This is a genomic window from Streptomyces sp. NPDC002886, from assembly GCF_042888445.1.
GTDB lineage: Bacteria > Actinomycetota > Actinomycetes > Streptomycetales > Streptomycetaceae > Streptomyces.
Genome location: NZ_JBIAPV010000004.1, coordinates 279932 through 337602, shown reverse-complemented (window position 1 = coordinate 337602; position 57671 = coordinate 279932). Strand labels below are relative to the sequence as shown.

At 73.8% G+C, this 57671-nt stretch carries 41 protein-coding genes and 1 pseudogene (1 of these 42 cut by a window edge); 24 read left to right on the top strand and 18 right to left on the bottom strand.

The features are described from left to right. From ACFYYB_RS19935 to ACFYYB_RS19925, 3 genes are all read left to right on the top strand, one after another. Positions 1 to 65 carry the end of a D-alanyl-D-alanine carboxypeptidase family protein gene (locus tag ACFYYB_RS19935; RefSeq protein ID WP_389436509.1) on the top strand. It extends 1045 nt beyond the left edge of the window, so the window shows 65 of its 1110 coding nt (coding positions 1046–1110); its start codon lies off the left edge, out of view; its stop codon occupies positions 63 to 65. After that, positions 31 to 435, top strand: coding sequence for an ATP-binding protein (locus tag ACFYYB_RS19930; RefSeq protein WP_389436507.1), 405 nt, complete (start codon positions 31 to 33; stop codon positions 433 to 435). The genes ACFYYB_RS19935 and ACFYYB_RS19930 overlap by 35 nt, the downstream gene beginning before the upstream one ends. 472 nt (positions 436 to 907) lie before the next feature. Further along, complete coding sequence (locus ACFYYB_RS19925; RefSeq protein ID WP_389436506.1) at positions 908 to 1396, top strand: DUF6328 family protein; 489 nt, start codon at positions 908 to 910, stop codon at positions 1394 to 1396. A gap of 22 nt (positions 1397 to 1418) precedes the next feature. On the opposite strand, the gene ACFYYB_RS19920 is transcribed toward ACFYYB_RS19925, so the two are convergent. From ACFYYB_RS19920 to ACFYYB_RS19905, 4 genes and pseudogenes are all read right to left on the bottom strand, one after another. Continuing rightward, positions 1419 to 1829: a DUF5133 domain-containing protein gene (locus ACFYYB_RS19920; protein WP_389436505.1), complete on the bottom strand. Its 411-nt coding sequence runs from the start codon at positions 1827 to 1829 to the stop codon at positions 1419 to 1421. 353 nt (positions 1830 to 2182) lie between these two features. Next, positions 2183 to 3346 carry a glutamate--cysteine ligase gene (locus ACFYYB_RS19915; protein ID WP_389436504.1) on the bottom strand — a complete coding sequence of 388 codons (1164 nt, stop codon included), beginning with the start codon at positions 3344 to 3346 and terminating at the stop codon, positions 2183 to 2185. Between the two features lie 224 nt (positions 3347 to 3570). Beyond that, positions 3571 to 4410, bottom strand: a complete 840-nt coding sequence (locus tag ACFYYB_RS19910) for a class II glutamine amidotransferase (RefSeq protein WP_389436503.1) — start codon at positions 4408 to 4410, stop codon at positions 3571 to 3573. A gap of 102 nt (positions 4411 to 4512) precedes the next feature. After that, positions 4513 to 4904, bottom strand: a pseudogene (locus ACFYYB_RS19905) (AIR synthase-related protein); the annotation flags it as partial. A 1051-nt stretch (positions 4905 to 5955) separates the two neighbouring features. On the opposite strand from ACFYYB_RS19905, the gene ACFYYB_RS19900 reads away from it, so the two are divergent. Both ACFYYB_RS19900 and ACFYYB_RS19895 read left to right on the top strand, forming a co-directional pair. Further along, positions 5956 to 8469 (top strand): SpoIIE family protein phosphatase, encoded by a 2514-nt coding sequence (locus ACFYYB_RS19900; protein ID WP_389436502.1) that lies wholly within the window; start codon positions 5956 to 5958, stop codon positions 8467 to 8469. 163 nt (positions 8470 to 8632) lie between these two features. Then, a complete protein-coding gene (locus ACFYYB_RS19895) occupies positions 8633 to 9472 on the top strand; it encodes a SigB/SigF/SigG family RNA polymerase sigma factor (protein ID WP_389437217.1) in 840 nt (279 codons plus the stop codon). A gap of 112 nt (positions 9473 to 9584) precedes the next feature. Here the strand turns inward: ACFYYB_RS19895 and ACFYYB_RS19890 are convergent, their stop codons facing one another. The 5 genes from ACFYYB_RS19890 to ACFYYB_RS19870 all read right to left on the bottom strand — a co-directional run bounded on the left by ACFYYB_RS19890 (position 9585) and on the right by ACFYYB_RS19870 (position 11411). Continuing rightward, complete coding sequence (locus ACFYYB_RS19890; protein ID WP_389436501.1) at positions 9585 to 9950, bottom strand: STAS domain-containing protein; 366 nt, start codon at positions 9948 to 9950, stop codon at positions 9585 to 9587. A gap of 284 nt (positions 9951 to 10234) precedes the next feature. After that, positions 10235 to 10414 carry a CsbD family protein gene (locus ACFYYB_RS19885; protein WP_389436500.1) on the bottom strand — a complete coding sequence of 60 codons (180 nt, stop codon included), beginning with the start codon at positions 10412 to 10414 and terminating at the stop codon, positions 10235 to 10237. A 145-nt stretch (positions 10415 to 10559) separates the two neighbouring features. Continuing rightward, positions 10560 to 10889, bottom strand: coding sequence for a DUF3040 domain-containing protein (locus ACFYYB_RS19880; RefSeq protein WP_389436499.1), 330 nt, complete (start codon positions 10887 to 10889; stop codon positions 10560 to 10562). Positions 10890 to 10933: 44 nt separating this feature from the next. Then, complete coding sequence (locus tag ACFYYB_RS19875; RefSeq protein ID WP_389436498.1) at positions 10934 to 11170, bottom strand: DUF6213 family protein; 237 nt, start codon at positions 11168 to 11170, stop codon at positions 10934 to 10936. A gap of 85 nt (positions 11171 to 11255) precedes the next feature. After that, entirely contained in the window at positions 11256 to 11411 is a 156-nt protein-coding gene (locus tag ACFYYB_RS19870; protein WP_266875260.1) for a DUF6131 family protein, read from the bottom strand. A gap of 352 nt (positions 11412 to 11763) precedes the next feature. Here ACFYYB_RS19870 and ACFYYB_RS19865 point away from each other — a divergent pair, with 352 nt between their 5' ends. After that, positions 11764 to 13107, top strand: a complete 1344-nt coding sequence (locus ACFYYB_RS19865) for an MFS transporter (protein ID WP_389436497.1) — start codon at positions 11764 to 11766, stop codon at positions 13105 to 13107. A 49-nt stretch (positions 13108 to 13156) separates the two neighbouring features. Here ACFYYB_RS19865 and ACFYYB_RS19860 read toward each other — a convergent pair whose 3' ends face one another. From ACFYYB_RS19860 to ACFYYB_RS19840, 5 genes are all read right to left on the bottom strand, one after another. Further along, positions 13157 to 13573, bottom strand: a complete 417-nt coding sequence (locus ACFYYB_RS19860) for a GNAT family N-acetyltransferase (protein ID WP_389436496.1) — start codon at positions 13571 to 13573, stop codon at positions 13157 to 13159. Then, on the bottom strand, positions 13560 to 14891 hold the full coding sequence (gene purB / locus ACFYYB_RS19855) for an adenylosuccinate lyase (RefSeq protein ID WP_389436495.1): 1332 nt from the start codon (positions 14889 to 14891) through the stop codon (positions 13560 to 13562). The genes ACFYYB_RS19860 and purB overlap by 14 nt, the downstream gene beginning before the upstream one ends. A 112-nt stretch (positions 14892 to 15003) precedes the next feature. Then, on the bottom strand, positions 15004 to 15834 hold the full coding sequence (locus tag ACFYYB_RS19850) for an HAD family hydrolase (RefSeq protein WP_389437216.1): 831 nt from the start codon (positions 15832 to 15834) through the stop codon (positions 15004 to 15006). Between the two features lie 141 nt (positions 15835 to 15975). Then, entirely contained in the window at positions 15976 to 17382 is a 1407-nt protein-coding gene (locus tag ACFYYB_RS19845) for a glycoside hydrolase family 1 protein (RefSeq protein ID WP_389436494.1), read from the bottom strand. A gap of 97 nt (positions 17383 to 17479) precedes the next feature. After that, on the bottom strand, positions 17480 to 19402 hold the full coding sequence (locus ACFYYB_RS19840) for a beta-glucoside-specific PTS transporter subunit IIABC (protein ID WP_389436493.1): 1923 nt from the start codon (positions 19400 to 19402) through the stop codon (positions 17480 to 17482). Between the two features lie 387 nt (positions 19403 to 19789). Here ACFYYB_RS19840 and surE point away from each other — a divergent pair, with 387 nt between their 5' ends. Continuing rightward, positions 19790 to 20878 (top strand): 5'/3'-nucleotidase SurE, encoded by a 1089-nt coding sequence (surE, locus tag ACFYYB_RS19835; protein ID WP_389436492.1) that lies wholly within the window; start codon positions 19790 to 19792, stop codon positions 20876 to 20878. A gap of 94 nt (positions 20879 to 20972) precedes the next feature. Further along, on the top strand, positions 20973 to 21689 hold the full coding sequence (locus ACFYYB_RS19830; protein WP_389436490.1) for a glucosamine-6-phosphate deaminase: 717 nt from the start codon (positions 20973 to 20975) through the stop codon (positions 21687 to 21689). A gap of 54 nt (positions 21690 to 21743) precedes the next feature. On the opposite strand, the gene ACFYYB_RS19825 is transcribed toward ACFYYB_RS19830, so the two are convergent. Further along, complete coding sequence (locus ACFYYB_RS19825; RefSeq protein WP_389436489.1) at positions 21744 to 23027, bottom strand: putative Ig domain-containing protein; 1284 nt, start codon at positions 23025 to 23027, stop codon at positions 21744 to 21746. 167 nt (positions 23028 to 23194) lie between these two features. Beyond that, a complete protein-coding gene (locus ACFYYB_RS19820) occupies positions 23195 to 24088 on the bottom strand; it encodes a LysR family transcriptional regulator (protein ID WP_389436488.1) in 894 nt (297 codons plus the stop codon). A 530-nt stretch (positions 24089 to 24618) separates the two neighbouring features. Between ACFYYB_RS19820 and ACFYYB_RS19815 the strand changes: the two genes are divergently transcribed. The 9 genes from ACFYYB_RS19815 (at position 24619) to ACFYYB_RS19775 (ending at position 45716) form a co-directional block, all read left to right on the top strand. Continuing rightward, a complete protein-coding gene (locus tag ACFYYB_RS19815; protein WP_389436487.1) occupies positions 24619 to 32778 on the top strand; it encodes an SDR family NAD(P)-dependent oxidoreductase in 8160 nt (2719 codons plus the stop codon). Positions 32779 to 32857: 79 nt separating this feature from the next. After that, the gene (locus ACFYYB_RS19810; RefSeq protein WP_389436486.1) at positions 32858 to 37594 is read left to right on the top strand and encodes a beta-ketoacyl synthase N-terminal-like domain-containing protein; all 4737 of its coding nucleotides are present in this window, start codon (positions 32858 to 32860) and stop codon (positions 37592 to 37594) included. Then, entirely contained in the window at positions 37584 to 37934 is a 351-nt protein-coding gene (locus ACFYYB_RS19805) for an acyl carrier protein (RefSeq protein ID WP_389436485.1), read from the top strand. The genes ACFYYB_RS19810 and ACFYYB_RS19805 overlap by 11 nt, the downstream gene beginning before the upstream one ends. Positions 37935 to 37941: 7 nt before the next feature. Next, on the top strand, positions 37942 to 38841 hold the full coding sequence (locus ACFYYB_RS19800) for an alpha/beta fold hydrolase (RefSeq protein ID WP_389436484.1): 900 nt from the start codon (positions 37942 to 37944) through the stop codon (positions 38839 to 38841). Then, complete coding sequence (locus ACFYYB_RS19795; RefSeq protein ID WP_389436483.1) at positions 38838 to 40013, top strand: glycosyltransferase; 1176 nt, start codon at positions 38838 to 38840, stop codon at positions 40011 to 40013. The genes ACFYYB_RS19800 and ACFYYB_RS19795 overlap by 4 nt, the downstream gene beginning before the upstream one ends. Continuing rightward, on the top strand, positions 40010 to 41974 hold the full coding sequence (locus ACFYYB_RS19790; protein ID WP_389436482.1) for a methyltransferase domain-containing protein: 1965 nt from the start codon (positions 40010 to 40012) through the stop codon (positions 41972 to 41974). Before ACFYYB_RS19795 ends, ACFYYB_RS19790 begins: the two co-directional genes overlap by 4 nt. After that, the gene (locus ACFYYB_RS19785; protein WP_389436481.1) at positions 41971 to 43053 is read left to right on the top strand and encodes a galactokinase; all 1083 of its coding nucleotides are present in this window, start codon (positions 41971 to 41973) and stop codon (positions 43051 to 43053) included. Before ACFYYB_RS19790 ends, ACFYYB_RS19785 begins: the two co-directional genes overlap by 4 nt. 71 nt (positions 43054 to 43124) lie before the next feature. Beyond that, positions 43125 to 44447 (top strand): alkaline phosphatase family protein, encoded by a 1323-nt coding sequence (locus ACFYYB_RS19780; RefSeq protein ID WP_389436480.1) that lies wholly within the window; start codon positions 43125 to 43127, stop codon positions 44445 to 44447. A 12-nt stretch (positions 44448 to 44459) separates the two neighbouring features. After that, a complete protein-coding gene (locus ACFYYB_RS19775; RefSeq protein WP_389436479.1) occupies positions 44460 to 45716 on the top strand; it encodes an MFS transporter in 1257 nt (418 codons plus the stop codon). 9 nt (positions 45717 to 45725) lie between these two features. On the opposite strand, the gene ACFYYB_RS19770 is transcribed toward ACFYYB_RS19775, so the two are convergent. After that, a complete protein-coding gene (locus tag ACFYYB_RS19770; RefSeq protein WP_389436478.1) occupies positions 45726 to 47021 on the bottom strand; it encodes an MFS transporter in 1296 nt (431 codons plus the stop codon). Between the two features lie 87 nt (positions 47022 to 47108). Here ACFYYB_RS19770 and ACFYYB_RS19765 point away from each other — a divergent pair, with 87 nt between their 5' ends. Then, the gene (locus ACFYYB_RS19765) at positions 47109 to 49157 is read left to right on the top strand and encodes a prolyl oligopeptidase family protein (protein WP_389436477.1); all 2049 of its coding nucleotides are present in this window, start codon (positions 47109 to 47111) and stop codon (positions 49155 to 49157) included. A gap of 321 nt (positions 49158 to 49478) precedes the next feature. Here ACFYYB_RS19765 and ACFYYB_RS19760 read toward each other — a convergent pair whose 3' ends face one another. Further along, a complete protein-coding gene (locus tag ACFYYB_RS19760; protein WP_389436476.1) occupies positions 49479 to 50174 on the bottom strand; it encodes a TetR/AcrR family transcriptional regulator in 696 nt (231 codons plus the stop codon). 138 nt (positions 50175 to 50312) lie between these two features. Here ACFYYB_RS19760 and ACFYYB_RS19755 point away from each other — a divergent pair, with 138 nt between their 5' ends. The 6 genes from ACFYYB_RS19755 (at position 50313) to ACFYYB_RS19730 (ending at position 57619) form a co-directional block, all read left to right on the top strand. Beyond that, positions 50313 to 52007, top strand: coding sequence for an amidohydrolase (locus ACFYYB_RS19755; protein WP_389436475.1), 1695 nt, complete (start codon positions 50313 to 50315; stop codon positions 52005 to 52007). A 177-nt stretch (positions 52008 to 52184) separates the two neighbouring features. After that, positions 52185 to 53900, top strand: a complete 1716-nt coding sequence (locus tag ACFYYB_RS19750; RefSeq protein ID WP_389436474.1) for an ABC transporter substrate-binding protein — start codon at positions 52185 to 52187, stop codon at positions 53898 to 53900. Continuing rightward, the gene (locus ACFYYB_RS19745; protein WP_327308665.1) at positions 53897 to 54877 is read left to right on the top strand and encodes an ABC transporter permease; all 981 of its coding nucleotides are present in this window, start codon (positions 53897 to 53899) and stop codon (positions 54875 to 54877) included. Before ACFYYB_RS19750 ends, ACFYYB_RS19745 begins: the two co-directional genes overlap by 4 nt. Continuing rightward, the gene (locus tag ACFYYB_RS19740) at positions 54874 to 55776 is read left to right on the top strand and encodes an ABC transporter permease (RefSeq protein WP_389436473.1); all 903 of its coding nucleotides are present in this window, start codon (positions 54874 to 54876) and stop codon (positions 55774 to 55776) included. The genes ACFYYB_RS19745 and ACFYYB_RS19740 overlap by 4 nt, the downstream gene beginning before the upstream one ends. After that, positions 55773 to 56759, top strand: coding sequence for an ABC transporter ATP-binding protein (locus tag ACFYYB_RS19735; RefSeq protein ID WP_389436472.1), 987 nt, complete (start codon positions 55773 to 55775; stop codon positions 56757 to 56759). The genes ACFYYB_RS19740 and ACFYYB_RS19735 overlap by 4 nt, the downstream gene beginning before the upstream one ends. After that, the gene (locus ACFYYB_RS19730) at positions 56756 to 57619 is read left to right on the top strand and encodes an ATP-binding cassette domain-containing protein (protein ID WP_389436471.1); all 864 of its coding nucleotides are present in this window, start codon (positions 56756 to 56758) and stop codon (positions 57617 to 57619) included. The genes ACFYYB_RS19735 and ACFYYB_RS19730 overlap by 4 nt, the downstream gene beginning before the upstream one ends. Positions 57620 to 57671: the final 52 nt, after the last annotated feature.

Below are 57671 nucleotides of genomic sequence, written 5' to 3'. Positions count from 1 at the left end.
GAAGCGAGACCGGAGGCCTCTGGAGCGGGGATGACTCTCCATCTGAGACACCACAGCGATCTTGACGGGGCGACCGCGGCCGCCACGGCCCGCGACCGCACCCGGCACTTCCTCGACGATGCCTCACGCGGTGGCCGCTCCGTTTCCCCCGAGGTCGTGGACACGACGTTGTTGCTCGTCAGCGAGCTCGTCACCAACGCGATCCGCCACACGGCGGACGGCTGCGCGCTGGACCTCGCACTGGAGCCCGACGAGATCGCCATCGACGTCACCGACTACAGCCAGGCGGAGCCGCTGCTGAGGCCGCCCGATCTGGAGGGCGGCGGCGGCTGGGGCTGGGCCCTGGTCCACCGGCTCGGCAGCGATGTGAGGATCCGGCACCAGCCGGGCGGCAAGACCATCCACACCGGTGTTCGGCTGCCGCCGCCGCACTGATCTTCACGGAGCCGGCCGGCGCGCGTGTGGGTACCGCCGCTCCGGGTAGGCGCCGGACGCGAGCGAGGGGCGTACGCACGTACTAACGCGGGCCGAGGGAGAGAACCGTGAAGGGGACGCATCAGGGGCAGAGGCAGACGGGCCGCTCCGAGGAGCCGGCACGGGACTGCTGGGAGGACTTCGCATCGGTGCGCGGCCAAATGGACCGGTTGTTCGGGCAGCGGCCGCGCCGCGCCCCGGCGCGGACCGGGACGACAGCTCGCTCCGGCAGGGGATCCGCACCCTCCCGGTGAGCGGCGTACGCGATGTCCCGCGCGGCAGGGGCGGGCGCCGGTCGTGAGCTGCGTGAGCCCCGGCAAGGAAGGCACCCGCGACGGCCGCCACCTCGCCACCCGGATCACCGCGGCCGGACGAGGCGGTCACCTCGCCCCGCCCGGCCGCTGTCATGTAGAGGCCTTCAGAGAGGAAACCGATGACCAACGGAACGGATCAGCAGGGACGCGACGAGTCGGCGGAGGAACGCGCCGACCGGCAGTGGCAGGAACTGGTCCAGGAGATCCGGGTCGCCCAGACGGGCGTCCAGATCCTGTTCGGGTTCCTGCTCACCGTAGCCTTCGCCCCCGTGTTCGCGGGGCTCGCGCAGACCGAGAAGACGATCTACGTGGTGACGGTGGTCCTGGGATCCTTGGCGACCGGCGCCCTGATAGGCCCCGTGGCCTTCCACCGCCTCGTCTCGGGGCGCAGGATCAAGCCCGAGGCCGTCGCGTGGGCCGCGCGCCTGACCTTCACGGGGCTGCTGCTGCTCCTGGCCACCTGCACCTCGGCCCTGCTCCTCGTCCTCAGGGTCGCCACCGACAACGCCCTCGCGACGTGGCTCGTCGGCGGGGTGTTCACCTGGTACGTGCTGTGCTGGTTCGTGCTGCCCCTGTGGGCACGCGTCCGCTACACCGCCAAGGGCTGACCCGACCTGCGGAACCGGCCGCTCAGCCCGTGGCGGCGAGCTGTTCCTCCGCCGCGGCGATGGCTTCGAGGGCGCTGGCCTTGCCCATCAGGACGCACAGGGTGTAGGCGGTGTCGTCCATGGCCCGCAGGGCGCCGGGGTCGTGGGGGGAGGCCGCGAGGCGGGCCTGGCAGCCGCGCAGCCGGGTCAGGACCTCCTCGGTCCGGGCGGGATTCGGCGCGATCCCGGCGCCGGAGGAAGCGCCCGCCGCTCCGCGGGTCCGGGCGGCTTCGACGGCGCGGCGCAGGGCGCGTTCGAGGCGGGCGGGCAGGGCGGTGCCGCACGAGGTGGCGGTCATCGCGGCCGAGAGGTCCCGGACGGCGACGTCGGCCAGGTCCGCGGCCGTCGCGAGGATGCGCAGCGCGTCGCGGGCCGAGCAGGGGGTCGTGGCCATGAGCATCCCGACGGCCCAGTTGCCCGTCGGCGCAGGCACCGGGTGCCCGGGTGTCCGGGCGGCGGGGGCCTGTTGGCTCGGTGGGGTGGTTTCGGGTGTCGGCACGGGGGTCCTCCGGTCCTGGTCGGTGGGGCGGTGCGGTGCTCCGCTTAGGGACGCTATGCCCGCCCTCTGAGCACGGGCGGCGCGGCGCGCTGGTTCAGGGCCCGAACAACCGCCATGACCCGTGCGGCCGACCGCCCCGGCCCCCGCGCCGGGCCCGGGGCGTCCGTGCGGGACCGGGTGCGCGCCCGGCGGCTTCCCGCTCCCGCGCGCCCCGATCGGCCGGGCCGGATGCCGGGGCCGGCCTGGGTCTAGGCCGCGGCCACGGTCTCGACGAGGCTGTCCACGACCCGGCTGAGCCGCCCGTGACGCCGGTGCGCGGCGCGTTGCCGGGCCGCCCCGGTGCCTTCGGTGCGGACCTCCTCCAGCAGGGCGTCGACAAGCACGGAGTCGCCCGATGCCGCCAGGCCGGGGGCGGCCCGGTCCCGCAGCCGGGCGATCAGCGTCCACGCGGGCACCGGAGCGCCGTCGACCGGGTCCAGGCCGTCGCCGTGCAGGCCGTGGACGGCCGCGAGCAAATGCGCCTCGCGGAGCCTCGCCGAATGCGGCGCGGGGGCCGTCGCCCCCTCGGCGGCCTCGGCGCGCAGGGTCGCGGCCAGGCCCCGTACGAGAACGGCCAGGAGGACGACCGTACCGATCCGGGCGTTCACGTCGGCCACGCGGATCTCCAGCGTCGGCACGTGCTCGGACGGGCGGGCGTACCAGTAGATCATCCGCCGGTCCAGCACTGTGCCGCTGCGCACGAGCTCCTCCGCGCAGCGTTCGTACGCGGCTTCGTCGAGGACCGGGGCGGGCCCGACGGTCGGCCAGCGGGCGTGCTCCACGGCCCGCCAGCTCGCGTACCCGGAGTCCCGGCCCCGGTCGAAGGGGGAGTTGCCCGCGAGGGCCTGGAGGACGGGCAGCCAGGGCCGCATCCGGTTGGCGAGGTCGAGGGCCTCCGCCCGGCTGTCGACGCCGATGTGGACGTGGCAGCCGCAGACCGCCTGGTCGTAGTCGCCGAGGATCGAGGGGTAACGGGACGCCATTTGGCGGTAGCGCTCGTCGGGCGTGACGGTCAGCGGATGCTCGGGCGGTACGACGGGGGTTCCCGCGGCCAGCAGCAGGCACTGCTCGGTGGCCGCGGCGCGGATCACCTCGGCGCGGATCCCGGACAGCTCCGATCGGAGCGCGGCGGCGTCCGTGGTGGGGCTGGTGCAGATCTCCACCTGGGCGGTGAAGAACTCCGGCTGAACCAGAGGCCCGAGCGTGCGCCCGGCGGCTGCGATGACGCGCGGGCCGCGCCCCACCGGGGCCCGGCTGGCGCGGTCGACCAGGAGGAACTCCTCCTCCACTCCCATCGTCAGGACCGGGACCCGCCCGGGGACGCCCGCGCGCCCCGTGTCCGACACGGTCGCCCTGGATACGGTCAGTGCCATCGAATGCCCCTCCGTCGATCGAGGCGGACGGTCCGGCCCGGGAGGGGCGATCGAGCCGATCGCTCATCGAGCCGGTCGAGCCCGTCGAGCCGATCGGGCCGTGGAGTCCATCGGGCCCCGGCCCCCGAGCCGGCTGGTCAAAGGCGTCTACCCCTCGGACCGCCGCGCACGCGGGGGTCCGAGGGATCCGAGGGCCCGGGGGACGGCCGGATCCGGCGCGGCCGTCAGGCCAGCACGGGGAGGAAGGGCAGGTAGTCCTGGTCCCCGACGGACGGGATCACCGTGTAGCTGGCCTCGGGTAGCTCGTTCCACACGCCGGGCAGGTCCCCCAGCGGTTCGGAGACCACCAGGCGCGATGCGTCGGAGATGTCCTCGAGGAACTGCACCTCGGGGTGGAGGTGGCGGACGGTATCGGCGCGGCTGCTGTAGAAGAGCGACCGGGAGGCGCCGACGCTCGAATAGCGGAACGCCCAGAGCCGCTCCCCGTCGCTGATGGCCAGGGTCATCTGAACCGGTTCGGGGACGCCGTGCTCCTTGCCGAGCCGCTCCACGAGTCCGGTCATCCTGGCCACGGCCCCCGGAACGTCCTGGTCCAGCCCGAAGGTCACCGCCAGGTAGAACATGACCTCGGAATCGGTGGACCCCTCGATGGCCGGGAAGAGCGCCGGATCGACGGCCAGGCAGAGGTCCCGCTGCAGCCGGGGGAAGTCCGCGATGGCCCCGTTGTGCATCCACAGCCACCGGCCGTGACGGAAGGGGTGGCAGTTGGTCTGCTGCACGGCCGAACCCGTCGAGGCGCGGATGTGCGCGAAGAACAGCGGGGAGCGGACGTGCGCGGCGAGCTCGCGCAGATTGCGGTTGTTCCAGGCCGGGGCGATGTCCCTGAAGACGGCCGGGGTGCCGTCCCCGTTGCCGCTGTACCAGCCGAGGCCGAAGCCGTCGCCGTTCGTCGTCTCCACGCCCATCCGGGCGTGCAGGCTCTGATTGATCAGCGAGTGCTCCGGACGGTAGAGCACGGCGTCGAGCAGCATGGGCGAACCCGAGTAGGCGAGCCACCGGCACATGCGAACCATCCCCTTCGCGGCCTGCTCCGAGCCTAACCCCGTACGCGGCCGCGGTCCTGGCGTCCGCCGCGGCGGGGTGCCGCGGCGGATCCGGGGGCGGGCTCAGCGGATCCGCGGCAGCTGCTCCCCGAGCGGCAGGTCCACCACGCGGGTGCCGCCCAGCCCGGTGCGGGCCACGACCATGCCCGGGTGGGCCTCCACGGCCTCGCCGATCACGGTCGCCCCCCCGCCCCAGCGGATGCGCCCGCATGGCGTCGAGCACGGCCTCGGCGTGCGCGCGCGGTACGAAGGCCACGAGCCGACTCCAGGCCGAGGATGGAGCAGGCGTTCGCGACGGCCGGGGGCACCGGCACCCGGGACTCGTGGACGAGGACGCCGGTGCCGGAGGCCGTGGCGATCTCGTTGAGCGCGGCGGCCAGACCGCCCCGGGTGGGGTCGCGCAGGACGTGCAGGTCGGGGGTGACCGCGAGCATGCTCCGGACGAGGCCGCCCAGCGGAGTACCAGACGCTCTTGGACCCGTCCGGGTCCGGACCGGGACACTCCACCGTGGCCCACGCGTCGCCGGCGTCCATCTCCGCATGGGCTTGCAGGACGGTGACGCCCCACCGCGGTGCCCCGTCCAGCAGGGCACGATGATGCCCGGTCGGATCGGCGGTGCGGGGCCGGTGCGTGACCGGCCGCCGGAGATGTTTCGCCACGCCCGCCGACGGGCGTGCGCACCCCGCTGTCCGTGTCACCCGTACGCGCAGGCGCACAGGGCCGCTCGGCGGCAGGGGAGGAGGGCCGCGGTGCCCCCCCCGGTTCCTGGCGTCGCCGCGGACCGGAGCGTCCGCGGCGATGTGTCTACGGCCCGGCGACGCGGGTAGGCGCGGTGCGTCGCGCCTACCGCCGTGAGGCGGCGGCCCGCGCGCCGCGGGCACCCGGACGGTGCCCGGCCGGACGGGCCCGAGATTCGGGCCGCCGGTTTCCGGACGAACGATCGGACGCACAGTGAGCAATCCGAAGAGCCGCACACCCACCCTCCCCGGGCCGGCCGCGCGAGGGGCGGCGTCCATGGGGACGCCGCCCAACGACCCGGTGCCGCCCAACCCGACCCCTGCTCCGGGTCCCGGCCCCGGGCCGCAACCCGGGCCGCTGCCGGGGCCCGTGCCGGCCCCCGGGCCGGATCCCGTGCCTCCTGCGCCTCCGCAGCCCCAGCCCGCCCCGCCGCCCGTACCGGGGCCCGACCGAAATCCCCCGCCGGGACCCCTCCCGGGACCGGTGCGGCACCTGAGCCCGTGACCTGAGCGGAGAGCGGACTCACCCGTACGACCTGTGCGGCTGGTGGCGCGTACCTCTCCGCCTCGACGGAGTGCGACCCCCGTCGCAGCCATGAGGGCCGAGGCCGCACCCCGCACCGGGCGCCTACCCGGGCGGGCGCGGTCAACTCCCGGTTCGCGCGGCTCGGAGCGGGGCAGCCGCCCGTCGACCGGGGCGGCCCGCGCGATGAGTGACGCCGGGGTCGCACCCGGGCGGGTGGGGGGCGCGCGTGGGATGCTCAAGGAGTGAAGGGCGATGCCACACCCGTGGGTGAGGGCGCCGCACCCGAGGTGGTGGCGCTCGCCAGGGTCGTGGCCAGACTCCGGTCGGAAATCGTCGACCTGGAAGGCGTCGCCGCGACCACGGCCGTCGTCGAGCGGGCCAAGGGCGTACTCATGGCCCAAGCGGGGGTCGCCGCCGACGCGGCGTACGCGTTGCTCCTCGAACGGGCCGGCCGGAGCGGCCGCACCGTCCTGGAGGAGTGCTGGATCACCCTCGGGCAGGTCCGCGTGCGCCGTCCGCAGGGGACCGCCCGGATCTCACTGCCCACGGCCCCTTACGCCGCACTTTCCACGGCCACGGCCGTCTCCGCGGCCACGGGCCCGGAAGCCGAGCCGATCGCCTCGGCCTTCAGCCGTCGCCGCTATCTCACCGGTCACCACGACCACGACGGCGAGCTGAACGGCCTGTCGGCGCGGGTCGCCGACGGCCTGGCCGCCGCGCGCGACGGCGACGACATCGCGGAGCTGCTGGTGACCGTGCTCGGCGCGGCCACAGACGTGGACGCGGTGATGATCTACACCGTGGCCGCCGCCGGGAGCCTGGACCTGACCGGAAGCGCCGGAATCGACGAGGCACTGGCCGAGCAGTGGCGCCACATCCCCCCGCTGAGCGGGGTCGCCGCCCTCGAAGCGATCGCCGCCCGCCGCGCCCTCTGGCTGGAGGACGTCGAACAGGACGCCCGGCGCTACCTGCTGATCGGAAACCCGCCGGAGCGGTGGCCTTCGCGCGCCTGGCTCCCCGTGCCCGGCGACGGGCCTCCCCGGGCGGCCATCGGCTTCCTGCGCACCCGGCCGGGCCCCTTCGCCGCCGACACCCGGGCGTTGCTGCGCCAGGCGACCCGGCTGTGCGCCGGGCCCCTGGGGGCGCCGGGACCTCGCGACCCGGAGGGCGCGGCAGCGGCCGTCGGGGACTACGTGGAGGCCGTCCAGCTCATCATGGACACCCTGGCCGGCCCCGCGACCCTGCTCACCCCCCTGCGCTCGGCGACGGGCGAGGTGGAGGACTACCGCATCGACGCGGCCGCGCCCGAGTCCGTGGACGTGGCCGGCCGGCGGGGCAAGGAGCTCGTGGGCCGCCGCATCCTGGAGACGTACCCCACCGTGGCGGGCACCGCCCTCTGGGAGGGGTACCTCAGGACGCTCATCACCGGAACCAGGTACGAGGGGGAACCCTTCACCTACGAGGAAGTGGTCGCGGGCGTCCCCCGGCAGTCGGTCTACTCGGTCCGGGCGTCGCGGCTCGCGGACCACCTGGTCGTGTCGTGGATCTGCCACGACACCAGTCAGCGCGAGACCCGCCGGCTGGCCGACCTGCAGCGCCTCGGCAACTTGGGCTGGGCGGGCTGGAACCTGGTCACCGACACCGTCACCTGGTCGGATCAGGTCTATGCGATCTTCGACCGCGATCCGGGCCGGGGGCCGATGCCGCTGGAGGAACTTCCGGGCCACGTCGTCGCCGAGGACCTCGAGCAGCTGGGCGCGGCCGTCGAGCGGCTGCTGAGCGAGGGGCAGGCCGTCGACCAGCCGTTCCGGATCACCACCCGGCGCGGAGTGCGCCACCTGCGGATCGTCGCCGAGGCCCAGACGGACGCCGACGGCACACCCGTCGAGGTGCACGGCTTCTTCCAGGACCTGACCACGCAGCACACTGTCGAGCTCGCACTGCACGACAGCGAGCGGGCCGTCCTGCTCCAGCGGGGCATGCTCCAGGCCGAACGCGCGCTCGCCGCGCGCCTCCAGGACACCCTGCTGCCGACCCCCGAGCAGTCCCTGGAACTGGCCGGCCTGTGCGTCGACGTGGCCTACGTCCCCGCCGACAGGGGGATCAACGTGGGCGGCGACTGGTACAGCGCCATCGAACTCCCCGACGAGAGCGCCCTGTTCGTCGTCGGGGACGTGGCCGGCCACGGGCTGGCCGCCGTCGGGACCATGGCCCAGCTCCGGTTCACGACCAAGGGCATGACGATCACCGGATCTCCACTGCCCGACGTCCTGCGCCGGCTCAACACCCTGTTGTTGCACACCGGTTCGGAGCCTTCGGGCAGCGCCACCGCCACCATGGTCATGGCCCGCTACCGGCCCCGGGACGGGCGGCTGATCTGGGTGCGGGCGGGCCACCTGCCGCCGCTGCTGATCCGCGGCGACCGGGCGGAGTTGCTGGAACAGCCCCGGGGCCCCCTGCTCGGCGCGTCCTTCGAAGCCTCCTACGAGCAGGCCTCCATCGACCTGCTGCCCGGCGACGACCTGCTCTTCTACACCGACGGGCTCGTGGAGGAACCGGGCGAGGACATAGAGACCGGCCTTGGCCGCCTCGCGGAGACGGCGGTGCGGCTCCTCCGGGAGGGCCGCGGTGAAACCCTCGCGCGCACGCTCGTCACGCTGTGTACGGCCCAGCGTGACGACATCTGCGTCCTGCACGTCCACGTCCCGGACGGGGGAGCACCGGACGCGGAGGCACCGGAAGGGGATGTTCCGTAAAAAGGGTCAGCCTTCCCCCGTGCGGGTATATCCCTCCTGGAGACCACGACGGTTCCAGCCGTCCGCCCAGTGCGGCCGGTGCCCCCCAATCCGTCGGAGGAACCTCATGGCACCCGTTTCCAGCGAGACCACGGATCTGCTCCGCATCGACCTCCGCGGCGAGATGCCCGATGTCCCCGCCGACCCGCTCTCCGTTAGCACCGGAGATGCGCGGACCCTGTCGGTCGCGCTCTTTCGACGGCTGAAGGAGCTGGACGAAGGGACGCCGGAGTACTCGTACGTGCGCAATACCCTCGTCGAGCTCAACCTCAGCCTGGTGAAGTACGCGGCACGCCGCTTCCGCAACCGGTCCGAGCCCCTGGAGGACATCGTCCAGGTCGGCACGGTGGGCCTGATCAAGGCCATCAACCGGTACGACGTCGAGCGAGGGGTCGAGTTCACCACGTTCGCCATTCCCACCGTCACCGGCGAGATGAAGCGGTTCTTCCGTGACACCAGCTGGTCCGTGAAGGTGCCGCGGCGCCTCCAGGAACTCCGCCTCGACATCGCCAAGACGCACGACGTGCTCGAACAGCGCCTGGGGCGGCACCCCACCGACCTGGAGCTGGCGGAGCAGCTCGGCATCACCACGGAGGCACTGGACGAGGGCCGCCGGGCGGCCAACGGCTATGTGGCGGGGTCCCTGGACGCTCCGGCGGGACCCGAGGCCGAGGCCGGTCCCCGGGTGCTGCCGCTGGGCGAGGAAGAGGCGGCGTACGACCGCATCGAATGCCTGGAGACGCTGAAGCCGCTGATCGCCACGCTCAGTGACCGCGACCGGATGATCCTCTCGCTGCGTTTCGGTCAGGAGCTGAACCAGTCCGAGATCGGTGACCGCCTCGGCCTCTCCCAGATGCACGTCTCACGACTGCTGAGCCGCATCATGGCCACGCTGCGTACGGGGATGCTGGAGGACGAACCCGAGAGCGGGGCCGAGGGCGCGGGCCCGGCGGAATCGGGCTGACCCGTTCGACCGCGCTCCTTCGACCGTGCTCCTTTGACCGCACTGCCTAGACCGCACTCCTTCGAGCCGGGTCCACTGCGATGACCGGCGGACGCTCATCCGTGTTCCTCCGCTACGTGTGCCGGTGGCTCGCCAGAGCCGCCTCCACATCGGGGTGCTGCGGAAAGAGCCCGTCGGCGCCGGTGACGTGGAACATGCGTGCGACCGGCCGGTGCAGGCCGATCAGTTCGAGGCTGCCGCCCGCTTCCCGGGCCGTGAGCCGGCCGTGCAACAACACGTTGAGTCCTGTGGAATCGCAGAACGCCAGTCGGCTGAGATCGATCAGCAAGCGTCGCCCACCGCCCGCCCGGGCTGCTTCGAGAGCCGCGCGCAAGGGTTCCGCGGTGTCGTGGTCGAGCTCTCCGGCCAGGGTCAGGACGGTGGCACCGCCGAGGGGTCGCACGTCGACCGCCAAGCGGTCGTCGTTCGCCGAGGGCATCGCGTACCCCTTTCCCCCGGAGGTTCGGGTCTCGGCAACGGGTATGTCCCGCGCCTACCCCGTCACGGGTCGCCAAACTCGGGCGGGGCGCCGGTGATGGGGAAGAGGGAGAGGGAGCCGGTGATCTCCAGCAGCCGCAGCATCTGGGCGTTCGGCGCCGCCAGGCTCAGCCTGTGGCCCGACCCGGCTGATGTCCATCTCGCCCGCCACGCGCACCACGGCCGCCTCCGTGGAAGAGGGAGGCGGCCCGGCTGGATCGTGCTCGCCGTGCTGGTGCGGCATCCTCAGTGCTGTCCCTTGGCCTTCTTCATCTTGTTCGCGCCGTTGGAGGCCATTTCCTCGGCCTTGCCGGCCATCCGCTCGGCGCTTCCCTCCGCCTGCATGCGCTTGTCGTCCATCGTGTCGCCGAGGGTCTCCTTGAGCTTCCCCTTGGCCTGCTTCGCCTTCGCCTTCGCCTTGCTCATGACGCGCTTTTCCTTCCTGAGGGGGGTACTGCTGCCACCATGCGGCAGCGGAAGGCGGCCTGCAATCCGTGGCGAATCGTCCGCTTTTCCGGCTGCTTGGAGTGGCGGCAGCGGGCCGGGCGCCTTCTCGGCCGGGCGGCGCCGCTCACATGCCGATGTCGTGCGTGCGGCACCAGGCGATCGCGAGCCGGATGAGCCGGACGAGGGTGAGCACCCAGAGGACGGCGAAGGCCCAGATCAGCGGCGGTGAGGAGGTGGCGACGGCGGAGCCGAGCAGGATCGCGCAGGCGGCGCCGAGGAGCCAGGTGCACAGGGCGGCCCGGCGGTGGCGGCCCCGGTTGCCCGTGGAGGTCCAGGGCCTGATGCCGCGGCGCAGCGTACGGAGTCTGCGGTCCAGGAGCCGGTCGGCACACAGGTCCTGCTCCATGTCCCGGAGGATCGTCAGTTCCTGACGAGAGAGCTCGGGGCCGTCCATCGCGAAGCCCCTCTCCTGTCCGGTCGTTGTCCGCTGCCGCCGTCCTACGGATGTGGTGCGGCCGAAGCGAACCCGATGCATTCGACGTCGATCTGATCGGCGAGCTCGGTCAGTGCGCTCGCCAAGTCCCGGACGGTCCGCTCGTCTCCGCGCATCTCACCGGTGTGCTCCGAGTCCAGCCAGCCGGCCGAGAGGCGGCGCAGGAGTTCGGTGACGTGATCGGCGGGGATCAGCAGGGCGCCGTCATCCGCGGGTATCAGCGGTAGGGATATCTGGATCATGGAACCGTCTCCAGGGGAGCGTCCGCGCGTGTTCCAGCGCGCCCGGCGCGTCCGCGCGTGGCGTCCGCGCCCGGGCGCGCCCGCGCTACCAGTAGTGCCGCCGCCCTCCGACGGCGTGCCCGACGGAACCGAGCACCCACAGGACGACCCCGATGACGACGAGGATGATTCCCAGCGTCCACAGGATCGAAATCCCGAGGAGCCAGCCGACGATCAGTAGAACGATGCCAAGCGCGATCATGTTGTTCTCCCATCTCGCAGGCTGCTTCTGCCCCGATCCGGTGCCGGAATGCGGGGTGAGGCGGCCCAGTCCGGTGGAGAGGGCGCGGGCCTCGCCGACGGCGGACCCCGGGGGGCCGCCGTGGCCATAAGTATCTTGACGTCAAGATTGATCTAGGGCAGGCTTCCGCTGGTATCTCGATGTCGAGATACTTTCGCGGGGGTACGGAGGCCATGGGATGCGGCGGCGCGGTACGGGGATCCGGAAAGGTCCGCAGGGCAGGCAGGGGCGGTCGGGGCCGCCGCGGAAGCCCCGACGGCCGGGGCTGGTGGCCCAGTTGCGGCGGCCTCCGGGGGGCCGGGACGCCCGGATCATGCTGCTGACCCTGCTTCTCGACCGCGGCGGCACGGGCGTGTGGGCCGCCTCCTCCGTCCTCTACTTCACCTTCGTCCTCGGCCTGGACGCCGGCCGGATCGGCCTCCTGCTGGGCGCCGCGGCCGTGGCGGGCATCTTCGGATCGCCCCTGGCGGGGCACCTGGCCGGCCGGTTCCCGGTGCGCTCCCTGCTGATCGGCTGTCACCTGCTGCGCCTGGGCACCCTCGGCGTCCTGTTCGTGGCCACCCGCTTCGACGTGCTCTTGGCCCTGGTCGCCGTCACCTGTCTCGGGGACCGGGCGGCCAAGGCGCTGGAGATGCTGTTCGCCACGCGGGTGGCGGGCGAACGGCGCGGTACCTACCAGGCGCTGGCGCGCAGTTCGGCGAACGCCGGCTACGCGGTGGGCGCGGGCATCGCCGCGGCCGGCCTCGCGGTCGGGACCCCGGAGGCCTACCGGGCGCTGATCCTGGCCAACGCGCTGTCGTTCCTCGCGGCGGCCCTGCTGGTCTGGCGTACCCGGGAGCCCCGGGCCGAGGGCCGGGTGGCCGCGGGCGCGGTCGGCACGGTCGGCACGGTCGGCACGGGAGGGGAGGCCGGGGCGGGGGAGACCGGGCCCGGGCCGGCCGGTGACGGCGCGCCCGGCCGGACGCGGGCGCCGAGCCCGTGGCGGGACCGCGGTTACCTGCGCTTCGTCCTGCTCGACATCGCGATGAACCTCGACGACTCGGTCCTGGCCGTCGGCCTGCCACTGTGGCTGGTGGCCCACACCGACGCGCCGCACGCCCTGGTCCCGGCCTTCCTCGTCATCAACACCGTGCTGGTCGTCGTACTCCAGCTCCGTGTCTCGGCACGGTACGAGCGACCCCGTCAGGCCGCGGCGGCGCTCTCCGTGTACGGGCTGACCATGTTCGCGTGCTGCGTCCTGCTGGCCCTGAGCGCCGGGACCGGGGCGGTGGCCGCGTCGGTGGTGCTGCTCGCCGCGGCGGGGCTGGTCACGGGCGCGGAGCTGCTGCGGTCGGTGAGTTCCTGGGAACTTGCGGTATCGCTGGCTCCCGAGGAGGCGCGGGCCTCGTACCTGGGGGTCGCGGGCATGGCCCAGTCCATTCAGAAGTCCGTCGGTCCGCTGCTCCTGACCGGCGTGGTGATGACGGCCGGACCGGCGGGCTGGCTGGCCCTCGGCGCGGGAATCGCGGTCCTGTCGGTGGTCCAGCGGCGCTTCGCGGTCCGCCGCCTGGACTCCGGGTTCGCGCCGCCTGAGCCCACCGCGGCCGGGCCCATCGCGCACAAGCCCGCCGCGCCCGCACCCGTCCCGCCCGGGGCGGACGCCGCTCCCGCGGGCTGAAACCGGGCACCCCGGCGCACTCCGGCGCCGGGGTGCGCGGGCGTACGGCTCAGGCCCGGACGGCCGGACCGTCCATCGTCCAGGCGGAGTTGTGCGCGGTGAACCCGACGTGCGGGTAGTAGTCCACGGCCGCCGGGGCCGCCAGCAGGATCAGCTTGGCCTGCGGCGCGGCCTCCCTGGTCGCGCGGATGAGGTCCTTGCCCACGCCCTTGCCCTGGTACGCGGAGTCCACGGCGAGGTCGCTGAGGTAGGTGGAGTACGCGCCGTCGGTGATCGAGCGGGAGATCCCGATGAGCCGGCCCTCCTCGTCACGGGCGACGATGACCAGGTTGGCGCCGGCGAGCATCCGGGTGAAGCGCTGGGTGTCCTCCACGGGGCGGCGTTCGGCGAGGGTGGACGCCCGGTACAGGGCGGCCGCCTCCTCCACGTCGAGGGCGCCGCCGATGACCTGTTCACACTTCCACATGCTGGTGCTGCTCCTTGCTGATGGGTTCGCCGAGTCGGTCGCTGAGTTCTTCGAGTCGGGACTTGAGGTGGTTCCGGTTGGCCAGGAACCGTAGGGGGTCGAGGAGGCCGGCGGGGACGGTGACCCCGCGGGTGGCCAGGGTGTCGGTCAGTGGAGTCTTTGTACGCCAGGTTTCGTCGGCGGCCGCCTGGACGAGGCGGTACGCGTGCTCGCGTTCCGCGCCGTCGGCGACCAGGCCGAGGAACACCCCGGAGGAGTGGACGAGGCCGTGGGTCGCGTCGATGTTGGCGGCCATCCGCTCCGGGAAGACCTCCAGGCCCCGGATGACGGCCGCGGCCGAGACCAGCTGGTAGTGCGCGATCGTCAGGCTGTCCGGCAGGACGATCCGCTCCACCGAGGAGTGCGCCAGGTCCCGTTCGTGCCACAGGGCGACGTTCTCGTACGCGGCGCCCGCGTTGGCCCGCAGCACCCGGGCGAGCCCGCACAGCCGCTCGCTGGTCGTCGGATTGCGCTTGTGCGGCATGGCGCTGGAGCCCTGGTAGGCGCCGGTGCGGGGCTCGTCCACCTCGCGCACCTCCGTGCGCTGGAGCATCCGCATCTCCAGCGCGAACTGCTCCACGACGGCGCCGGTGAGGGCGAGGGCGGACAGCAGCTGGGCGTGCCGGTCGCGGGCGACGACCTGCGTCGGGATCGGTTCGAAGCCCAGCCCCAGCTCCCCGCACACGTACTCCTCGACCCGGGGCGAGATGTGGGAGTAGGTGCCGACGGGGCCCGATACGGTACCCACCGCCACCGCCGTACGGGCATCCGCCAGCCGGGCCAGACAGCGGCTCATGGCCTGGGCGTGGACGGCCAGTTTCTGACCGAAGGCGGTCGGCTCGGCGTGGATCCCGTGCGTCCGGGCGATGCACACGGTGTCCCAGTGCTCCAGGGCCCGGTCCGCCAGGATCCGGGTGAAGGAGCGGGCCGCCTCCAGGACGAGGTCCATGGAGCGGGCGAGCAGGTACCCCTGGGCGGTGTCGACGAGGTCGTAACTGGTCATGCCGTGGTGGACCCAGCGCGCCGAGCCGGGCGGCATCGTCTCCGTGTAGGCGGCCAGGAACGCGAGGATCTCGTGGTCCCGCTCCGCCTCCAGCTCCCGGATCCGCTCGACGGCGGGCACCGGAGCCCTCCGGATGTCGGCCAGCGCCTCGTCCGGCACGACTCCGAGCCCGGCCTGCGCCGTGCTGGCGAGCACCTCGACCCGGACCCAGGTCTCGTACGTGGACTCGGCGGTCCACAACGCCGCCATCTCCGGCAGCGCGTAACGCTGGATCAAGACACACCTCTCCCGTCGTGCCAGGGCATGCCGAGCGTCGGCCTGCTTCCTGCTCCCTGCTCTCCGCCCTCCGTACGGTAATAGATGAGAGGCTAGTTTAGCTATTACCGCGCTATCGCGTCGGGGCTCCGGCGAGCGGGAGGAGGTGGCGCTCCAGGACCGCCGCCACGCCGTCCTCGTCGTTGCCGGTGGTGATCTCGTCGGCGACCGCCTTGAGGCTGTCGTGGGCGTTGGCCATGGCCACCGAGTGGCCCGCCCAGGCGAACATGGGGATGTCGTTGGGCATGTCACCGAAGGCGATGGTGCTTTCCGCCGTCACGCCCAGTGCCTGCGCGGCCAGGGCCAGACCGGTCGCCTTCGACAGGCCGACGGGGAGCAGCTCCACGCAGGTCGGGCCCGCCATCACCACGGTGACCAGATCACCCACCGCCTCCCGGGCGGCCTCGGTGAGCTCGTCGTCCGTCAGGTGCGGGTGCTGGATCTGGACCTTCCCGATCGGCCGGTCCCACAGCCGGGCGGCGTCGTGGACCCGCTCGATCCCGGCCGAGGCCATCGGCGGGAGCGGGAACCCGGGGCCCACGACGATGGGATCGGCCAGTTCCAGGGGCATCACCGCCACCGACAGCGGACCGGTACGGGCCTCCACCAAGGCCACCACGTGCGCCGCGAGCTCGCGGTCGAGGGGGACCGACGAGACGAGGGCGTCCTGCCCGGCGTCGTAGAGCTGGCCGCCCTGACCGCAGACGGCCAGGCCCCGGTATCCGATCTCGGCCAGCGTGGGCCTGGTCCACTGGGCGACCCGCCCGGTCACGACCACGTGCCGGGCCCCGGCCGAGACGGCGGCGGCGAGGGCGGCCGTGGTGCGCGCGGAGACGGTGTGGTCGCTGCGCACGAGGGTGCCGTCGAGGTCGGTGGCGATCAACTGGTAGGGGAAGCGGGTCATACGGGTCATGGAAGGGGTCTCCTGAGTGGGGGGGAGAGAGGGCGGAGAGGGCGGGAGGTCGGGGGGAGTCGAGGAACGCCGTGGGGCCGCCGGCCGTTCGCCGGGTGGGCGGAACGGCCGGCGGCCCGGAGGCGAACGGGATCAGAGGGAGCCGTTGCCCTTGATCAGCTGCTGGTACCAGAAGAAGCTGTCCTTGCGGATGCGGCGGAGCTCCTTGAGGTCGAACTCGTCGCGGTCGACGTAGATGAAGCCGTAGCGCTTCGCCACGCCCTGGTGGGTGGAGATCAGGTCCATGGCCGACCAGGGGTGGTAACCGATGACGTCCACCCCGTCCGAGACGGCCAGGCGCATCTGCTCTATGTGCTCGGAGAGGTAGGCGATCCGGTAGTCGTCGTGGATCTCGCCGTCCTCGACCGTGTCGAACCCGCCCAGCCCGTTCTCGGTCACCATGACCGGCAGCCGGTAGCGGTCGTAGACGTCGCGCAGGGTGGTGCGGAAGCCGACCGGGTCGATCTCCCAGCCGAACTCGGTGGTGGCCAGGTGCGGGTTGCTCACCGCGCGGAACACCCCGCTCTCGCCGACCGCGAGCTGCTGGTCGCCGCCCTCGTAGGTGACGGCGCCGTCGTCGAGGGGCGCGGCGACGGTGGCGGACGAGTAGTAGTTCAGCGCCAGGTAGTCGGCACGACCGGCCGCCAGGACCTCCAGGTCGCCCTCCGCGATCTCGGGGGCGATGCCGTGCTCGGTCATCCAGGCCCAGGCCGTCGGGTTGTAGGTGCCGTAGGCGGCCATGTCCAGGTACAGCCAGTTGCGGATGGCGTTGTAGTCGGAGGCCGCGAGGACGTCCTCGGGCTTGCTGCTCGCCGGGTAGACGACGGAGATGTTCGGCGCCGGGCCGATCTTGGCGGCCGGCAGCATGTCGTGGCACGTCTTCGTCACGCGGGCCTGGGCCACCATCATGTGGTGGTTCTGCTGGTACAGCTCGCGCTTGGGGTCGTCGGAGGTGGTCGCACTGGTGCCGATGGCGGCGCCGTGCAGGATCATCATGTTCTGCTCGTTGATGGTCAGCCAGTGCTTGACCTTGCTGCCGTACTCCTCGAACAGCACCTCGCAGTAGCGGGCGAAGGCGTCGATGGTCGAGCGGGAAGTCCAGCCGCCCTTGTCCTGGAGGGCCTGCGGCAGGTCGAAGTGGTAGACGGTGACGACCGGTTCGATGCCGTGCGCGAGGAGGGCGTCGAAGAGGCGGTGGTAGAAGGCGATGCCGTCCGGGTTCACCGCGCCGTCGCCGTCCGGGACGATCCGCGTCCAGGCGATGGAGAGCCGGTAGGCCTTCAGCCCCAGCTCCGAGAAGAGCCGGACGTCCTCCTCGAAGCGGTGGTAGTGGTCGGCCGCGACCTTGAAGTCGGTCGTGCCCTCGGGGTAGTTACCGCGTGCGTCCTGGACGGACGGGCCCTTGCCGTCGGTGTCCCAGGCGCCCTCCACCTGGTAGGCGGAGGTCGCGGCGCCCCAGAGGAAGTCGGGGCGGAAGGCGGCGGGGGTCTTGTGGTCCATGTGCGGATCTCCTTCGGGTGTACGTGGATCAGGGCGCGGGGTGCTGCGTGTTGGGTACGGGCGCGGCGCGCGGGGCGTGGGCGCCGCGGGTGGGGCTTCAGCCCACGGGGGTGAGTTCGCGTTCCGGGCTGAGGGACAGGAGCACCGTGCTGTGCTCGACCTCGGTGTGCTCGGTGGGCCGTACGACTCCCGTGCCGGCCGTGTCGAGGACGATCACCATCGTGGTGGTGTCGTAGCCGGCGGCTTCGACCGCGGCCAGGTCGACCGCGCCGAGCGGGTCGCCGAGCCGGACGTGATCGCCCTGTTCGACGGCGCTGGTGAAGTGCTCCCCGCCGAGCCGGACCGTGTCGATGCCGATGTGGACGAGGACCTCCACGCCCTCGGGGGAGCGGAGCCCGTAGGCGTGCGGCAGGACGCTGACGACGGTTCCGTCGATGGGGGCGTGGACCTCGCCGGAGGTCGGGGCGACGGCCGCGCCGTCACCGAGGGCGCCGGAGGCGAACGCCGGGTCCGCCACGTCGGTCAGGGCGACGACCCTGCCTTCGACGGGCGCGGCGACCTCGAACGCCTCGGCGGCGGCCCGTCCGGAGGGGGCGTCGGCGGCCTCACCGGGCTCACCGGCTCCGGCGGTGTCCTCCGGGACGTCCTTGAAGCCCAGGGCCATGGTGAGACCGAAGGACAGGGCGACGGCGACCCCGACACCGATCAGCTGGAGGGCGAAGCTGCCGACCTCCAGGTAGGCGGAGAGGGACAGCAGACCCGGCATGATGTACGCGGTCGAGGCCGAGCCGCCCGCCGAGGCGATGCCGCCGCCGACCGCGCCGGCGATGCAGGCGTAGACGAAGGGCTTCTTCAGGCGCAGGTTGACGCCGTAGACCGCGGGCTCGGTGATGCCGGCGAGGAAGCCGCTGACGGCGGCCGGACCGGCGAGCTTCTTCAGGCTCTTGCTGCGGGTGCGGAACATGACCGCCAGTACGGCTGCGCCCTGCGCGGCGGACGCGGCGACCAGCGGGCCGTAGAGGAGGGAGTGACCCTGGACGGCGAGGTCGTTGGCCATCATCGGGACCAGGCCCCAGTGGATGCCGAAGACCACCATGATCTGCCAGGTGCCGCCGAGGACGGCTCCGGCGACGGCCGGGCTGAGACCGAACAGCCAGCCGATCAGGCCGGAGGCTCCCTGGCCGGCCCAGTCCGAGGCCGGTCCGATGGTGAGCAGGGTCAGCGGGACCATGAGGAGGATCGTCAGCATCGGGGTGATGAAGTTGCGGATGCTGGACGGCAGCGCCTTGTCGAGGCCGCGTTCCACGAAGCTCTGGACGTACACGGAGAGGATGACCGGGATGACGGAGGAGGCGTAGGCGACCATCACCATCGGGATGCCGAAGAAGGAGACGGGGTCGCCGGCCTCGTTCATGGCGGCGATCGAGGGGTAGACCAGCGATCCCGCGATGGCCATGGCGGTCCACTGGTTGGACCCGAAGCGCTTCGCGGCGGTCACGGCCAGGAGCACCGGCAGGAAGTAGAACACGCCGTCGCCGGCCGCGTTCAGGACGGTGAACTCCTGTGAGGTCTCGGCGACCAGGCCGAGCTTGGTGACCAGCACGATCGTGGCCTTGAGCAGTCCCGCGCCGGCCAGTGTCCACAGGAACGGGGTGAAAATGCTGGAGATGACGTCGACCAGCCGCGTCAGCGGGTTCCCGCCCGTCGTGCCCGTGCCCGGGGCCGCGGCGTCCTTCGTCCGGGCCTTGTCCGCGCCGAGTCCGGAGATCCTGCCGATCTCGGCATAGGCCTTGGCCACGTCGTTCCCGATGACCACCTGGAACTGGCCGCCGCTCTCGACCACCGTGATGACTCCGGGCGTTGATTCGACAGCCGCTCTGTCAGCCTTCGACGCGTCCTTCAGGACGAAACGAAGTCGCGTGGCGCAGTGCCCCAGGGACTCCACATTCGATTCGCCGCCGACGCCTTCGAGTACGGCCGACGCCGTCTTTCCGTAATCCACGATGAGTTCTCCCTGCATCGCGTGGAACGAACCCGGAACGTCTTCGGTCCGAGGTCCCCTCAGTCTTGACGAGGTCAAGGGAAGGCAAAGGAAGTCGAAGGTCCCGAATGGTGCGACCTTTGTGCCTACGTACTCGCGCTCTTCAACAGGGCTTTTCCGCAGGTGAGTTCACTGTGCGGTGACATGGCCCGTATCGGGCCCTTCGGTCTTCTCGGAAGGGACTTTCAGCCCCTGTCCCCGGGTGGGCGGACGGCGGAAGAGTGCACGGGGAGGGCCCGGTCCCGAGACGCCGTCTCCCGGGCTCCGCGACATCGAGACGCGCCCAAGTGCGATGCGCCCGAGTGCTCGGTGCGCCTTGGGGCTCGATGTATTCCAGGGCTCGATCCACCAGAAGGCAGGCTCCTCATGCGCTCCGCTCCTCGCAAACTGCTCGCCGTGGCCGCCGCGTGCGTGCTCGCCGCCACCACCGGGGCGGCGGCCTCCGCCGACTCCGTGCGGCCGGCCGCGCCCTCGCGGGCATCCGGGGCGGGCCCGCTGGACGGAATGCGGATCCTCATCTCCAACGACGACGGGATCCAGGCCGCCAAGCCCAACCACTCGGACGGGCTCGGCGCCTACGAGATGCGCCGCGCACTGTGCGCCGCAGGCGCCGACGTCGTGGTGATGGCCCCGTGGCAGGTGCAGAGCGGGCGCGGAACCGCCGTCACCAACCACGGCGTACTGACGGTCAAGCAGCGGGAGCGGATGCCCGCCGGCTACGAGAACGACTGCGCGGGCGCGCCCTCCGGCGCCCCTGTCTTCGGCGTCTGCCTGGCGGACGGCCCCTGCGGCCCCGACTCGCCGAGCGCGACCCCCGCCGACACCGTCAAACTGGCCCTGCGCGGCGGACTCGCCGCCAAGGCGGGCTGGAGCGGCGCTCCCGACCTGGTCGTCACCGGCATCAACTCCGGTCTCAACGTGAGCTCTTCGGTCAACGACTCCGGAACGGTCGGAGCCGCGATCGCCGCCATCGACATCGGCGTACCGGCCGTGGCCTTCAGCGCCTCCGCCAACGCGGACATGAGCGCGCACCCCGTGGAGAACTACCGGGCCACCGCCGCGTTCGGTGCGAAGTTCCTCGCGGGACTGAAGGAACACCGTCTGCTCACCGACGCGTTCGCCCTGAAGGTGGACTACCCCGACATCAGCGCCGGAGCCCAGGCCCGGCCGCCCGTCTGGACCCGGGTCGGTTCGGGCGCGTACGCCTACCACGCCTACGTACAGGACGGTGGCGGGAACGGCTTCGGCATCGCCCTCGGTGACTGCGCGTCGGCGAACCCCGGCAGCGCGGAATGCGTGGAAGGCCGCCCGGACGCCGACTCGACGGCGGCCCTCGGCGGGGCCGTCTCGGTCACACCCGTCACCTCCGACCGCACCTACGGGACCTCCGTGGACGGGAAGAAGGAGCTGAAGGAGACCGAGCGGTACGTGAAGAAGTCCGCCCCGCGCCCCTGAGCCCGGAGCGCCAGGCCGCCGGAGACCGGAGCTCCCAGTCCCACGAGCCACGAGCCACGAGCCACGAGCCGAGAACCACGAGAACGGAACACCCATGAAGATCGTCATCGCGCGGGACTACGAGGACCTCAGCCGTACCGCGGCCGACATCGTGCTCGGCGAGATGCTGTACGACCGTCGGGTCAACATGGCCCTCACCGCCGGGGCGAGCCCCGCGGGCACGTACGAGATCGTCACGGCGAGGCTGCGCCGGAACCCCGGGGCCTTCTCCGACGTCCACTTCTACAATTTCGACGAGGTACCCCTCGCCGGGCGGGAGCACGGGCTGACCCTCTCCGCGCTCCACGAGCACCTCTACGGCCCCGGCGGGGTGCCGGAGGCCAACATCCACCCGCTCACGGTCGCCAACCACGCGTCCGTCGCCCGCGAACTGCGCGGGAACGGCGGGCTGGACCTGATGCTCATCGGGCTCGGCGCGGACGGCCACTTCTGCGGGAACATGCCGTACGCCACCCGCTTCGACCAGGAGATCTACACCTACGAGTTCAAGGACTCCTACCCCTGGTACGAGGACGCCCTGCGGTTGCTCCCCGACCCCCGCGAAGTCCCCTCGCACGTGGTGACGATGGGGGCGGCCATGCTCGCCAAGGTACGGCGCCTGGTGCTGATCGTGAGCGGGGCCGCCAAGGCGGACGCCCTCGCCGGCATGCTGGAACGCGAGATCTCGACCGAGTTCCCGGCCACGATCCTGCGCACGCACCCCAACCTCGTCGTCATCGCCGACCGGGAGGCCGCGTCGAGGCTGGGCTGAACGCGGCGGGGTGCGGATCCCGGACCGTCCGGGATCCGTCCGCCCCCGGTCCTTCTAGAACCAGGTGAGGGTGAGGGGGAAGGTGGTGGTGGCGGTGGTCGGGGTGGCGTCGGTGGCGGTGGCGGTGATCTGGAGGGTTCCGGTGGCCCAGGGTTTGCCGGTGATGCGGCCGGTGGTGGCGTCGAGGGTCAGGCCCCAGGGGAGTCCGGTGGCGGTGTAGCGGACGGGGGGTTTGCCTCCCGTGGTGGTGAGCTGGATGGTGCAGTTCTGGTTGAACTTGCAGGCTTGCGGGCCGGGGTTGACCAGCTTCAGGTCACCAGGGGTCGGCGTGGGTGTCGGGGTCGGGGTCGGTGTGGGCGTCGGAGTGGGCGTGGGTGTCGGGGTCGGCGTCGGTGTGCCGCCGCAGCCCGGAGTGGCCTCCGGAGGGAGCGGGACCCGCCAGATCTGGGTGTCGTTCTCCGAGCCGACGAGCAGGGTGGCGCAGTCGAGGTACGTCACCGTCTCGCCCTGGGACTGGGCGGGCAGGGCCACATCCGCGAGCTTGGCGCCCGAGGTGCCGTACACCGAGGCGGTGTTGGCCCCCAGGGGACCGCCGCTGCGCAGGGTGTACGAGGCTCCCGAGGGGGAGAACGCGCCGTCGGTGGCGAAGACCGGGCCCGGCCGGACCGCGGTCAGGGTGCCCAGTTGCCCGGGTACCGGCGGCAGGGGGGCCTGGTAAAACTGGCCCGCCGCTCCCGCGAGTTTGCTCGCGATGTGGATCCGGCCGGTGACCGGGTCGGCCAGCAGGGACTCGGCGTCGTGCTTCCCGTCGGCGTAGGCGAAGCGGTACGTCACGGGCGTCACCGAGGCGTTGGCGAGCAGGTCGGGTTCGGGGAAGGAGTGCACGGTGATCTCGGCGCGGCTGCCGAAGTTGTCCCCGATGTCGCCGACCAGGATCGCGGGACGGCCCGAGGAGTCCTTGCCGAGGGCCAGCCCCTCCCAGTCGGTGTTGCCCACCCCGGAGACCGTGTACGTGGCCTTGAGCAGGCCGGTGGCGCCGGTGCAGTCGATGGCGAACACCTGGTTGGTGTTCCCGCTGTCGTTGACGGCGTAGAAGACGCCGGTGTGTTTTCGGCTCATGGCGAGCCCGCTGATCTCGGCCATGCCTCCGGGGAGGGTGCACTGGCGCTCGGGGGCGGCGCCGGCGCCGGCCGGGGGCGCGGACGCGGGCGGCGCGGTGGCCGCGTCGGCGGTCCCGGCGGCGGGGCCGGTCAGCCAGGCCGCGGCGGGCAGGGCCGCGGCGAGGACCGCGGTGGCGAGGGCGGCGGCGCGCGGGGGCGTGAGGAGTAGTCGGAACATGCCCACCATGTGAGGGGGAGCCGGTTCACGGCGCCAGGGTCAACCGGACTCCGTTCGAGCATCGTTCAATGCCGGGAGGGCATGTCCCGGCCGCCGAGGGGCTCCCTCCGGCCGGCCGGCCGGGACGTGCGGCGCGTGCGGGCCCCGGCGGCCCGCGCGGTCACCGATCACCGGGAGGGCTCGCGCACGGGGGCCTTGTGCCGGGCGTGCGCGATGAAGGCGCGGGCCGCGCGGCTGAGCGGCCGGCGGGCGTGCGCGATCCCCACCGGACGAAGGAGGGGCGGGGTGAAGGAACGTATCTCCGCCCTGCTGCCGAAGGCCCGCGCGACCACGTCGCGGTACCAGATGAGGGAGCCGCGGCCGTCGGTCACCCCCGTCACCCAGCCGAGGCGTTCGTCGACCTCCAAACAGGGCACGGGGCGCACGCCCAGACAGCTGAACATGGCCTCCATCTCGGTGCGCCGGCCGGTCCCGGGGGTGGGCAGCACCATGGGCAGCCCGTCGAGTGCGCGGAACGGTAACGGGTCGGGCAGCGCCGAGCCGACGGGGGAGATGAGCACCACCTCGCGCTCCTGGATGTAGTGGGTGGTGAGGTCCTTGTCGAGGGGGAGATCCACGAGCGCCAACTCGGCCTTGCCCTGTGCCAGTTCCTCGACCACGGCCTCGCGGCTGTCGTGCTGGTGGAGTCTGACGTCGAGGCCGGGGTGCCGCTCCGTGAAGGTGTGGACCAGCTCGGAGGCCAGGTCGAGGGCCAGGGTGGGCGTGGTCACCAAGGACAGGGCGGCCCTGGCGCCCAGTCCGTGAGGAGTGCCGATGTCGTCGATGGCCTCCACCGCGTCGAGCACGGTGCGGGCCAGCCGGACGACCCGGGCCCCTTCCGGTGTGAGGTCCACCCCCCTTCCCCGACGTGCGAGGAGATCGACCCCGAGGTCGCGCTCCATGGCCTGGACGGCTCGGGACAGGGCGGACTGGGCGACGAAGACGGAGGCCGCCGCGCCGGTGATGGAACGGCAGTCGGCGACGGCGACGAGGTAGCGGAGCTGGGCGAGGGTGGGGGTCATGACCGGACGGTAACCGGGCGAGGGTGTACCTGTAAGAGCGCGACGGGTGAACAACCGACAGACTCCGCAAAGGTGTTCATGCCGGACCGGTGACAACCCATACCCATGCGGCATGAGCCCGGGCGGCGCGGATGCGCCGACCGGCAGGCCACGGAGGGGACTTTCGGGTCGTCCGCGTGCCAAAGCCGCAGGCCACGGCGTTGCCGCGAGCGGGGCGACACCGCGGCCGGGTAGCCGCCCGGGCGGGTGGGGGTCGCCCGGAACGCGAAGTGAACGGCTCCGGATGGCCGTTGACAGTGCGGGGCCGCCACCGCACGATGCATCCCGGCACCAGGGAATTTGACCAACGCTCAACCCTGTCCCCGCCGAATCGTCCGGTCGTTTCGCGCGTCGCCCCCCTCGGAGATCCAGGGGAAGGGCGCCTCGTCCGCCGTCCTTCCCGCACGTCCATCCCGCGCCGTCCCCGCTTTCCGTCTCGCACCCCGTCTGCGTCATGTCACACAGCACATCGCACTGGAAGAGGAGCGTCCGTGTCCCCCCAGCCCGAGCCGTCCCCCCAGCCTTCACGTGCCCTTCCGCCCCAGCAGCCGCCGACGGCCCGCGGCGCCGCGCGGCTCCGGGACGCCGGCCGTGACCTCGTCGTCGCGGTCAGTCCGTTCGCGGAGCCCAACCCGCGGATCGTCGTCGCCGCCGAACGCGCCGGCTCCCTGGGCCTGCTCGACCTCGGCCGGGACGCCGGGTCCGCGCGGAGCGCCATGGCCGAGGTCGCCCGCCGCCTCGGAGCGGCCCGCTACGGGGTACGGGTCCCCGCGGGCTGCCCGATCGGGCCCGAGGAGCTGCCGGCCGAGGTGGACACCGTGCTGCTCGCCGACCCCGCGGGCCACACCCCGGACGCGGTGGCCGACTGGGCGGCCGCCGCCGGGCGGCCCCGGGTGTGGGCCGAGATCACCGATCCGGCCGAGGCGGGGGCCGCGGCTGCCGCGCGGGTCGACGCGCTCGTCGCCAAAGGGCACGAGGCGGGCGGCCGGGTGGGCGGGACCACCACCTTCGTGCTCCTCCAGCAGTTGCTCGCGGAGCCGGCGTTGGCGCTGCCCGTACGGGCCTACGGCGGGATCGGGCCGCACACCGCGGCCGCGGCCGTCGCGGGCGGAGCCGCCGGGGTGCTGGTCGACGTACAACTGGCCCTCACGCCCGAGGGGGAGGCCGGGCTGCCCGCCGAAGTGGCGGCGGCCGTACGGGCCATGGACGGTTCCGAGACCAAACTGCTGGCGGGGCACCGGGTGTACGCGCGCCCCGACCTGACCCCGCCATCGGGCCCGGTCAGCGCCCTGCTGGGGGCCCGGGACCTGCACGCACAGCTGCTCCCGGTCGGGCAGGACGGGGCCTCGGCGGCCCGGCTCGCCGCCCGCCACCGGACGACCGGAGGGATCCTCCGGGGCATCCGGTCGGCCGTCGCGGGACACCTGGCGGCCGCCGTACGGGCCCGGCCGCTGGGGGGCGGCCACGGTCCGGGGCGACCGCTCCCGGTGGCGCAGGGGCCCATGACACGGGTCAGTGACCAGGCGGCCTTCGCCGAAGCGGTGGCGGCCGGAGGCGGAGTCCCCTATCTCGCGCTCGCGGTCATGGAGGGGCCACAGGTGCGCCGGCTCCTCGCCGAAACCGCCGAGCGGCTCGGGGAGCGGCCCTGGGGCGTGGGCATGCTCGGCTTCGCCCCGGCCGAACTCCGGGCCGAGCAGCTCGCGGCCGTCGCGGAGGTGCGCCCGCCGTACGCGATCATCGCCGGCGGCAGCCCGGGACAGGCGGCCCCGCTGGAGGCCGCCGGGACCCGGACCCATCTGCACGTGCCCTCGCCCGGCCTGCTGGAGCGGTATCTCGCCGACGGGGCCCGGCGGTTCGTGTTCGAGGGGCTGGAATGCGGGGGCCACGTCGGGCCGCGAGCCTCGTTCCCGCTCTGGGAGGAGCAGATCGAGCTGCTGCTGTCCTGCCCCGAAGCGGCGGCGCTCGACGTGCTGTTCGCGGGCGGGATCCACGACGCCCGCTCCGCGGCGATGGCCGCCGCCGCGGCAGCCCCGCTGGCCGAGCGGGGTGCGCGCATCGGGGTGCTCATGGGCACCGCCTACCTGTTCACCGAGGAGGCGGTGGCGGCCGGCGCGGTCCTTCCCGGCTTCCAGCGGGCGGCGCTGGAGTGCGCGGACACCGTACTGCTGCACACCGCGCCCGGACACGCCACCCGCTGCGCGGCCACCCCGTACGCGGACACCTTCGAGGCGACCCGGCAACGGCTCGCGGAGGGCGGCGCCGAGCCCCGCGAGGTGTGGGAGGAGCTGGAGCGGCTCAACCTCGGCAGGCTCCGGATCGCCAGCAAGGGGCTGCGACGCGCCGATGACGGCTCCGCGCTGGAGTCCGTGGGGGAGGAACAGCAGCACTCCGAGGGGCTGTTCATGCTCGGACAGGCCGCCACCCTGCGCTCCGGCACCACCACCATCGCCGCCGTGCACGCCGAAGTCACCGAGGGCGCGACCGAGCTGCTCGCGCAGCGGGCCCGGGAACTCGCCGACCGAACCCCCGGTGAGGGCGCGGCCGACGCGGCGGAGTCGATGTCCGCCGCCGGCGCCCCGCGGCCCGAACCGCTGGACGTCGCCGTCGTCGGCATGGCCTGCGCCTATCCCGGCGCCCCGGACCTCGCGGCCTACTGGGCGCGGATCCTGGACGGGAGCGACGCCGTGAGCGAGGTCCCCGCCGAACGCTGGGACCCGGCGCTCCACTTCGACCCCGACCCGGCGCGGGCGGGCGAGCGCACCCCGTCCCGCTGGGGAGGCTTCCTCGGGCCAATGCCCTTCGACGCCCTCGCGCACGGCATCCCGCCGGCCTCGCTCGCCGGGATCGAGCCGGTGCAGCTCCTGGCCCTGGAGATATCGGCACGGGCCCTGGCGGACGCCGGGTACGGCAAGGACCGGGAGTTCGACCGGTCGCGGACCTCCGTGGTCTTCGGCGCGGAGGCCGGCACCGAGCTGGCGGGCGCGTACGGGCTGCGCGCCCTGTACCCCGGATACCTGGGCGAGCTCCCCGCCGCACTGGACGAACAGCTCCCGCGGCTCACCGAGGACTCCTTCCCCGGGGTCCTCGCCAACGTCATCGCGGGCCGGGTCGCCAACCGGCTGGACCTCGGCGGCGCGAACTGCACGGTGGACGCCGCGTGCGCCTCCTCGCTGGCCGCACTCGACCTCGCCTGCCGCCAACTGTGCGACGAGGACAGTGACATGGTGCTGTGCGGGGGCGCCGACCTCCACAACGGCATCAACGACTACCTGCTGTTCTCCTCCGTCCGCGCCTTGTCCCCCGGCGGCCACTGCCGGCCCTTCGACGCGGCCGCCGACGGGATCGCCCTCGGGGAGGGGGTGGGTGCGCTCGTACTGAAGCGGCTCGCCGACGCGGAACGGGACGGCGACCGGGTGTACGCCGTGATCAAGGCAGTCGGAGCCGCCAGCGACGGACGCTCCCTCGGCCTCACCGCCCCCCGGCCGGAGGGCCAGCGCAGGGCCCTCGACCGGGCCTACGCACGGGCCGGGATCAGCCCCGGCGAGGTCGGTCTGATCGAGGCGCACGGCACCGGCACCGTGGTCGGCGACACCACCGAACTGGGCGTACTGACCGCACTGTTCACCGAGTCGGGGGCAGCTCCCGGGAGCTGCGCTCTGGGCTCGGTGAAATCACAGATCGGGCACACCAAGTGCGCGGCCGGCCTGGCCGGACTGATCAAGGCGGTCCGCGCGGTCCACACGGGCGTACGACCGCCGACCCTGCACCTCGACACCCCGGTCCCCTCCTGGAACGTGCGCACCAGCCCCTTCTCCTTCGACACCGTGGCCCGGCCGTGGGCGGTCCCCGCCGAGCGGCGGATCGCCGGAGTGAGCGCCTTCGGGTTCGGCGGCACGAACTACCACGCGGTGCTGACCGGTTACGCCGGAGCCGAGGAGCCCCGGCACGGGCTGGAGGAATGGCCGGCCGAGCTGTTCTGCTTCCGCGGCGAGGACCGGCGCGCGGCGGGCCGGGCCATGGCCCGGCTGGCGGCCCGGCTGGAGGAGAACGACGGCGCCGGGCGCCCGTGGGCGCTGCGGGACCTCGCCGCCGAAGCCGCGGCAGGCGCCGGCGCGATACGGGTGGCGGTCGTGGCCGCCGACCTGGACGAGCTGGCGGCCCGGCTGGAACGGGCGCGGGCCTTCACCCCGGGCCCGGGGGTCCACATACGGGGGGAATCGGCGGAGCCCGGGCAGGTGGCCTTCCTCTTCCCCGGTCAGGGCAGTCAACGACCCGGAATGCTCGCGGAATTGTTCACGGCGTTCCCCCGGCTGAGGGAACTCCTCCTCGACGGGGCGCCGAGCGCGGTGGTCTCCTCCGCGTTCCCTCCCGCCGCCTTCACCGTGCAGGGGCGGACCGCGCAGCGGGCCGCGGTCACCGACACCCGGATCGCCCAGCCGGCCCTCGGGCTGGCGGGCTCGGCGGCGCACCTGCTGCTGGGGGAACTGGGCGTACGGCCGGACTGCGTCGCCGGGCACTCGTACGGAGAGCTCACGGCGCTGTGGGCGGCGGGGGTCTGGGACCGGGAGAGCCTGCTGCGGCTGAGCGCGCGCCGGGCCGAGGCCATCCTCGGGGCGGCCGGGGCGGAGCCGGGGGCGATGGCGGCGGTGACGGCCGCCCCGCAGGAGGTGCGGGAGATCGCGGCGCGGGCCGGGTGCGTGGTCGCGAACCACAACGCCCCACGGCAGTGCGTGATTTCAGGACCGACGGCCGCCGTGACGGAGGCGGTGGCCGCCCTGCGGGAAGCGGGCATGACGGCGACCCCGCTGCCCGTCGCCTGTGCGTTCCACAGCGAGGTGGTCGCGGGGGCGGCCACGGCCCTGGCCGAGGAGCTCGCCCGGACGGAGCTGTCCGCCGCGACCCTCCCGGTCTGGTCGAACACCACGGCCGGTCCGTACCCGCCGACGGCCGATGCGGTACGCGAACTGGTGGCGCGTCAGGTCGCGGAGCCGGTCCGGTTCGTGGAGCAGGTGGAGCACATGTACGCCGCCGGAGTACGGACCTTCGTGGAGGCCGGGCCGGGCCGGGTCCTGTCCGGCCTGGTCGGCCGCATCCTGCGCGACCGGCCGCACACGGTCGTGCCGCTGGACGTGCCGGGTGAGCACGGGCTGCTCCGTCTGGTCACGGCCCTGGCCGAACTGGCCGCGGCAGGCGTGCCGGTGGCACCGGAGAACCTGTTCCGCGGCCGCGCGTCCCGGCTCCCCGAGCGCGCTCCGCGCCGCGCGGGCTGGCTGGTGGACGGCCACCTGGTCCGCACCCGGGACGGCGAACCCGTCCCCGGCGGCCTCCGCCCGGCCCGCAGGGTCCACGTCGAGGTAACCGAAGGAAAGGGAGCCCACCAGATGACACATCCGACGAACGGCACCGCCCCGGAGGGGGGCTCGGCCCTCCTGGGAACCCGGGCCGAGGCCGAAGCCGGCCCTTCGGGGGCCGGGGCGGGAGTGGGCCTCGATCCCGCGGGAGCGCACGCGAGGGGAGAGGCCGTCCCGTCGGGGGCGCGTGTGCACGTGGGCGCCGGCGCCCTGCCGGCCCACGCGAGCGGCTGGTCCGGAAGCCGGCCGGCGGGGGCTGGGGGCGGGCCGCGGCCGGGGGCCGGTGGCCCTGGGGAGGACGGCTCGGCCGGGAGCGCCGCCCGGGAGGAGGCGCGGCCGACCGCCGGGAGCGAGGGCGGCGGCTTGGCGAGCCACTGGCACGGCGCGGCCCCCGGTGCAGGTGGGGACCGGCCGGCGGGTGGGCGACCCGGTGAGGGTGGTGCGGGCGGGCCCGGTCCGGCGGGGGGACCGCTGGGCGGGCCTGCGGATGCGCGCAACGGCCGGGCCGGGGTTCCGTCGCCCGAGAAGGCGTCGGTCCTCCCCGGGAGCGGTGTGCTGGTGGCCGGTTCGGCCTTCGGGGGTGGGGACGGCCGGTACGGCGGCAGCGCGAACGGCCGCCCCGCCACGGGCCGCCAGGCGGCCGCGGCCCCACCCGCCGGGGTGGGTGTTCCGTCCGGCCACGTGGCTGCGCACGGCGCACCCGCCCCGGCCGACCGCCGGGAGGAAGCCGTCCTGGAGTACCTCCGCGGTTCGCGCGAACTCGTACAGGCGCAACGGGACGTCATGATCGGCTACTTGGCGTCGACGGCGACGGCGACGGCGCAGTCTTGGAGCGTCCCCGACCCGGCCCCGCCCGGGTACCTCGCCGCAACCGGCCCGGCCCGCGCGGTCCAGCCCTCCCCCTTCCGTGGCCACGCGGGTCCAGAGGGCGCATGGGCGGTCCCGGACGGGGATGTCGGGCAGGGGTTCGCGCGCCCGGAGGGTGCGGAGGGTGGACCGGGGACGTACCAGAGCGCGGCTCCGGCCACCCCCTGGGCCGAGCCCCGGCCGGATGGCCGGAGCCTGCCCGCGGGCGCCGCCGGGGCCTGGTCCGGGGCCTTTGGCCCGGTCCCGGGGGAGGGGGCGTCGGGCGGGCCCGCCTTCGGGGGCGGGGTGCTGGGCGGTGTGCCCTCGGGCGCGGGGATCCCGCAGGGTGCGGCCTCGGGGGGTGGCGTGCCCAGTGGTGTGGCCCCGGGTTCGGGGATGCCTGGTGGCGTGGACGCGGGCCTCGGGATGCCGGGCGGTGTGGACGCGGGCCCCGGGAGGCCCGGCGGTGTGGCCGCGGGCGAGGGGGTGGCCGGGGACGGTGGCCCGGGTTTCCGGGAGCCCAGTGGCGCGGCCGCCGGCACAGGGGGCCCTGGCGGGGCATCCCCGGGGGGCGGGGTCCTGGGAGACGTCGCCCTTGGGGGCGGGTCGCCCGGCAGTGACGGTCGCGGAGGCGCCGTAGGCGGCGGGGGCGCGGCCGGCGGGGGGCCGCGGTCCGCCGAGGAGGTGATGGACGTGATCGTGGAGATCGTCCACACCCGGACCGGGTACCCGCGCGACATGCTCGCTCCCGAGCTGGACCTGGAGGCCGACCTCTCCATCGACTCCATCAAGCGGGTCGAGATCATCGGCGCCCTGGCCGACCGGATCGGCCTGCCGCAGGACGCGGGCGGCTCCGCCGAGGACGCGATCGAGGAGCTGTCCCGGATCAAAACCCTGCGCGGCATCGTGGACTGGGTCTCCGGTCACACCGCCCGCCCCGAACACCCGGCCGCCGAAACGCCGGCCACCGCCCCGCCCGCGCTCGACCGCCTCCGGGTGGAACTGCAAGCGCTACCGCCCGCGCCGGGGGACCCGGAAGTCCTGCGGGGTCTGCGGATCGGGGTCGTCGGGGACGCCGGAGACGTCGGGCAAGCCGGAGACGGCCAGGGCATCGGGGCCGCGGTCACCGGAGCCCTCCGAGCCCAGGGGGCCGACGTACGGCAACTGGGCCGGGGAGAAGCGGGGTTCGACGCCCTGATCGACCTGTCCGCCCTGCGGCCGGGCGCGCCGCCCGTCCTGCCCGAGGCCTTTCCCGGGCTGCGGCTGGCCCTGACCGGCGGTGTGCACCGGCTCCTCCTGGTCACCGCCCGCGGCGAGGCCGCCGGAGCGGGCGTGCACGGCTTCGCCCGCAGTGCCTGCCTCGAATACCCCGGCCGGCTGATCCGTGCCGTGGAGGTCCATTCCAAGGAGGACCCCGAGAGCGTCGCGGCGCAGCTGCTCGCCGAGCTGAGCTGCGCACCGGCCGTGGAGACGGCCGGCCCGGCCGCGGAGGTCACCGCACCCGCCTCCGTCGCCTACACCGCCGACGGCCTACGGGTCACCCCTCGGCCGGTGCCCGCACCGCTCGTCCCCGCCGACGGGACACCGCCCCTCGACGCGGACTCGGTGGTCCTGCTCACCGGCGGGGCCCGCGGGATCACCGCCCGGACCGCCCTGGAGCTGGCCCGGGCCACCGGATGCCACGTAGAGCTGATGGGACGAACACCTCAACCACCGGCCGAGACGGATGAGTTCGGGCACGCGGCGGACCGGGTCGCCCTGCGCGCCGCGCTGATCGCCACCGGTCTGCGCACCCCCGCGGAGATCGAGGCCGCGGCCTCGCGGATCCTCGCCGAGCGGGAGGTGCGGGCCACCCTGGCGGCCCTCACGACGGTCGCCGCGTCCGTCGGCTACCACTGCGCGGACGTCACGGACGAGCGGGCGGTACGCGCCGTCGTGGCCGCGGTACGGGCCCGCCACGGCCGGCTGGACGGAATCGTGCACGGAGCCGGGACCCTGAACGACGGGCTGCTGCGCGACAAGCAACCGGCCGCCTTCACCGAGGTGTTCGCCACGAAGGTGACGGGCGCACGGCACCTCGCCGCTGCGGCGGCCGAGCACGGCGCGGCTCCCGCGCCCCGCTTCCTCGCCCTGTTCGGCAGCGTCGCGGGCGTGTACGGAAACCGGGGGCAGACCGACTACGCCGCCGCCAACGACGCCCTCGACGGCCTCGCGCACCTCTGGGCGGAGAGCTTCCCCGGCCGGGTGCTGTCCGTCGACTGGGGCCCCTGGGCCGCCGAGGCGGGCGGGATGGTCAGCCCCGAACTGGCCCGTGCGTACGGCCGCCGCGGCATTCCGCTCATCGACCCGGACGCGGGCGGCGCCGCGTTCCTCGCCGAACTCGCGCACGGGACCGACGTACAGGTGGTCCTGATGGCGGCAGAGGGACACGAGGGGGGTGAGCGGCGTGCCTGACCGCGACCCACGAGGCCGGGGATCCGGTCAGCGCCGCCACCACCGCGGTCCGCGGCCCACCGACGCGGCGATCGTAGGGATGGGCGCGGTGTTCCCGGGCGCCGCGGACCTGGCCGCCTACCGCCGCAACCTCCTGGCCGGCACCGACTGCATCGGCGACGTCCCGCCCGGGCGCTGGGACCCCGAGGTGTACTACGACCCGGACGGCGCCACCGGACCGGCCTCGGGCGACCGCTTCTACTGCCGGCGCGGAGGCTTCGTGGACGGGCTCGCCGCATTCGACCCGACCCGGTTCGGCATCATGCCGGCCACCGTGGAAGGGGCCGAACCGGACCAGATGCTCGCCCTGCACGCCACGGCCGAGGCCATCGCCGACGCGGGCGGCGAGAGCCGCCTGCCGGCCGACCGCTCACGGATCGGGATCGTGCTGGGGCGCGGCGGGTTCATGGGCGTGGCCACCGCCCGGCTCGATCAACGCGTCCGCACCGCACACCAGTTGGCCCACACCCTGCGCGAACTCGCGCCCGATCTCGGCGAGCGGCGGATCGCCGCGGTACGGTCCGCCTTCCAGGAGGCCCTGGGCCCCGAACGCCCCGACGCGTCGATCGGACTGGTACCGAGCTTCACGGCCGCCCGGACCGCCAACCGGCTCGACTTCCACGGACCGGCCTACACCCTGGACGCGGCCTGCGCCTCCTCCCTGATGGCTGTGGACCAGGCGGTCGGGCTGCTCGCCGGCGGGCGCTGTGACGCGGTGGTCGCCGGGGCCGTGCACCACTGCCACATCGCCACCCTGTGGAGCGTGTTCACGCAACTGCGCGCCCTGAGCCCCAGCGAGCGGATCCGGCCCTTCGACCGGCGCGCCGACGGAACCCTGCTGTCCGAGGGCACCGGAGTGGTGCTGCTGAAGCGGCTGGCCGACGCGGAGCGGGACGGCGACCGGATCTACGCGGTGATCCGCGGCACCGGAGTCGCCGGGGACGGCAGGGCGGCGAGCCTGATGAGCCCGCTCGTCGCGGGCCAGGTGCGGGCGCTGGAACGGGCCTGGCGGGAGGCGGGTCTCGACCCCCGGGCCCCCGGTGCGCTGGGGCTGCTGGAGGCCCACGGCACCGGGACACCGGTGGGGGACACGGCCGAACTGGACACACTGGCCCAGGTGTTCGGTCCGTACGCGGGCGGCGGCGACGGCGCCGGCGACGTCGGGGCCGCCGACGACGGGGCCGACTCAGAGTCCGGCGCCGCCGCCGGCCTCGGTTCGGGGAACGCCATCGGCTTCGGCTCCGTGAAGTCCATGCTCGGCCACACCATGCAGGCCTCCGGCATGGCCGGACTGATCAAGGCCGCACTCGCGGTGTACGAGGGGGTGCTGCCGCCGACCCTGCACCTGGAGGAGCCGCACCCGGGCCTGGCCCGGACCCGGATGCGGCCGGTGACGGCGGCCCGGCCCTGGGAACGCGGGCCGGCCCCGCGCCGGGCCGGGGTCAACGCCTTCGGCTTCGGCGGCATCAACGCGCACGTGGTGCTGGAGGAGGCTCCGGGCGCCGCGCGACGGGCCGGACCCCCGGGCCGTACGACGCCCGCGCGACCGGCGCCGCCCGTACGCCGGTTCGTGCCCCTGGGTGAACCGGCCGCACCGGTCGGGGCGCCCGCACGCGAGGAGGTGCTGCTGCTCGCGGCCTCGGACCCGGCCGAACTGTCGGCGCGCCTGTCGTCCGTCTCCGTCTCCGGGTCCGTCTCCGGGTCCTCGGTGTCCGTCTCCGCCCCCGGCCACGGCTACCCGGTGTCCGGCGGCGACGGGCCCTGCCGGCTCGCCGTCGTCGGCCCCACGCCCCAGCGGCTCGCGCTGGCCGCGAAGGTGGTGGCGCGGGGCCGCGCCTGGCGGGGGCGCGGGGAGGTCTGGTTCACGCCCGAACCGCTGGGCGGCCGGCTGGCGTTCCTGTTCCCCGGCCTGGAGCCGGAATTCGCCCCGGCGCTGGACGACGTCGCGGACCGGCTCGGCCTGGAGCGGCCCCGCCTGACCCGGGGCGAGGAGCTCACGGAGCGGGCGCTCGACGCCATCGCCACGGGCCGGTTCCTCGCCCGGGCGCTGCCCGAACTCGGCATCCGTGCCGAGGTGCTGGCGGGCCACAGTCTGGGGGAGTGGGCGGCGATGGTGACCGCCGGGATGTACCGGCAGGACGCGGCCGACACCTTCCTGAACTCGCTGCGACCGGGGTCCGTGAAGGTGCCGGACCTGGTCTACGCGGCCCTGGGGTGCGGAACCCGTCGGGCGGAGGCCGCGCTGCACGGACTGGGCGGGGTGGTGGTCAGCCACGACAACTGCCCCCACCAGTCGGTGATCTGTGGAGGTCCGGCCGAAGTGGCCACGGCACTGGCACGGTTGAAGACCGAGGGCGTCCTCGGCCAGGAACTCCCCTTCCGTTCAGGCTTCCACACCCCCATGTGGGAGCCCTACCTGGGCCAGGTCCGCGCGGCCTTCGCCCGACTGCCTCTCCAGCCCGGCACCTTGCCCCTCTGGTCGGCGACCACCTGCGCACCGTTCCCCCCGGATCCCGAAGCGGTGCGCGAGCTCGTCGTCCGCCATCTGCTGGAGCCGGTCCGCTTCCGCGAGCTGACGCTCCGGCTGTACGAGGACGCCGGCGTCCGCGGCTTCGTCACCCTCGGCCCGGGCAGCCTGCCGGGCTTCGTCGAGGACACCCTGCGCGATCGCCCCCACCTCTCGGTGGCGGCCTCCTCACCCCGGCTCACCGGCCTCGCGGCCCTCCGGCGCACCTGCGCCGCCCTGTGGACCGAGGGGCACGCCCCGCGCTGGGACCGGCTGGCCCCCGACGGGACGGGAGACCCCGGCCCGGCAGCCGACGTACGACCGGCGGCGCCCGCGGCCGGGCGCGGCGTGCTCCTGGACCTCGGCTCGCCGCTGGTCCGCCTCGGCGAGGCCGCCCGCGCCACCCTCGCGGGACTCCTGCCGCAGGCCACCGCCCAGGCGGCGGCTCCCGACACACCGGCCGCCCCCGCCGCGCCAGACCCGGTGGCCGCGGATCCCCGGCCGGTCCTGCTCTCGGCCCTGGACGCGGCCCCGGCCGGTGGAAACCCCGACCCGCAGCCGGCCGCGCGACAGCCGGCCGGCATCCAGCCCGGCATCCAGCCCGGCATCCAGCCCGGCATCCAGCCCGGCATCCAGCCCGGCCCCGGCACCCACACGCTGCGCCTCTCCCTCGCCACGCTGCCCTACGTACGCGACCACTGCGTCTACCTGCAGCCCGAGGGGTGGACGCAGGACTCCGACCGGTTCCCTGTCGTCCCCATGACGACCATGCTGGAGCTGGCGGCCGAAGCCGCCCTGCGGGACGCACCGCCCGGCCTGTCCGTCATCGGCTACGACCGGGTACGCGCCCTGCGCTGGCTCCCCGTGGAACCGGCCCTCGACGTGGAGGTCACCGTACGGCCCGCCGGGCCGGGCCGCGTGCGCGTCACCCTCGGGGAGTACGCCGACGTGTGCGTGCTGCTCGGCGAGAGGTACGAGCCCCTGCCCGGCCCCGATCCCACCCCGCTGAGCGAGCCACGGCCGGCCCCCGTCAGCGCCGAGGCCCTCTACCGGGACCGGTGGATGTTCCACGGCCCCCGCTTCGCCGGGGTGTACGAGGTGCGGGCCGTCGGCGCGGACGGCATCCGCGGGGTGCTGCGGGCACTGCCCGACCCGGGCGCGCTGCTCGACGCCGCCGGGCAGCTCTTCGGGCACTGGATGCAGCTGAGGCTCCCTGTGGACCGGCTGGTGTTCCCGGCCACCGTGGACGCCATCCGCTTCTCGGGGCCGCCGCCCTCCCCGTACGAGCTCGTCGAGGCGACGGCCAGGATCCGGGAGGTCCGCGATGTCACCGTGCGCGGTGATGTGGAGCTGCTGCGTGCCGACGGCCGGGTCTGGGCCCGGATCGACGGCTGGACGTACCGCCGGTTCGGCGCCGACGAGCGGGTCTGGCCGATGAAGTTCACCCCGGAGGTCTGGGGCATCGGCGAACCCCGCCCCGAGGGCTGGTGCCTGGCCCGGCGCCGCTGGACCGACCCCGCCTCGCAGGAGCTGGTCATGCGCCGCTACCTCGGCGCCGCCGAGCGCGCGGCCTACGAGCGGCTGGCGCCGCGCGCCCGGGCACCCTGGCTGCTGGGCCGGATCGCGGCCAAGGACGCCCTGCGCCACCTGCTCTGGGACGGCGGAGCCGGGCCGGTCTTCCCGGCCGAGGTGCCCATCGGCAACGACCCGGCGGGGCGGCCCTTCGCCGGGGGAGAGCTGGCCGGCGGGTTCCACCTGACGATCGCCCACAAGGACCGGATCGCGGTCGCCCTGGCCCACCCCGGACTGCCGGTCGGCATCGACGTGGAACAGGTGACCACCGACCCGGACGCGCTCATCCGCATCGCCCTGGCGCCGGGCGAACTCGGCCTCGCCGAGCGGCTGGCGGCCAGGGAGGGCGCCGGCCTGCCGGCCGCGCTCACCGCACTCTGGTGCGCCAAGGAGGCGGCCGCCAAAGCCGCCGGAACCGGACTCGCGGGCCGCCCGCGCGACTGGCGGACCACCGGCGACCCGGGCCCCGGCGAGCTGTGCGTGCTCTCCCCGGACGGGCACCCGTACCCCGTCCGCACCGCCCTTCTCGCGGACGCGCCACTCGACGACGCCGGCCGGCCCGGCTACCCCGACCGTCCCGGCCGTCCCGGTACCCAGAGCGACCACCCCGTCCACGTCGTCGCCTGGACCGACCGTTCCGCGGCCCTCTCCCCGTCCCCCGTCCCCTCCCACCTCACGGAGACCAGTCATGGCAGCTGACATCCTCGCCGAGATCACCGGCATGCTCGTGGAGATCGTCGGTGACGAGCACCTCCTCGCGGACGAGGTCACGATGAAGACGACGTTCAACGAGGACCTCGCCCTGGAGAGCATCGAGTTCGTGGCCCTGGCCGAACTCCTCCACCACCGGTACGGCGCCGAAGTCGACCTGATGGGCTTCCTGTCCGAGAAGGACATGGACGGCATCCTGGCCATGTCCGTGGGCGAACTCGTCACGCACATCGGCCGGATCACGCACGCCTCCCTCGCACACGCCTCCCACGCGCCCCTCGCCCGCGCTTCGGCGGGATCCGCCGCCGCACCCGGATCGGACGGCTGATCCCGCCATGGCCTTCGTTCCCGCGGGCGACGTCCGCTTCCACGTCCAACGCCTCCCGGCCACCGCACCCGCGGCCGGCCCCGACGCGACCGACCGCCCCGTGGTGGTGTTCCTGCACGGGCTGGTCGTCGACAACCTGTCCTCCTTCTACTGCCCCCTGGCCGTCCCGGTGGCCCGGGCCGGGCACGAGGTGGTCCTCTACGATCTGCGCGGCCACGGCCGTACCGAGCGCCCGGCCACCGGCTACGACAGCCGCACCGCCGTACGGGACCTCTTCGCCCTGCTCGGCGCGCTCGGCCTCGGGCGCCGCCCGGTCCACCTCGTCGGCAACAGCTACGGCGGCACCCTGGCGCTGCACGCGGCCCTCGCCCGGCCCGACCTGGTCGCCGGGCTCACCCTGCTCGAACCCCCGCTCAGCGGAGCCTGGGTGGACAACATGGTGGACACCCTGTCGGCGGCCGCACTCGGCCTGGAGGACAGTGCCGTACCCGCCGAACTGCTCGCGCTGCGGCTGCGCAAGGCGGCCAACCTCACGGCCATCGCCGACGACCTGCTCAACCGCACGACCCTGATCGACGACGTCGCGGCGAGCCGCACCTTCACCCCGGCCGACTACGCGGGACTGCGCTGCCCCGTCCTGATCGTCTGCGGAGAGCACTCCGAACTGGTTCCGGGAGCAAGGGAACTGGCCCGCCACGCCCCGCACGTCACCGCCGTCGAGATCCTGCCGGGCCTCGGGCACGACGTGCTCAAGGAGAGCAGCGGAGCGCTGCGAGCGGCCGTCCTCGCCCACCTCGACGCGACGGCCAAGGCGGGGGAGCACACAGGGACGGCGACAGCGAGGACGACGGCCACGACGGCTGCGAAGGCGCCGGCGCGGTCGCGGGCGGGAGCGCTGGTCCGATGAGGGTGCTCTTCGCGGTGCCGCCGCTGGCGGGACACGTCAACCCGACCGTGGCGGTCGGCGGCGAACTGGCCGCCCGCGGCCACGAAGTCGCCTGGACCGGCCCGCCGGGGGCACTGTCACGGCTGCTGCCCGATCACGCCAGGATCCTCTCGGCGGGCGCCGAGGCGGGCGGAGACTACGCCCTGCTCCACGCCCGCTGGCGCGATCTGCGCGGGGTCGGAGCCCTGCGGTTCCTCTGGGAGGAGGCGCTGGTCCCCCTGGCCAGGGCGATGCTCCCCGGCGTGGTCCGGGCCGTCGGCGCCTTCCGGCCGGACCTGATCGTCGCCGATCAGCAGGCCCTGGCCGGTCCGGTGGCCGCGCGGGCCCTCGGGGTTCCCTGGGTGACCTCCGCCAGCACCTCGGCCGAACTCACCCTCCCCTTCGCGGACTTCCCGAAGGTCGGCGACTGGGTGGACGCACAGATCGCCGGGCTGCTGGCGGAGTGCGGAGCCGACCCCGAGCGGACGGGCAAGCCGTGGGACCCGCGGTTCTCGGAGCGGCTGGTCCTGGTCTTCTCCAGCCGCGAACTAGTCGGTGGAGAAAGGGAGTTCCCGCCGCACTACGCCTTCGTCGGACCGGCCTTCGGGGCCCGTCCGCCCGCTCCCGGATTCCCCTGGCAACAGCTGGATCCGGAGCGGCGACGGGTCCTCGTCTCGCTGGGAACCCTCAACCAGGAGGCCGGGGGACGGTTCTACGGGGCGGTGCTCGGCGCCGCCGAACGGCTCGACAAGGAAGTGCAGTTGATCCTGGCGGCCCCCGCCCCACTGGTCGGAACGGTCCCCGGCAACGTGCTGTTGCGCGACAGCGTCCCGCAGCTGGAGCTGCTCCCCCACCTGGACGCGGTCGTCTGCCACGCCGGCCACAACACCGTCTGCGAGGCCCTCGCGCACGGCCTGCCGCTGGTGGTCGCCCCGATCCGCGACGACCAGCCGATCGTCGCCCGGCAGGTCGTGGAGGCCGGAGCCGGCGTCCGGGTGCGGTTCGGCAGGACCAAGGCCGAGGAACTGCGCGACGCGCTGACCGCCGTACTGGACGAACCCGGCCACCGCCGGGGCGCCCGGCGGATCCAGGCCTCATTCGCCGCGGCCGGCGGGGCCGCCGCCGCGGCCGACCGGTTGGAGGAACTCCTGTGACGCCCACCCCGCCCCCCGCCCGCACTCTTCGCGCGGCGCCCCCGCTCCCGCCCGGCGTCCGGTGGACCTCCGTCCTGCTGCTCGCCGCCCTCGGCGCGGGCACCGTGCGCACCGCCCGCCGGCTGCGGGCCGTCCCGGTGCTGCCGGCGGCCGCGTCCACGGACGCCGGGGTACCGCGCGCCGCCGGGTGGCGGCTGCTCACCGCGGGCGGGGTGGAGCCCGACGCGGCCACCTTCCTCGCGGCCCGCGCGCACGCCGACCGGGAGGGACTGCGGGTACTGGACCTGCTGCCCGGGGACCTGCCCACCGAGCGGCTGCTCGGCCTGCTGCGCCTGGTCGACCCGGCCGGCTACCGAAAGGACCGGCTCGGAGAGGGGCGCGGGGCCGGGTTCGCCGTGCTCGTCGCCGAGGAGGTGCTCGCCCGGGCCGGGGTGGACCCGGCGGGTCCGGACACCACTCCGGCGGACCTCATGGCGCTGATCCGGCGCGTGAAGGAGTACGCCGCCGACGCCACCGGACTGGCCATCGCGCCCACCCTGAGCTGCGGACCGCCCGCCGCCGGGCACGGCACGGCGCGGGCGGCCGAACTACGGGCCCAGGGGCTGCCGCCCGGGCCGCTCGCCGTCGCGCAGCTCGCCGGGCTGGCCCTGCTGGCCGGGGTCGCCGCACGCCAGGGCCGGTGGGGGGCCGCCGCGGCGGGGCTGTACTGGATCCAGCCCTACCTGGCCCTCGGCCGGCCCGGCACACCCCTGCGCCCCGGCGACCTCGCCCGGGCCACGGCCGCCCGGCCGGTCCGGTCCCTCGGCGCGGCCCTGCGTACGGCCGTCGCGACGGCCCGCACCCCGCACCCTGAGGCCGACCCGCCCGAGAACGGCCTGTCCGGCGCCGCGGAGACGGAGCAGGCCGCCGTCCGGGCCGGGGAGGTCCGCGCCGAGTCTGCCCGGGCGTACCGGGCCGAACTGGCCGCCGGGACCGACCGGTTCCTCGAACCGCGCCGTCCGGACTGCCCCTGGTGCGGGTCCCCACAGCTCACCGTCCGGGTCCGGGTGCCCGACCTGCTCCAGGGCAAGCCGGGCAGGTTCAACCTGGAACAGTGCGGAGCCTGCGGGCACGTCTTCCAGAATCCCCGACTGTCCCCGGAGGGCCTGGAGTTCTACTACCGGGACTTCTACGACGGCCGCGGCGGTGAAGGCGCGGCCACCGTCTTCGGCCGGCTCGGCGCCGCCTACCGCGGCCGGGCCGAGATGCTCCGACCCCACACCGAGCCCGTGTCCTGGCTCGATGTCGGCACCGGCCACGGCCACTTCTGCAACGCGGCCCGGGCGGTCTGGCCCGACACCCGCTTCGACGGGCTGGACATGGGCGACGGGGTCCGCGAGGCCGAGCGGCGCGGCTGGGTGGAGACCGGATACCAGGGCCAGTTCCCGGAGTTCGCGGTGAAACTCGCGGGCCAGTACGAGGTGGTCAGCATGTACCACTACCTGGAGCACACCCGGGACCCGCTCGCGGAGCTGGACACGGCCGCGGCGGTCCTCGCCCCCGGCGGCTACCTCACCATCGAACTCCCCGACCCCGACTCCCGGATGGCCCGGCTGCTCGGACCGGCCTGGCTGCCCTGGTTCCAGCCGCAGCACCAGCACCTGATCCCCTCCGCGAACCTGCGCGAGGCACTGGCCGACCGGGGCTTCACCGTCCTCGCCGAAGAACACGGGGCCGCCCACCAGGGCAACGACTTCTTCGGCGCGGTGGCCCTGACCGCGACCCGGCTGGCCCCCGACCCGGACCGGCCCTGGGGACCCCCGGCCACCACCGCCCGGCGCGCCCTCGCCGGAGCCGTACGGGTGGCTTCGCTGCCCTGCTTCGCCGCCGCGGCGGTGCTCGACGGGCTGCGCACCGCCGCGGCCCGGCGCATGGACGGCGGCAACGCCTACCGGATGCTGGCCCGCAAGGACCAGCCGTGACGGGCCCCGGCGCGCGAACCGGCCCGGCCCCGGCCACCGGGCTCGCCGAAGCCGGCTCCGAAGCCGGCTCGGAAACCGCCTCCGGGCCCGCCATCGGGCCCGCCATCGGCACGGGCGAAGCCGCCACCGGCCCTGCCGGAACCGGCCCCGCGGCCCCCACCGGAGGGGACCTCGCCCGCCGGGCCACCGCCGACCCGCTCTTCCGCCTGGTCGCCTACGCCCTGGAGGCCGCCCACGGCCGGCCCCCGGCGGCGGTCTGGAGCGCCCCGTACACCTTCCACCTGGGCTCCCCGGGTCTCGTCGCGGCAGCCGACTGGCCGGTGGCGGCCGCGGCGGCCCCGCGCACGGACGGCCTCGTACGGCTGAGTTCCCTGGCCCACCCGGCGGACGGCTGCGACTTGCCGCTGACCCTGTCCGGGCCGCGGCCCGCCACCCCGGCCTGGGCCGCCGGCCCGTACGCCCTGCTGCGCGCACTGGCCCGGGCCGGGTACGGCCGGGGCGGGACCGACCTGCACGTGCAGGGCTCCCTCACCGCGGCCGCCGGGCTGGCCACGGAGGAGGCCGCGGCCTGTGCGATCGCGCTCGCGGTGGCCGACGTCCACACACCGCCGGGCGAGGACCCGGACCGGGTGCGGCTCGCCCGGCTGCTGGCGCAGGCGCTGCCGGACGGCGACGACGCCCTGCGCCGGGGCGCTCTCTTCGCCCGCCCGGGCAGGGCCCTGTTGCTCGGCCAGGGCGCGCCCCGGCCGGAGCCCCGGCGGCAGCGGCAGCGGTACGTGGTCTTCGACCCGGCCGGGTCGGGGTCCCGCCTGGTGCTGCTGGCCCTGCGGCCGGACCCCGACGGCACGCAGGACCGTACGGCCGAACTGGCCGGGGCCGTCGCGTGCGCCCGCCGGGCCGGGGCCCTGAGCGCCTGGCCGCCCGGGCAGCGGCCGGGGCGCAGCGTCCTGGTCCTGCTGCCCGAGGCCCGGCTGGCGGCGGTGCGGGCGGCGGTCGCGGAGGACTTCCGCGGCCGGGCCCTGCCCGTGCCCCGGTTCCTGAACATCACCGTCGCGGGCGCGGCCCGCCGCGAGGCGTGAGACCGCACCCCCGGGTTCCGACACCGGTCCCGGCCCCGAGCCGCACCACTGATCACGAGGAGGAACCACCCATGCCCCTGCGTCCCCCGACGACAGCGAGCACGAGTCCGGGCACGAGCCCGGGTCCGGGCGCCACCGCACGCGCGAGACACCGGGCCCACCGGTCCGCCCTGGTCGCCGGCATCGGCACCCTCGGCGCCCTGGGCCTCCTGGGCGCCTTCACCATCGCCAACTCCCAAGCCGCCGAGAGCGGTTCCGCGTCCCCCGCGGCCGTGGCAGCGCTGCCCGCGTACGACCACGTGGTCGTCGTCGTGTACGAGAACAAGCAGTACGGCGAGATCATGGGCAGCGCCAACGCCCCGTACATCAACCAGCTCGCGGGCGGCGGCGCGAGCCTGACCGGAATGAAAGCGCTGACCCACCCCAGCCAGCCGAACTACTTCAACCTCTTCTCCGGCGCCACCCAGGGCATCACCGGGGACGGATGCTACACACCGCAGTCGATGACCGCGCCCAACCTCGGCCAGGAGCTGATCGCGGCCGGCAAGACCTTCACGACGTACAACGAGGACCTGCCGAGCGAGGGTTCCACGGCGTGCACCAACGGCCAGTACGCCCAGAAGCACAACCCGTGGTTCGCCTTCAAGAACGTACCGCTCAACACCGGGAAGACCTGGGCGCAGTTCCCGCAGAACAACTTCGCGGCCCTGCCGAACCTGTCCTTCGTCGTCCCCAACCAGTGCAACGACATGCACTCCTGCTCGGTCGGCACGGGCGACACCTGGACGAAGAACAACATCGACGCCTACGCGCAGTGGGCGAAGGCCAACAACAGCCTGCTGGTGCTGACCTGGGACGAGGACAACTACCTCGGCTCGAACCAGATTGCCACCGTCTTCTACGGCGCGAACGTCAAGACGGGCACCTACGCCACCGCCTTCAACCACCACCACCTGCTGCGCACCTTCGAGGACCTGTTCGGCACGGCGACACACGCCGGGAACGCCGCCAACGTCCAGCCGATCAGCGAGGTGTTCACCGCCACGAACCCCACTCCGACACCCACGCCCACTCCGACGCCGACCCCGACGCCCAGTCCCACGCCGACTCCCACCTCGACGCCGACCCCCGGTGATCTGAAGCTGGTCAACCCCGGCCCACAAGCCTGCAAGTTCAACCAGAACTGCACCATCCAGCTCACCACCACGGGAGGCAAACCCCCCGTCCGCTACACCGCCACCGGACTCCCCTGGGGCCTGACCCTCGACGCCACCACCGGCCGCATCACCGGCAAACCCTGGGCCACCGGAACCCTCCAGATCACCGCCACCGCCACCGACGCCACCCCGACCACCGCCACCACCACCTTCCCCCTCACCCTCACCTGGTTCTAAAAGGAGGCACCCGTGTACCTGTCGACCAGCCGTGCGGCGGACCTCGCCGCGGACCCTCCCGCTCCGAAGGGCCCCCTGCGAGCCGTCCCCGGCACGGTGCTCGCCCTCGGCATGGTCAGCCTGGTCACGGACGTCTCCGCCGAGATGGTCACCGCCGTCCTGCCGCTGTACCTGGTGGCCGGACTCGGGATGTCCCCGCTCGCCTTCGGCGCCCTGGACGGACTGAACCAGGGCGCCACCGCCCTGCTGCGCCTCGTGGGCGGACGGGTCTCGGACCGCACGCAGCGCCGCAAGCTCGTCGCGGGCGCCGGCTACGCGATCTCCGCCGCCTGCAAGGCGGCCCTGCTCGCGGTCACCACGCCCTGGTCGGTGGCGGCGGTGCTCGCCGCCGACCGGACCGGCAAGGGCCTGCGCACCGCCCCGCGCGACGCGCTGATCTCGCTGTCCTGCCCGCCGGGGGAGCAGGGCCGCGCCTTCGGCGTGCACCGCGCGCTGGACACGGCCGGGGCCCTGCTGGGGCCGCTGGCCGCGTTCGGCGTGCTGTGGGTGGCGGTGGACGGGTACGAGGCCGTCTTCACCGTGAGCTGCTGCCTCGCGGTGCTGGGCGTGCTGGTCCTGGCCCTGTTCGTACGGGAGAGCCCCGCGCCCGCGCCGGCTGCCGGGACGCCCCCAGCCCGGACCCTCCTGCGGATCCCGGGCCTGCGGCGGCTCTGCCTGACCGCCGCCGTGCTCGGCCTGTTCACCGTCGGGGACGCGTTCCTCTATCTCCTGCTCCAGCGGCGCCTGGAACTGCCGGCCGCCTGGTTCCCGCTGCTGCCGGTCGGCACCGCGTCCGTGTTCCTGCTCGCCGCCCTGCCCATCGGCCGGCTCGCCGACCGGCTGGGACGGCGCCGGGTCTTCCTCGGCGGACACCTGCTCCTGCTCGGCGCCTGCCTGCTGCTCCTGGCCCCGCTGCCGCCCGGGCCCGTGCTCGTGTGCGGGGTCCTCGGCCTGCTCGGCCTCTTCTACGCGGCCACCGACGGGGTGCTGATGGCCGCGGCCGGGCCGCTGCTGCCCCCGGAGCTGCGCACCACCGGGCTGGCGGTGCTCCAGACGGCGCAGGCCCTGGCTCGGTTCGCGGGCTCCCTGCTCTTCGGTGCGGCCTGGACCCTGTGGGGACCGGGTCCGGCGCTGGCCGCGACGGCCGGCGCACTGCTGCTGGCCCTCACCCTGACGGCCGCCTTCGCGGGCCGCGGCCCGGCCCCGGGGGAGGAGTCCCCCGAGGGGTGAGGGGCGGGGTCAGACCGGCGCCCCGCTCGACTGCGGCTCCTCCTTCGCGGCCCGCCGCCGCAGGGCGTCCTCGTCCGTGTCCGCGTCGTAGGAGATCAGCTTCGGCAGCAGGGCGGCCAGCAACGCCACCGAGGCCACACAGGCCAGTCCGCCGCTCCAGAAGGCCGTGCGCGTGCCCGTCCAGCCGGCCATCGCGCCCGCGCGGGCCTGGCCGAGCTGCGGGCCGACGGTGTACGAGAGCACCTCGATGCCCGCGAGGCGGCCCCGCAGCTCCTCCGGGATCGTCTGGTTCCAGATCGTGGCGCGCCCCAGCCCGCTCAGCATGTCGCCCGCGCCGGCGACCGCGAGGCACACCAGCACCAGCCAGATGTTCCCGGACCAGCCCGCGGCCGCGATGGCCAGCCCCCACACCGCCGCCCCGCAGACCACCAGCAGCCCGTGCCGGCGTACCCGCGAGGCCCAGCCGCTCGTCAGCCCCAGCACCAGCGAGCCCACCGCGCCCGCCGCGTACATCAGCCCCAGGGCCCACACCGCGTCGAGCTCGTCGGCGAGGAAGGGGAAGATGGCGTTCGGGAAGGCGAAGAGCATCGCCGCCATGTCCACGGCGTACGTCCCGAGCAGTACGGGCCGGCTCCACGCGTACCGGGCCCCCTCGGCGATCCCCCGCAGCGAGGGCCGCTCGGCGTCCCGGGCGGGCGGAGCCGGTCGCAGCCGCAGGCACAGCAGCACGGAGACGAGGAACCCGGTCACGGTGACCGCGTACGCGGACGCGTACCCGGCGTACGCGACGACCAGGCCGGCCACCGCGGGACCCGCGATGGCGCCGAACTGGTAGCGCAGCCCGTTCAGCGCGGCGGCCGCGGTCAGCTGGTCGTGCGGCACGATCCGCGCCATCAGCGAGTCCATGGCCGGCCGCTGCAGCCCGGTCAGCGCCGATACGCACGCCGCGACCACGTACAGCGGCCAGAGCATCGGGGTCGGCAGGGCCGAGTTCACCAGCAGGATCAGGGCGAGCACCCCGAGCCCGGCCTCGGTCAGCAGGATCATCCGCCGGCGGTCCACGGCGTCGGCGAGGGCCCCGCCGTAGAGGCCGAAGACCACCAGCGGGAGCAGTTCCACCAGGCCCATCGCACCGACCGCGAACGGCGAGTCCGTCATGTGCTTGATCTGCAGCGGCAGCGCGATCATGGCCATGAACGAGCCGAAGTAGGTGACCGTGCCCTGGTAGAACAGCAGCCGGAAATCGGGGCTGGACCGGAGGGGGGAGAGGTCGGGGAGTACGGAGGCGAAACGGGATCTGCTCACGAGGGGCCATCGTGAGCGGCCGACGGTCCCGGAGCAACCGATTTACGGCTGATTCGCGGCGGCCCTCCGATCCTGCACAATCGGCGGATGAGCGATGAAGACCCCTACCTCTGGCTGGAAGAGATCACCGGAGAGGCCGCCCTGTCCTGGGTGCGTGAGCGCAACGAGGAAACGGTGTCCGCACTGGCCTCGGACCCCGGGTTCAAGGTGCTGGAGTCGGAGGTCCGCGAGGCCCTCGACGACGACGGCAGGATCCCGTACACGACCCGGCGGGGACGCCACCTCTACAACTTCCGGCAGGACGCCGACCACGTACGCGGTCTGTGGCGGCGCACCTCCCTGGAGGAGTACCGCAAGGAGCGGCCCGACTGGGAGCCGGTCCTGGACCTGGACGCGCTCGCCGAGGCCGAGGGGGAGAAGTGGGCCTGGGCGGGCAGCGCCGTCCTGGGCCCCGATCACCGCCACGCCCTGGTCATGCTGTCCAGGGACGGCGCGGACGCCTGTGTGGTGCGCGAGTTCGACCTGGAGGAGCTGGAGTTCGTCGAGGGCGGCTTCGAGGTCGCTGAGGCCAGGACCCAGATCGGCTGGATCGACCGCGACCGGGTCTGGATCGGCACGGACTTCGGACCCGGTTCGATGTCCGTGTCCGGCTACCCCCTCCAGGTGCGCCGGTGGCGGCGCGGCACGCCCCTCGCGGAGGCGGAACTGGTCTACGAGGGCCGGCCGGCGGACATGACCGTCACCGGATCGCACGATGACACGCCCGGTTTCGAACGGGACTTCGTGCACCGGCAGATCGACTTCTGGAACGGCGAGCTGTTCCTCCTCCCCGCCGAGGGAACCGAGGGAACCCCGGATCCGGCCGGTCCCGAGAAGATCGAGGTCCCGGACGATGCCGGTGCCTCCGTCCACCGCGAATGGCTGCTCGTCGCACCGAAGTCGCCGTGGCTCGGCCACGTCGCGGGCAGCCTGCTCGCCTTCGACTTCGAGGCCTTCCGGGCGGGGGAGCGCGAGGCGGCGGTGCTCTTCACCCCGGACGAGCACACCGCCCTCGCGGGCTGGAGCTGGACCCGCCACCACCTGATCCTCACCACCAGCGCCGACGTCTCCTCCCGCCTGGAGATCCTCACCCCCGGGACGGGACCCGACGGCTGGAGCCGCACGCCCCTGTCCGGCGTACCGCCGCTGTCCACGGCCTCCGTCACCGGCACCGACCCGGACGTGAGCGACGAGTTCTTCCTGAACGTCTCGGGCCACCTCCAGCCGTCCACGCTCTACCGGGGCACGGCCCCGGCGGGCGCCGACGAGACGGTCAAGCAGGGCCCGGCCCTCTTCGACACCGCCGGCCTCACGGTGCGCCAGTACTTCGCCCCCTCCGCGGACGGCACGAGGGTCCCGTACTTCGTCGTCGGCCCCGAGGACCGCACCGGCCCCGGCCCCACCCTGCTCTACGGCTACGGCGGCTTCGAGATCTCCATGGTCCCGGGCTACAGCGCCGTCACGGGCCGTGCCTGGCTCGCGCGCGGCGGCACCTACGTGGTGGCCGGCATCCGGGGCGGTCACGAGTACGGGCCGGACTGGCACAAGGCCGCGCTCGGGGCGAACCGGGTCCGGGCTTACGAGGACTTCGCGGCCGTGGCCCGGGACCTCATCGCCCGGGACGTCACCACCCCCGCCCAGCTCGGCATCGAAGGCGGCAGCAACGGCGGACTGCTGATGGGCGCGATGCTCACCCGCGACCCCGAACTGTTCGGCGCGGTCGTCGCCCACGTACCGCTGCTGGACATGCTCCGCTTCCACAAGCTGCTCGCCGGAGCGAGCTGGATCGCCGAGTACGGGGACCCCGACAGCCCCGCCGACCGGCCCCACCTGGAGCGGATCTCCCCGTACCACCAGGTCCGGACCGACGGCCCCCCGTACCCCCCGCTGCTCCTGCTGACCTCGACCCGCGACGACCGGGTCCACCCCGGGCACGCCCGAAAGATGGCCGCCCGGCTGCGCGAGTCGGGGCACCCCGTCCTCTTCCACGAACACCTCGGCGGCGGCCACGCGGGCGCCACCGACCACGGCCAGACCGCCTTCAACGAGGCGCTTGTCCACACCTTCCTGTGGGAGCGGCTGACCCCGCAGCGGTGACTGCTCGGCGGGATCAGATCGGGCAGCTGATTTCGGCCGCGACGCGCTCGCCGGAGGAAACCGCCGCGTTGAGGGTGGAGTTCTCCACGTCGGCGCCGGTGCGCGCAGCGCAGTCCCCCCAGCCCCGCGCCGACGACCACGACGCGCGGCGCGGCGGGGGAGAGCAGGGCGGCGGCGAGGGCCGCGGCGCCCGCGGCGCCGAGTGTCCGGTGGCGGCCGGGCGTACGGGGGCCCGGGTCGGGCTGCTTCCCGGCGCGGCGGGTGCGTTCGCGGAGGGTGTCCTCGGCGCGTTCGCCGGGATAGGGGGCGGCGGGTCGGGGGTCAGGCTCCGCGCAGTGCCTCGACCCGGTTCTCGATCGCGGTGATCAGCGCCTCGACCCTGGCCTCGAAGATCTGCTCGTCCGTGACCTCGGCCAGCTGGGGGCCGAGCCGGGTGATGTGGGGGAAGCCAGCGGGGTCGACCAAGCGGTACTCGCGGTTCCAGGAGGACTCGTCGGCGGCCCGGACCTCCGGGGCGAACAGCAGGTAGGCGGCGCGCTGGCCGACGTAGGCCAGGAGGGAGTCGCCGACCATCCGGTAGTGGACGGCCGCCTCGGCCCCCTCGAGGCCGGCCTCCGTGACCGCGCCGAGGATCAGCTCCACGACGCGGAACTCGTTGGGCCTGCGGGTGGTCCGGCTGGCCATGGTCGAGCCGACCACCGGGTACCTGAGCGCCACTTCGAGGGAGCCGTCGGCGAGTGCCCGCAGCCGGTCCTTCCAGTCGAGCCCCGCGGGGATGCGGTCGAGCACCTCGCCGAGCGTGCGGTCGGCGACGGAGAGCAGCAGCTCGTCCTTGTCGCGGAAGTGCCGGTAGATCGCGGTCGGGTCGGCGCCGAGCTCCTCGCCGAGGCGCCGCACGGTGAAGGCGTCCTCGCTGCCGCGAGCCGCGATGCGCAGGCTCGCTTCGATGATCGCGTCGGGTGTGAGCTGGCTGCCGGCGCGCTTGGACCGGGCGGGTGTGTCGGATGACTTCGGCATGGTGAGGCCAGTGTAACGATGTGGAACAGAGCGAGCGCAACACCGTTGACAACAATGTTGCGCTCCCGTTCACTCCTCCTCAACGAACCAGCCGTGCGGGCCTCGCCCGCCGAGCCGAACGAGCCGAAGGATGCGTCGATGGGCAACACCAGGCAGCCGGTCAGGCCGCGTGCCGACATCGTCTTCGTAGGGGGCCGGGTCTTCACCGGAACCTCACCCACCCCGATCGAAGCCGCCGTCGCCGTCGCGGGCGACCGGATCCTCGCCGTGGCCGACGTCGCCACCGTGCGCTCGCTCGCGGACGCCGACACCGAGGTCGTCGACCTCGCGGGAGGACTGCTCGTCCCCGGCTTCCAGGACGCCCACGTGCACCCCGCGGTGGCCGGAGTCCAGATGCTCGGCTGCGACCTGAGCGAGGAACGCACCGTCGAGGGCTACCTCGGGGTGGTCGCCGCCTTCGCCGCCGCCCACCCCGACGCGGTCTGGATCCGCGGCGGCGGCTGGTCGATGGACGTCTTCCCCGGCGGCACGCCGACCCGCGCCCTGCTCGACGCGGTGGTCCCGGACCGGCCCGTCCTGCTCACCAACCGCGACGGCCACGGCGCCTGGGTCAACACCAGGGCGCTGGAGGTCGCGGGCCTCGACCGCACCACCCCCGACCCGGCCGACGGGCGGATCGAGCGGGAGGAGGACGGCAGCCCGGCCGGCACCCTCCAGGAGGGCGCCGTGGAGCTGGTGGCCCACCACGTGCCCATCGCCACCCCGGACGAGGCGCTCGCCGGCCTCCTCGCGGCGCAGCAACACCTCTTCTCCCTCGGCGTCACCAGCTGGCAGGACGCCATGATCGGCTCCTTCCCCGGCAACCCCGACAACTACGGCGTCTACCTGCGCGCCGCCCGCGAGGGCTCCCTGCGCGCCCGTGTCGTCGGCGCCCTGTGGTGGGACCGCGAACGCGGCCTCGAGCAGATACCCGACATCGAGGAGCGCCGCCGTACCGGACAGGTCGGCCGCTTCAACGCCACCAGCGTGAAGATGATGCAGGACGGCATCGCGGAGAACTTCACCGCCGGCATGCTGGAGCCCTACCTCGACGGCTGCGGCTGCGCCACCAACAACTCCGGGCTCAGCTTCATCGATCCGAAGGTGCTCACCGAGGCCGTGGCCCGGCTCGACCGCTCCGGATTCCAGATCCACTTCCACGCGCTCGGCGACCGGGCCGTCCGCGAGGTGCTCGACGCCCTCGCCGAGGCGCGCGAGGCCAACGGCGCCAACGACAACCGCCACCATCTCGCGCACCTCCAGCTCGTCCACCCGGACGACATCGCCCGCTTCGCGAGCCTGGACGCGGCCGCCAACATCCAGGCCCTGTGGGCCGCGCACGAACCGCAGATGGACGAGCTCACGATCCCCTTCCTCGGACCGGAACGGGCCCGCCTCCAGTACCCGTTCGGCGACCTCCAGCGCGCCGGAGCCCGCCTGGTCGCCGGCAGCGACTGGTCGGTCAGCAGCCCCAACCCGCTGTGGGGCATCCACGTCGCCGTCAACCGCTCCGTACCCGACGAGGCCCCCAACGCGACCGGGACCTTCGAACCGGCTCCGCCCTTCTTCCCCGAGCAGGCGCTCACCCTCTCCCAGGCGCTCACCGCCTACACCGCCGGCAGCGCGTGGGTGAACCACCTCGACGAGGTCACCGGCACCGTCGAGGAGGGCAAGTACGCGGACCTCGTCGTCCTCGACCGCGACCCCTTCGCGCATCCCCCGCTGGAGATCGCCGACACCCGCGTGCTGCGCACGTACATCGACGGCGAACTGGTCTTCGCCGCGACCGACTGAGCCGTCACCGACTGAGCCGTCACGGACCGAGCCGTCACGGACCGAGTCCTCACGGACCGAGTTGCCACGGACCGAGCCGTCACCGACCGACTGGTCACCGCACGCAGCCCACCGGCCGGGCCGCCACCGGCCGAGCGTCACCCACCCCACCGAGCTCATCCCTCAGGGAGCCAGACGATGTCATCCACCCGATCGGGATCCCCGCTGTACCGCGACCGCCGCGCCCACACCCAGACCCGCACCCAGACCCACACCCGCGGCCGCCTCCGCCACGCCGCGGCCGCGGCCCTCGTCTCGGCCGCCCTGCTCGTCACGAGCGCCTGCGGCGGCGCCGCCGCCGACAAGGACGCGGACCGCGCCGCCGCGTTCCAGATCACGGACAAGACGCCCGCCGCCACCGGGAACGTGGACTCCTTCACCTGGTCCGTCTACGCGGAGCCGACCACCATCGACTACGCGTACTCCTTCGACTTCCCACCGAACCAGATCCTCTCCAACGTCTGCGAGAGCCTGCTCCGCTGGAACCCGGACCTGACGACCTCCCCGGGCCTCGCGGCCTCGTACACCAACCCCACGCCCACCACGTGGGTCTACCAGATCCGCCCCGGCGTGCACTTCCACGACGGGACGGCGCTCACCGCGGACGACGTCGTCGCCTCCCTGAGCCGCAACCTCGACCCGAAGACCGCCAGCGTCTGGGCGAACCAGTACAAGAACGTCAAGTCCATAGACAAGACCGGCCCGATGGAAGTCACCGTCACCCTGGCCAAGCCGGACTCCACCTTCAACAAGTACCTGGCCGCCGGCCCCGGCACCGTGGAATCCGCCGCCACCCTGGCCAAGTCCGGCAAGGACTACGGCAATCCGCAGACCGGCGTGAACTGCACCGGTCCCTTCTCCTTCGGATCCTGGACCTCCGGCCAGTCCCTCACCCTCAAGCGGTTCGACGGGTACTGGAACCAGGAACTGAAGGCCAAGTCCGGCGAGGTGAAGTTCGTCTTCCTCGCCGACGCCACCACCCGGGTCAACGCCTTCCAGAGCGGTGAGGTCGACGGCGGCTGGATGGTCCCGCCGAACGCCTACGCCCAACTGGGCTCCACGCAGGCCGGAAAGCTCTACTTCGGCCGCAACACCACCGTCGCCGACGAGGTCGTCGCCAACCTCAAGGGCCCCCTCGGCAACCCCAAGGTCCGCCAGGCCCTCCTCATGGCCACCGACCGCAAGGGCATCGTCAAGGCCGGCGCCGGCGGGGTCGGCGAGGTCTCCGACTCGCTCGTCACCGACAACCTGTGGGCCGACGCGCCTCCCGCGACCCGAGAAGCGCTCCTGAAGGACCTGCCGAAGTACCCGTACGACCCGGCCAAGGCGAAGGCGCTCGCCGCCGAGGCCGGAGTGAACGGCCAGGAGATCGTGATCGCGACCAGCCCGCTGGACTCGCAGACCACGATCATCACCCAGGCCGTCGCCCAAGCCGCCACCGCCATCGGGCTGAAGCCGCGGATCGACTCGCTCTCCGCGGAGAAGTACACGACGCTCTTCACCGACCCCGCGGCCCGCGAGGGCATCGACCTCTTCCTCACCTTCTGGTACACGTCCATCACCGACCCGCTGGACATGTTCGCCTCCCTGGAGACCGGAGCCTTCAGCAACTACGGCAACTGGTCCGACCCGGCCTTCGACGCCGCCGTCCAGAAGGCCGTCGGGGCGTACGACCCCGCGGCGCACGCGACCGCCAACGCCGAGGCGCAGAAGATCGCCTCGCGCGAACTGCCCTGGCTGCCCCTCTACACGCTGCCCGTCAGCGTCTTCATGGGCAAGAAGATCACCGGCGTCCAGCCCTCCATCGCCTACCTCTACTACCCGTGGGCGGCCGAGATCGGAGCCAAGGGATGACGGCCGCGGCGACGGCCGCGACGGCCCGCGCCGTACGGGTGCTGCGCAAGCTCGCCGGCATGGCGGCGACCCTGCTCGTCACTTCCTTCCTCGTCTTCTCCTCCCTCTTCCTGGCCCCCGGCGACCCGGCGAGCTTCCTCATCAAGGGACGCAGCCCCAGCCCGGAGGACCTCGCCGCGCTGCGCGGCCAGTACGGCTTCGACGAACCCTTCCTGGTCCGGTACTGGAACTGGCTCGAAGGGGTGCTGCACGGCGACTTCGGCCGCTCCTACCTCTTCCACCAGGACGTCTCCTCCGTGATCTGGTCGCGCCTGCCCTCCTCCATGCTGCTGATCGCCGTATCCGGCCTGATGATCGCCGTGTTCGGCATCGGTTCCGGCATCGTCGGCGCCCTGCGCCGGGGTTCGCGCACCGACCGCTCGCTGATGCTGCTCGTCACGGTGGGCGCGGCGGCGCCCGCCTTCGTCGCCGCGCTGCTGCTCAGGTCGGTCTTCGGGGTGCAGCTGGGCTGGTTCCCCACCATCGGCAACGGCGAGGGACTCATGGACCGGCTGCACCACGTGATCCTTCCGGCGGCCGCCCTGTCCGTGACCTTCACGGCCCTGGTGACCCGGGTGACCCGCTCGGCCATGCTCGACGAACTGTCCCGGGACCACGTGGAGGTGGCGCTGAGCCGCGGAGCGCCACGGCGCACCGTCATCCGGCGGCACGTCCTGCGCAACGCGCTCGGACCGATCGTCACCGTCTCCGCCCTCCTGGTCTCCGGCATGCTCGTCAGCACCGCGATCGTGGAGACCGCCTTCGGAATGTCCGGCGTGGGCTCCCTGCTGGTGCAGTCCGTCGACCAGCTCGACTTCCAGGTCGTCCAGGCCATCGTGCTGCTGGTGGTCGCCGCCTTCGTCGTCGTCAACGCCCTCGTGGACTTGGTCCAGCCACTGATCGATCCGCGCACGGCCGCGGCCGGGAGCGCCCGATGAGCCACCCGACGAGCACCCTTCCCGAAACGGGCGCCACGCCCCTCGCCCCCCGTACCCGCCGCGACCCGCTCGCCCGGCTGCGCCGCCTCGGCGGCGGCCGGCTCCAGCGGACCTGCCTCGCGCTCCTCGTCCTGTTCGTGCTCATCGCACTGCTCGGACCCTGGATCGCCCCGTACGACCCCACCTTCGGACAACTCGGCGACACCCTCCTGGGGCCCGGCGCCCAGCACTGGCTGGGCACCGACCAGGGCGGCCACGACACCCTCTCGGCGCTGCTCGTCGGCACCCGGACCAGCTTGGCCGGACCGCTCGCGGTCGTCCTGTTCTCCACCGTCCTCGGCGTCGCCGTCGGCCTGTTCACCGCCTGGCGCGGAGGCTGGATCGACACCGCCGTCGGCCGGGTCCTCGACGTCCTGTTCGCCTTCCCCGCGCTGCTCCTCGCGATCCTCGCGGTGGCCCTGTTCGGCAAGGGGATGACGGCTCCGGTGATCGCCATGGCCATCGCCTACATGCCGTACACCGCACGCCTCGTACGAGGCCTGGCCGTCCGGGAGAAGTCCCGGCCCTACGTCGCCGCCTACCAGGTGCAGGGCCACTCGCCCCTGTACGTCACCGTCCGCAGGCTGCTGCCCAACATCTCCCCGACGCTGCTCGCCCAGTCGACGGTGAACTTCGGCTACGCCCTGCTCGACCTCGCGGCCCTCTCCTTCCTCGGGCTCGGCGTACAGCCGCCGACCCCCGACTGGGGAGCCATGATCAACCAGGGGCAGGCTGCCGTCCTGCAAGGGCAGCCGCTCTCCGCGATCGCGCCGGCCGTGGCGGTCGTCCTGGTCGTGGTCGCCTTCAACGTCGTCGGGGAAGACCTCGGCGACCGGCTCGCGGGGAGGGACTCCCGATGACACTGCTCGCCTACGAAGCCCTGCGCGTCGCCCTCCCCGCGATGGCCCGCCCCCTCCTCGACGGCGTCAGCCTCACCGTCGCGGCCGGCGAGGTCGTCGCCCTGGTCGGTGAATCCGGCTCCGGCAAGTCCGTCACCGCCCGAGCCGCCCTCGGCCTGTTCCCGCAGGGCGCCGAGATCGGCGGCCGGGTCCGGGTGGAGGGGACCGACCTGGTCGGCGCCACCCCCGCGAGCCTGCGCGAGGTGCGCACGAACAAGGCCGCGATGATCTACCAGGACCCCCGGGCCGCCATCAACCCGGTGCGCCGCGTCGGGGACTTCCTCACCGAACCGCTGCGCCTCGTACACGGCTGGTCCAGGGCCCGGGCGAACGTCAGGGCCGCCGAACTGCTCGACGCGGTCGGCCTGCCCGACCCGGTCCGCCACCTGAACCAGTTCCCGCACGAGCTCTCCGGAGGCATGCTCCAGCGGGTCGTGATCGCCGCGGCCCTCACCGCCGAGCCGAAGCTCCTGCTCTGCGACGAGCCGACCACCGCGCTCGACGTCAGTACCCAGGCCGAGATCCTGGCCGTCCTCGGCCGGCTCCAGCGTGAACGCGGCCTCGGACTGCTCCTCATCACCCACGACATCGAGCTCGCCGCCTCCGTCAGCGACCGGATCTACGTCATGTACGCGGGCCGGATCGTCGAAACCGCGCCCGTGGCGGAGCTCTTCTCCTCCCCACGGCACCCGTACACCGCGGGCCTGCTCGGCTCCTCCCCACCCCTCGAAGGCCCCCCGGGCCGCCTCACCCCCATCCCCGGGGCCCCGATGGGCCTGCTGGAGTCGGCGCCCGGCTGCGCCTTCGCGCCCCGCTGCCGGTTCGCCGAACCGGGCCGCTGCGACCAGTCCCCGCCGCGGCTCCTGCGGCACGGTCCGGCCGAGGTCGCCTGTCACCGCGCCGCCGAACTCGTGCCCGAGCTCGCGCTCAAGGAGGCCCGATGAACACCGAGTCCGACCAGGACACCAAGTCCGGCGGGAACACCGCCCCGGAGCTCCTCCGGGTGACCGGACTGCGCAAGACCTACCGGACCGGGGGCACGGAGGTCGTCGCCGTCGACGACCTGTCGTTCTCCGTACGGGCCGGCGGAGCGCTCGGCATCGTGGGGGAATCCGGTTCGGGCAAGACCACCACCGCCCGGATGCTGATCGGCCTGGAACGCCCCGACGCGGGCGAGATCCTGGTGCAGGGCCGGCCGCTGGCGGCCTCCGTACGGGGGAGGCCGGCCCGGCTGGCCCGCGCCAAGGCGGTCCAGATCGTCTTCCAGGATCCCTACCTCTCCCTCGACGCGCGCCTGAGCATCGGCGAGACGGTCGACGGAGTCCTCAGACTGCACGGAACGTCCGACCGGACGGCCCGGACCGCACGGGTACGGGAACTGCTGGCCCAGGTCGGCCTGGGCGACCGCGAGGCCGCCGCCCTGCCCCGCCGGCTCTCCGGCGGGCAGCGCCAGCGCGCCGCGATCGCCAGGGCGCTGGCGGTGCGACCCGCCGTCCTGGTGCTCGACGAGGCGGTGTCCGCCCTGGACGTGTCCGTCCAGGCGCAGGTGCTCAACCTGCTGTCCGACATCCGGCGCGACACCGGGATCGGCCTGGTGTTCGTCAGTCACGACCTGGCCGTCGTCCGCTACGTCTGCGACGAGGCGCTCGTCATGTACCGCGGCCGCACGATGGAGCACCGACCGGTCGACGAGCTCCTCACCGACCCCCATCACCCCTACACCCGGCTGCTGCTGGCCTCCGTACCCCGTCCGGGCTGGGACCCCGACTCGATCAGCCGACGCCGGCGCGAGCTCACCCTGTGAGAGCGCCGACAGTGCCGACAGTGCCGACAGTGCCGACGGCGGCCACGAAGGG

Excerpts from the sequence above, each read along its gene's own strand:
- ACFYYB_RS19735 (WP_389436472.1), top strand. The coding sequence starts at position 55,773 with ATGACACTGCTCGCCTACGAAGCCCTGCGCGTCGCCCTCCCCGCGATG.
- ACFYYB_RS19865 (WP_389436497.1), top strand. The coding sequence starts at position 11,764 with ATGCTGCTGACCCTGCTTCTCGACCGCGGCGGCACGGGCGTGTGGGCC.
- surE (WP_389436492.1), top strand. The coding sequence starts at position 19,790 with ATGCGCTCCGCTCCTCGCAAACTGCTCGCCGTGGCCGCCGCGTGCGTG.
- ACFYYB_RS19750 (WP_389436474.1), top strand. The coding sequence starts at position 52,185 with ATGTCATCCACCCGATCGGGATCCCCGCTGTACCGCGACCGCCGCGCC.
- ACFYYB_RS19830 (WP_389436490.1), top strand. The coding sequence starts at position 20,973 with ATGAAGATCGTCATCGCGCGGGACTACGAGGACCTCAGCCGTACCGCG.
- ACFYYB_RS19895 (WP_389437217.1), top strand. The coding sequence starts at position 8,633 with ATGCCCGATGTCCCCGCCGACCCGCTCTCCGTTAGCACCGGAGATGCG.
- ACFYYB_RS19810 (WP_389436486.1), top strand. The coding sequence starts at position 32,858 with ATGGGCGCGGTGTTCCCGGGCGCCGCGGACCTGGCCGCCTACCGCCGC.
- ACFYYB_RS19745 (WP_327308665.1), top strand. The coding sequence starts at position 53,897 with ATGACGGCCGCGGCGACGGCCGCGACGGCCCGCGCCGTACGGGTGCTG.
- ACFYYB_RS19780 (WP_389436480.1), top strand. The coding sequence starts at position 43,125 with ATGCCCCTGCGTCCCCCGACGACAGCGAGCACGAGTCCGGGCACGAGC.
- ACFYYB_RS19875 (WP_389436498.1), bottom strand. The coding sequence starts at position 11,170 with ATGATCCAGATATCCCTACCGCTGATACCCGCGGATGACGGCGCCCTG.
- ACFYYB_RS19755 (WP_389436475.1), top strand. The coding sequence starts at position 50,313 with ATGGGCAACACCAGGCAGCCGGTCAGGCCGCGTGCCGACATCGTCTTC.
- ACFYYB_RS19740 (WP_389436473.1), top strand. The coding sequence starts at position 54,874 with ATGAGCCACCCGACGAGCACCCTTCCCGAAACGGGCGCCACGCCCCTC.
- ACFYYB_RS19825 (WP_389436489.1), bottom strand. The coding sequence starts at position 23,027 with ATGTTCCGACTACTCCTCACGCCCCCGCGCGCCGCCGCCCTCGCCACC.
- ACFYYB_RS19820 (WP_389436488.1), bottom strand. The coding sequence starts at position 24,088 with ATGACCCCCACCCTCGCCCAGCTCCGCTACCTCGTCGCCGTCGCCGAC.
- ACFYYB_RS19845 (WP_389436494.1), bottom strand. The coding sequence starts at position 17,382 with ATGGACCACAAGACCCCCGCCGCCTTCCGCCCCGACTTCCTCTGGGGC.
- ACFYYB_RS19920 (WP_389436505.1), bottom strand. The coding sequence starts at position 1,829 with ATGGCCACGACCCCCTGCTCGGCCCGCGACGCGCTGCGCATCCTCGCG.
- ACFYYB_RS19930 (WP_389436507.1), top strand. The coding sequence starts at position 31 with ATGACTCTCCATCTGAGACACCACAGCGATCTTGACGGGGCGACCGCG.
- ACFYYB_RS19730 (WP_389436471.1), top strand. The coding sequence starts at position 56,756 with ATGAACACCGAGTCCGACCAGGACACCAAGTCCGGCGGGAACACCGCC.
- ACFYYB_RS19870 (WP_266875260.1), bottom strand. The coding sequence starts at position 11,411 with ATGATCGCGCTTGGCATCGTTCTACTGATCGTCGGCTGGCTCCTCGGG.
- ACFYYB_RS19765 (WP_389436477.1), top strand. The coding sequence starts at position 47,109 with ATGAGCGATGAAGACCCCTACCTCTGGCTGGAAGAGATCACCGGAGAG.
- ACFYYB_RS19890 (WP_389436501.1), bottom strand. The coding sequence starts at position 9,950 with ATGCCCTCGGCGAACGACGACCGCTTGGCGGTCGACGTGCGACCCCTC.
- ACFYYB_RS19840 (WP_389436493.1), bottom strand. The coding sequence starts at position 19,402 with ATGCAGGGAGAACTCATCGTGGATTACGGAAAGACGGCGTCGGCCGTA.
- ACFYYB_RS19885 (WP_389436500.1), bottom strand. The coding sequence starts at position 10,414 with ATGAGCAAGGCGAAGGCGAAGGCGAAGCAGGCCAAGGGGAAGCTCAAG.
- ACFYYB_RS19800 (WP_389436484.1), top strand. The coding sequence starts at position 37,942 with ATGGCCTTCGTTCCCGCGGGCGACGTCCGCTTCCACGTCCAACGCCTC.
- ACFYYB_RS19860 (WP_389436496.1), bottom strand. The coding sequence starts at position 13,573 with ATGTGGAAGTGTGAACAGGTCATCGGCGGCGCCCTCGACGTGGAGGAG.
- ACFYYB_RS19795 (WP_389436483.1), top strand. The coding sequence starts at position 38,838 with ATGAGGGTGCTCTTCGCGGTGCCGCCGCTGGCGGGACACGTCAACCCG.
- ACFYYB_RS19880 (WP_389436499.1), bottom strand. The coding sequence starts at position 10,889 with ATGGACGGCCCCGAGCTCTCTCGTCAGGAACTGACGATCCTCCGGGAC.
- ACFYYB_RS19910 (WP_389436503.1), bottom strand. The coding sequence starts at position 4,410 with ATGTGCCGGTGGCTCGCCTACTCGGGTTCGCCCATGCTGCTCGACGCC.
- ACFYYB_RS19915 (WP_389436504.1), bottom strand. The coding sequence starts at position 3,346 with ATGGCACTGACCGTATCCAGGGCGACCGTGTCGGACACGGGGCGCGCG.
- ACFYYB_RS19760 (WP_389436476.1), bottom strand. The coding sequence starts at position 50,174 with ATGCCGAAGTCATCCGACACACCCGCCCGGTCCAAGCGCGCCGGCAGC.
- ACFYYB_RS19850 (WP_389437216.1), bottom strand. The coding sequence starts at position 15,834 with ATGACCCGCTTCCCCTACCAGTTGATCGCCACCGACCTCGACGGCACC.
- ACFYYB_RS19805 (WP_389436485.1), top strand. The coding sequence starts at position 37,584 with ATGGCAGCTGACATCCTCGCCGAGATCACCGGCATGCTCGTGGAGATC.
- ACFYYB_RS19925 (WP_389436506.1), top strand. The coding sequence starts at position 908 with ATGACCAACGGAACGGATCAGCAGGGACGCGACGAGTCGGCGGAGGAA.